Origin of the sequence: Acetobacterium wieringae, from assembly GCF_026646375.1 — a bacterium.
Lineage (GTDB): Bacteria > Bacillota > Clostridia > Eubacteriales > Eubacteriaceae > Acetobacterium > Acetobacterium wieringae_A.
On sequence record NZ_JAIPPU010000013.1, the window covers coordinates 1 to 57,671 of the forward strand.

Below are 57,671 nucleotides of genomic sequence, written 5' to 3' on the forward strand. Positions count from 1 at the left end.
GCGAAGCCCCAAACGGAGGCGCAGCACAGCGGAGCCGGAGTTGCACAGCTCCATTTAATGACGAGTAATCAAATATAAAGTTAAGAGATGCTTTCAGATAATCATAAAGCAAAGAACCACTTGCATCCAAGTCAATATCGAAATATACTGTAAGTGAAAAATATAAGCGTTATAAAAAACTGAGGTAGTAATAATCAGCAGTACGGTTGCAATTACTTAAATGTGCTTTTAAAATGAGGGATAACGATGAATAATATTTTGCTGGTGGAAGATGATCTAAGTCTTATTGATGGTCTGGTATTCTCATTGAAAAAAAACGAATTTCAAGTCGAGGTTGTCAGAACTGTCAAAGAGGCATTTACCCAATTGGGCGCAACACAGTATGATCTTTTGATCCTTGATTTAACATTACCAGATGGAAATGGGTTTGAGATATGCCGACAGGTCAGACAGACATCAACGGTACCCATTATCTTTCTAACAGCATCGGAGGAAGAGGTAAATATCGTAATGGCTTTAGATATGGGCGGTGATGATTACATCACCAAACCTTTTAGATTGAATGAGCTAATTTCCCGCATCAATGCGTTATTAAGACGGACAAAACTTTCGCAAGTTTCGAGCAAAGTAATAGAATCCAATGGAATCACGATTAAACTCGATGAAAATCGGGTTTTGAAGGAAAATCAGTTGGTTGACCTCACTGGATCAGAATACCGGCTTCTATGCTTATTAATGCAAAACCCCGATAAGATCTTAGCCAGATCCCTGATTCTGGATCGTCTTTGGGATGAGAATGGTAGTTATGTTGATGATAATACACTGTCCGTTTATGTCCGCCGATTGCGCAATAAGATAGAAAATAATCCTCAAAAACCGAAAAGCCTATTGACGGTAAGAGGTGTTGGATACAAATGGAATCATCTGAAATGAGGAAAAAATGTTAGTTACAAACGATAAAAGTTTAAAGCAGCAGGGATTAATTATATTGTTAATACTATTAATGATGATCGTAACGATGCAGGCAACTGTGATGTGGATGACTGCAACTTATAAAGAAAATATCGTGATACATGATGCAGAGATCGCTGGCAAGCTGCTTAATGGTGGAATCGATGCTCATCAGATTGGAATGGTGTTTACTGACCAGAAAGACGATGAAACGACAATTAAAGGTGCTACGTTGTTAAATACAGTTGGCTATCATGATGGTATGGTCAACAATTTATTGCCGTCAGTAGATCAGTTTTACAAAAAATATGCATTTATCATATTGGTATATTGTTTAGTCTTTTCTGTGCTGATAATAACGGTATTTTATTATTTTGGATACCAACGAAATAAAATGCTGGAAGATGCTGGCAAAAAAATCCAAACGTTTATGGATGGAGATACGTCGATCCGGTTAGACGATGGTAGCGAGGATAATTTTTCTGTTTTTTTTTCTAAAGTTAATATGATGGCAACGGTGTTGAGTGCTCACATTGAAAAAGAAAGACACAATCGGAATTTTTTGCAAGAAACAATTTCGGATATTTCACATCAAATGAAAACCCCACTGGCCGCATTACGACTGTATAATGAGATTATTATAGAAGAAAAGACTGGCAATCAGGTAGTGGAAGAGTTTATCAAAAAAAGTCAACGTGAATTGTTGCGGATGGAAAACTTGATCCAAAATTTATTAAAACTAGCAAAGCTAGATGCCGGCACGATTGTTCTGGAAAACAACTGCCATGAGTTAAGACCATTTCTGGAAAAATGTGCAAATAGGTTTATGACTCGGGCAGAACGTGAGCGTAAAAAAATCGCGATTGTTTGTGACACCGCCATCAGAATGAATTTTGATGAAATGTGGCTGGGTGAAGCGTTGGAGAATATCATAAAAAATGCGCTTGATCATACCAAAGCAGCGGATCAAATTGAAATACGTTGTGAGGAAAATAGCCTGGTAATCGAAATTTTGATTAAAGATAACGGTGCTGGTATCCATCTGGAAGATCGTTATCATATTTTCGAACGTTTTTATCGCAGTCGCTACTCAAAAGATTATCAGGGTATTGGTATCGGGCTAGCCCTTTCAAAAACAATTATTGAAAAGCATAATGGCACCATTACCGTGCAAAGTGAATTGAGTAAAGGGTCAGTGTTTCACATTACCTTTCCGAAGCTTACAAATTTGTAAGAAAGGATTCACGGGGGAGTCATCTAACCATGCTATCATTATAATATGAAAGGTGAGGTGTAAACATTGAATATTTTATCAACGGTAAATTTATGTAAAACGTATGGAAAAGATGAAACCAAGGTTACCGCATTAAATAATGTGTCGCTTTCCATATCAAAAGGGGAGTTTATATCGGTTATTGGACCATCAGGTTCTGGGAAAAGTACCCTATTAAATTTGATTGGCGGTCTCGAGCAACCGACATCAGGAACGGTGACGATTGATGGTCAGGAGCTCCATAAAATGAAGGAAACGGAGCTTTCGATATTTCGGCGTCGCAATATCGGCTTTATTTTTCAGTCGTTTAATCTGATTCAGGAGTTAAATGTCGAAGAAAACATCGTATTGCCGATCTTGCTGGATTATCAAAAACCGGATACGAATTATATCAATGACTTAATGGCCTTGTTGGGACTGTCAGCCAGAAAACAACATCTGCCCAGTCAGCTTTCTGGTGGTCAGCAGCAGCGAGTAGCCATCGGCAGGGCATTGGCCAGCCGGCCGTCAATTATTCTTGCTGATGAGCCAACTGGAAACCTCGATAGCAAAAACAGCCAGGAGGTAATGAATTTGCTCAAATTATCTGTAAACCAGTATAACCAGACCGTCATGATGATTACGCATAATCACAATTATGCGACTTGGGCCAATCGTGTATTTCAGGTAAATGATGGAGTAGTAACAGAGCTTGGTGGAGTAAACGATGAAAAGCTATCTTGACATAGCGTCCCGGTATCTGGTTGCCCATCGAAATAAAACCAGATTGACGATACTGAGTGTTGCCATGGCGGTGGCACTGGTTGTTGGCATATTTTCAATGTTAGATGCGTTGGTGAAATTTGAAAAAGCCCAGATCTTAAAGAGCGAAGGTAATTATCATATGCTCATTCGAAACCCGATGCAAAGTGAGATGGATTTTATTGGAAGTCGCATCGACGTAAAGAATGCGGGTTTATTAGAGGATTTGGGTGAAGGTAGAATTGTAGATCAGACTTGTGCCTTGGGGTATATCGATGAGAATTTTGCCAGTAACTTAAACATCACCCTATTTGCGGGAACTGCGCCGATAAATGATCACGAAATTGTCCTTGAAAAATGGTATTTAAATCAGCTGGCTTTGAATACAGGTGATACGGTTAGTCTCACCCTGCCAAATGGGACAGCGGATGATTATGTAATTAGTGGTGCAATTAACGACTGGGGTGCCACCAAGGCGGCTGCGATTCCGTTTGTCTTTGTTTCAAAACAAACGGCGTCGAAAATGACTGCCGTATCCAGTCAGTATTTTATACAGTTTAAAGAAGGAGTGGCGATTCAGAAGGCTAAAACCGAAATGGCTGCCAGTTTGAATATTCCGGAGGATCGGATTGGTTATAATGAAGGTCTTCTGGCGCTGATGCTGGAAACGAAAAACAATCGAGTATTGACTTTCTATCTTATCGGAACCGTGTTGTTCGGTTTGGTGTTGGTTACTGCAGTGGTGATGATCTATAATACATTTAATATATCGGTGATCGAGCGGATAAGGCAATTTGGCTTATTGCGGTGTATTGGAGCTTCAAAAAAGCAAATCAGGCGAATGGTACGGCGAGAAAGCTTGATTATTTCACTAAAAGCAATCCCATTAGGGATTGTAGCTGGAATGGTGATAACCTTTATCTGTTCAGCGGTACTAAAAATATATAACCCCCAACTTTTTGGTGACATTTCAATTTTTAATATCAGCGCTGTCGGTATTGGTGCAGGAGGACTGATTGGTTTTCTGACGGTTTTTATTGCCTCAATGTTACCGGCAAAAAAGGCCGCCAAAGTATCTCCCGTTAATGCGGTAACTGGAAGTGCCGAAGTGAACACTTCAACCAGGCATAAACGAGGTATTTTGACCAGGCTGCTTCCGATTGAATTTGCAATGGGTGTGGATAATGCCTTGAAAAAAAAGCGGACATTGATTTTGATGAGCAGCTCAATTGCGATCAGTATTATTTTATTTTTGGGTTTTAGTGTTCTGGTAAATCCTGTTTTTATGGGATTCCAATCAGATCAACTCGATCCCGTAGATCTGACCCTGACGTCAGAACAGGATATACCACCAGAATTATTGCAAAAATTATCGCAGATTAAAGACATTGAAATTTGGGGTGAGCCTACAGCGTATCAGATAGAACTTCGGTTAAATAACAAAAGCGATGATCAGACCGTGGCTAAAATAGCAGCTATGATTGATGAGACTGTAATTCTACACGATAAACGCCAGCTAAATGCTGAAGCCAAGAATGCGTTTATGACTATCGCTGTATTTGTTTATGGGTTTATCGCAGTTATCGCATTGATCAGTATTTTGAACATGATCAATACCATGAATACCAGTGTTGTGTTTCGATCAAAATATCTGGCCATGCTCCGTGCAGTGGGGATGTCGACGACGCAGCTGAATAAAATGGTGTTGGTGCAGTCGATTACTTATAGTCTGACAGGGTGCTTCCTGGGGTGTGTTTTTGGGGTACTGTTGCAAAAGAAACTGCTTGATTTGCTGGGTACTGTCTGGACGTTTCCGTTATACCAGATCCTGATAATCGTTGTTATTTGCTTGTTGACGGCGGTTGTAGCCGTCGTTGATCCATTAAAGAAAATAAACTCGATGGCGATTGCAAAGGCGATTAGCTCGATATGATTTAAAAAAATCGGATGAATAAGGATAAGTGCAAACCATAAAGAAACCCCGCCCGATTAAAATCCGGTGGGGTTTCTTTAAAAAAGGGAAGGGAAAGGAGGGGGCGTAATCTATAGTGTCTTCCAAATAGTCTTCTGGTATTCCAAGATTGCGCGATCGCTGGAAAAAAGGCCGGAGTATGCTACGTTGCAAAGAGACATTTCAAACCATTTGTTTTTATCCTGATAGAGCTTATTGATATGATCCTGAGCATTGGCATAAGAATCAAAGTCTTTTAAAACAAAATAGGTATCATTATACAAAAGCAAGGAGTCGTAAATGCTTTGGAAACTAGCCAGGTGACCAAATGTACCGTCAATCAGTTGATGCATAATTTTTTGAATCCGATCATCATTCTCATAAATTTGAACAGAGCTGTATCCGCCGTTCTTTTGATAATGAGAAACTTCATCAGCCGACAAGCCAAAGGTGATAATATTGTCATCACCAACGGCCTCATGGATTTCAATGTTGGCACCGTCCATGGTCCCCAGTGTAACTGCTCCATTCATCATAAATTTCATATTGCCAGTACCAGAAGCTTCTTTTCCGGCGGTCGATATCTGTTCGGAAATATTGGCAGCGGGGTAGATAATTTCACCTAAAGACACATTAAAGTTTGCCAGAAAGACCACTTTGATCTGATCCCGGATAGCTTTATCATTATTGACAAGATCGGCAATCGCGTTAATCAGTTTAATAACTTCCTTGGCAAAATAATATCCCGGGGCGGCTTTACCAGCAAAGATAAAAGTACGGGGGACTATTTCCAAATAGGGATTTGCTTTTAAATGATTATACAAATGGAGGATCTGCAAAGCATTCAGAAGCTGTCGTTTGTATTCATGAATGCGCTTGACCTGGATGTCAAAAATAGATTCGGGATTTACGTCGATGTGATTGTGTGATTTGATATGGTTGGATAAATGAATTTTATTCTCCAGCTTGATGCGATTGAACCGCTCAAAAAACGACGCATCATTTTTAAAACTCATCAGATTTTCGAGGGCATAAAGATTATTGATCCAGTCGCTGCCAATGGATTCAGTAATCAAATCTCGCAGACCGGTGTTACTGTTAATCAGGAAGCGACGGGGCGTAACACCGTTGGTCACAGAATGGAAACGTTCGGGGAAGAGTCTATAATAACCGTTAAAGGTTTCCTCTTTTAAAATTTTACTGTGAAGGGCAGCGACACCATTAACAGAGTGACAACAGATAATAGCCAGATTGGCCATGTTGACTTGACCGTCCTGAATGATTGATAATGAGCTGATTTGCAGCTCATTAAGTCTCGATTTTATTCTTAAATCTTCCTGGAATTGACGATTGATTTCTTCAATAATCATATAGATTCGTGGGAGTAAAAATTTCATCATATCAACCGGCCATTTTTCCAGAGCTTCCGGAAGAACAGTGTGATTGGTGAAGGTTAATGAGTTAACGGTAATCTTCCAGGCATCATCCCAGCTTAGACCTTCTTCGTCCATAAAAATGCGCATCATTTCAGGGCCGCACAGAGCGGGATGAGTGTCATTGATGTGAATACAGATTTTTTCGGCAAAATCATCCAAACAATTGTTATTATACCGTTTAAACCGTGTGATCATCCGTTTTAAACCGGCACATACAAAAAAATACTCTTGTTTGAGACGTAATTGCTTGCCATCAAACTTATTGTCATTGGGGTACAAAATTTGAGTAATTGCCTCAGCCTCGGATTTATGACGGACGGCATCAAGAAATTGTCCCTCATTGAAACTGGGCAGGTCGAATTCTTCAATCGGTTCCGCGCTCCACAACCGTAATGAATTGACGGTATTATTGTGATATCCTTTAAGGGGAATATCGTAGGGGACGGCTAAAATCGGTTCGTAGTTTTCATGCACAAAGGTCAGCACTCCATTGACTTTTTCGGAATGAAGATTGCCATAGAACTTTACAACAACGGACTCATTGGGTTTTCTGATTTCAAAGGGATAACCGTGTCGTAACCAATTATCGGCCACTTCAACCTGTTCACCATTGATAATTTTCTGTTCAAAAAGACCGTGCTTGTAGTGGATACCATTGCCATGAAAGGGAAATCCCAAAGTGGACGAGGATTCTAAGAAGCAGGCCATTAATCGTCCCAATCCACCATTTCCTAAACCTGGATCAGTCTCCTGATTCAGAATTGTCTCATAATCCAGTCCGAGCTCAGCCATGGCAGTTTTGACTGTATCCTCCATGTCCAGACTGTTGACATAGGATTTTAGCAATCGGCCAATCAAAAATTCTATGGAAAACAGATAAACGCGTTTGTGGGGGATTTCATCGTATTGAGATCTGGTTTTCGCCCACTGGGACGCAATTTTATCCATGACAATTTCAGCCAAAGCCTGATATTGGTCAAGTACAGATGATTCAGAAAGATATTCACCAGATACTTCTTCTATCTTTTTAGTATAGGCAGATTTAAACGCTGCGATTTCTTCAAGACATTGTGATGATTTCATGAGTATTCCTTTCATGTAATAAACTAGTTTTTAATCCATTCGCAATTTAGTCGATTTTATTTAAGAAGAAGGTAAATCTTTATTTTATTACCCTTAATCATCAGAAGAAAACAAAAAGATTACGGCGAACCGCAATCTTTTAAAGTCTATCTATATAAGTTGACAGGAGTTGGGTGTTACCATCACAATGGCGTATGAAAGTGGCTGCAGGACGATGGGGTTTAGAGAGACGGCCTCGCCGGAAATCAGGTCTAAACCGTTGCAGCCGGCGAAATCTGGGTGTTTAAACAAATGAACGGCTCGAGTATTGCGATTGAACAGGCAAAAACAGAGGGAATCCTCGTTTCGTCGTTCAAAAACGAAAAGATCATCGCTGGCTTCATAGGGTTTCCATGAGCCGTTTTGAAAGACCGAATGATCGGCTCGGAGTTTGGTGATCAAGCGATACCAGGCGAGGAGATCGGAATCCTCATTCCCCCAGGGGTAGGTGCGTCGGTTGTAGGGATCTTCAAAGCCTTGAACCCCAGCCTCATCACCGTAATACAAACAGGGAACTCCCGGAAAGGTAAACTGGATCAGACTGAGCAGTTTTAAGCGTTTTACCGCCAACTCATATTGCGTATCGTCCAGACGATAGGTTTTATGGCTATGGTTTCCCAAAAATTTGTAGGCTTCGCCCAGAACGTTAAGTATTCGTCGCCGGTCGTGGCTGCCAATCAGGTTCATGTTTCCCATAAATTGATCTCGGGGATAGTGTTCATAAAGGGACATCATAATCCGGGCGGCGAGTCCGGAGCTTTTTTCCCCAAGGATAAAGTCGATAAAGGTTTCCCGGAATGGGTAGTTCATGACGGCATCCAATTCATAACCGGAGAAATAGGTGCGCAGTTCATCATAGGCCACTTTGCGGGAGGCATCCTCCCAGACTTCACCAATCAGAACGCTGTCAGGGTTTTCATCCAGCATGGCATCTTTGAGACCCGTGATAAATGGATCCGGCAGTTCATCAGCCACATCCAACCGCCAGCCTGAAGCACCAGCCTTCATCCAGTGACGGATCACGCTGTCCTTGTTCTTATAGATAAACGCTTGAAAATTAGGATGCATTTCGTCGGTATTTGGCATCGCATCAACACCCCACCAACATGAGTAGGTATTGGGATAGTCAGAAAATATATACCAGGGATAATAGTCAGATTCTTTTGATTGATAAGCACCAACTCCAGGATAGTTTCCGCAACGATTAAAGTAAAGGCTGTCATCACCGGTATGGCTGAAAACTCCATCAAGAATGATGGCGATTCCGCGTTTTTTACACTCAGAAGCCAGTTTTTCAAAGCTTTCCTGGGTGCCTAAAGCGGGATCAATGGTCATATAATCACCAGTATCATAGCGGTGATTACTACGGGATTTAAAAATAGGATTCAAATACAATATGGTAATATTCAGACTTTGGAGATAGTCCAGTTTCTCGGTGATCCCTTCCAGGGTACCGCCAAAAAAATCCCAGTATTTGATACTACCGTCTTTTTCCCGGAAATAATGGGGGGTATCGCTCCAGTTGGGATGAAGAATCGCATCCCGATGGAAATTATTCAGATTAAAGTCGGCACCTCGATGGAAACGATCCGGAAAAATTTGGTACATGATACCTTGGGTATACCAGGCCGGTGTCTGACGCCCGGGATCGTAAACAGTAATTTGATAAGAAGATGGTTTTGTTTCATAAATCCGCCCTTCACCTCCTAATTGATCGTATTGGGTGCCATAGGCATAGGCTCGGCCCCGGGAGAAAAAGCTGAAGTCATACCAGAAGATGCCGGGGACGGTAGGCATATCCAGAGTGATTTCCCAATAATTAATTTCCGGGGATTTGATCATCGGGTGGGTTGCTTCCTGGTCATTAAAATAGGTTCGAAGTTTTAACTTTTCAATTTCAGTGGCATAAACCCGCAGTGTGACGGATTTGCCAATTGGCAGGGCGCCAAAGGGAAATCGAAATGCCGGTTCCCATGAATGATGACGAAATTTCATAATTTTATCACTCCATTAATTTATTATAATATGAAAGATAAATGTCAGCTGATTGCTTCCAGTCAAAATGGGTGTTGTAGGCATTTTTTACCAGTTTTTTATAGGCTGCGGGAGAATTATGGTATAGCGATACGGCATGTTGAATGGTAAAAAGCATGTCGTGGGCGTTGTAGGTTGCAAAGCTGAAACCATTACCTTTCTTGGTCTTAGTGTCAAAATAGGTGACGGTATCTTTAAGGCCACCAGTCTCCCGAACGATGGGGACAGCGCCATAACGCATGGCAATCATCTGAGAAAGTCCACATGGTTCAAATTTGGAGGGCATCAGGAAGAAATCGCTGGCGGCATAGATTTTTCGGGACAGCGCTTCATCAAAGTCAATGATCGTGATCATTTTATCAGGGTAGTTGTAAGCGATGCTGCGGAACAAATTTTCATAAACAGCGTCACCAGTTCCCAGAATCACCAGCTGGAGATCCAGCTGTAAAATTTCATGAATAACATTGGATACCAGATCCAATCCTTTTTGTTCAACCAGTCGGGTGATCATCGAAACCATTGGGACATCGCCCCGAACCGGCAGGTTGAAATATTCCTGTAACGCTTTCTTGTTTTCGACTTTCTTTTTTTCAGGGTTATCATATGGGAAAAATAAAGCTGGATCGGTTTTGGAATCATAAATGGATTCGTCTATGCCATTGAGAATTCCGACAACCTGCTGGTCGAGATGACGAATCACGCCATCCAGTCCTTCACCATAATAGGGATCTTTCAGTTCAGCAGCATAGGTTGGACTGACAGTGGTGATCAGATCGGCGGCATACAGCGCCCCCTTCATCAGATTGATTTTTCCATAAAACTCCAAATCTGAGGGTAAGAAGTCCAAGTGCAGATAAGGGCTGATATCATGAAAGCCGTAAACTCCCTGATAGCGGATGTTATGAATCGTGAAAACCACTTTTGTATTGGGAAAAGCTCGACGGTACTGATGTTTGAGCAGGTAGGCTACGGCAGCAGTCTGCCAGTCATTACAGTGAACAATATCTGGAGTGAAATCAAGTAATGGCAGGGAATCCAGTACTGCCCGGCAAAAAAAGCTGAATCGTTCTCCGTCATCATAATAACCGTAAAGCGAGGGTCGTTTGAAAAAGGCTTCATTATCGATAAAATAAAAAGTTACGCCTTCATGTTCAGCAGTCAAAAGCCCGCAATAGTGTAGCGTGTCGGACATCCACATCTGAAAGTGTTTGAGTGGTTTTATTTTCTGACGCAGATCGTCAGGAATAGTGCTGTAATAAGGCAGTATTACCTGGGTTTTTACATCTTCAGGAAATGATTTTGGCAGAGCGCCCAGCACATCTCCTAATCCACCACTTTTTGAAAAGGGATATGCTTCGGAAGTGACAAATAGGACGTTTAACATTTAAATTACCGTGCCTTTCTTTAAAACAATGGGAGCATGGGGTTTGCCAACTAAGGTGGTGTGGTCGCTGATTTTTGTGTCCTTATCCATAACCACATAATTCAAATTAACATTTCTCCCGATTTCGCACCGTTGCATGATGATACTATTTTGGATATGTGAACCAGCATTCATTTTGGTATCCCGGAAGATAATGCTGTGAGTAATGTTTCCTTCAATGATGCAGCCGCTGCCCACAATCGAATTGGATACCTGGGCCGGATCTTCATAGAGGGTAGGGTGGTTATCTTTGATCTTGGTATGGATGGAATTTTTGCCCAGGAAAAGCTCCTGCATGATCTCATATTCCAGCAGATCCATACTAGTTTTCATATAGTTTTCCAGACAGTTCACCCGTTTGATATAACCAGTATGTTGAGCACCAAAGACTTGCAGGGTGTCAATATTGTATTTGATCATATCAATTAAATCCCAGTCACCCGTGCGTTCACTAAGATCCAGCAACTCCATCAGAATTGATTTTTTGATAAAAAACATTTCCGTAAAAAAATGCCCAGTCGTACGTTCCCGCTTGTAATGAAAGCCGCTGACTCGATTTTTTGTAAATTCCAGATAGAGATCGTTATCCTTAAGATGATAAAGAGGATCATCTTTCTTAAAAATCAGGGTAATGTCACTGTCATTTTTTAAATGGATATCATAAGCGTTTCTGAAATCAAAGGTAGTGACCAGGTTGGGTGTGGCAATCAGCACGTGTTCAGCCGCTGTGGCATCCAGAAAGCCCCGGTTATTTTGAAGATTACGGAGATTAACCTTAATCAGACGTCCGATATGGTAGTTATTTGATCCCGAAAGAATCGAGAGATCCTGAGTTTTTCGGCTCAGAGACCACTCCTTTCCGGTTCCCAGATGATCTACCAGGGAACTGTATTTATGGGAGCCGATGACACCAACATGGGACAGACCGGAATTGACCATATTGGAAAGGGTAAAGTCAATGAGACGATAACGTCCACCGAAAGGCAAGGTGCTCAGGCTGCGATGTTGAAGAAAATCCTTTAAGGAGTCATCCTCACCATCCACATTTAAGATAAGTCCAGCAACATTTTTCATTATTTCTCAATCCTTTCAGTTATTGATGACATGTATTTCCGGCGTGGGTTCGGTGGGGTCAATAACATATCGGGCATCACCTTTAATTCTGGCCCGGGCCCCAACGATGCAATTCTCTAAAATGGCGCCATCCTCAATGATGGCTCCCGTATGCACAATGACATTTTTCAGGCTGGTTTTTTTATGAATCACCACATCATGGGATAAAATGGAATTTTCAACCTTACCAAAAACAATACAGCCATCACAGATCAGGCTGTTGCTGATCTTGGCCTGGGGGCCAATAAATTGGGGATGGCGACTGGTGTTGTTGGAAAAAATTCGAAAATTACGGTCGCTGAGATCAAAATCGCAGTCGTAATTCAAAAGATCCATATTGGCATCATAATAGCTTTGGACGGTGCCTACATCCCGCCAGTAACCGGAGTAAGGGTAAGCAAAAATTCGTTTTTCACTTGCGTGGAGCATGGGAATCACATTATGACCAAAGTCGTGTTCAGATTCGCGGTTTCCGGCATCGTCAAGCAGCGCTTTTTTTAATTCTTTCCACGTGAAGATATAGATTCCCATGGATGCTTTATTGCTTTTAGGGCGTTCTGGTTTTTCCTGAAATTCCTTGATACAATGATCCTCATCGGTGTTGACAATACCGAAGCGATGAGCATCTTCCCAGGGGACGTCCATCACGGCAATGGTCAGGTCGGCTGCTTTTTGTTTGTGAAAGGCCAACATCTTGGAATAGTCCATCTTGTAAATATGATCACCAGAAAGAATCAGCACGTATTCAGGATCGAAGCGGTCAATAAAATCCAGATTCTGATAAATGGCGTCAGCGGTTCCCGAATACCAGCGGCCCCCTTTTTGACCCATATAGGGGGGGAGGATGTGGACGCCACCTTGAACTTGATCCAGAGCCCAGGCTGAGCCATCACCAATATAATTGTTGAGGATATAGGGGCGGTACTGTGTTAACACTCCGACTACATCGATATCCGAATTCATACAGTTGCTAAGCGGAAAATCAATGATCCGATATTTTCCACCGAATAAAACAGCAGGTTTGGCGTTGTTAAAAGTCAGCGATCCGAGACGGCTGCCCTGACCTCCCGCCAGTAGCATAGCGACACATTCAGTATTCAAAGTGATACCTCCTTAAATGATTTTCCAGATTTCTCGTTGATAGTCGGCAATCGAACGATCACTTGAGAAAATCCCGGAATTTGCGACGTTACTGATGGACATTTTAGTCCAAATGGTCGAATTGCGGAAGAGATGATCCATCTGATTCTGGGCATCGGCATAGGCGCTAAAATCTTTTAAAACAAAGTAGCCATCGTTGTACAACAGCAGTGAATCATAGATGGCCTGAAAGCTGAGTCCATGGCCCAGGGTGCCGTCGATTAGCTGGTGCAGAACCTGCTGAATTCGGGGATCCTGTTCAAAGATGTCGATGGAGCGATAACCGCCGTATTTTTGATATTGATGAACCTCATCGGCAGACAGCCCAAAGGTGACAATATTACTGGGCCCAACGGCTTCAAGTATTTCAATGTTGGCACCATCCATCGTACCCAGAGTAATGGCGCCATTCATCATAAATTTCATATTTCCGGTTCCAGAGGCTTCTTTACCAGCCGTTGAAATCTGTTCAGAAATATTGGCCGCCGGATAGATGATCTCGGCCAGGGAAACATTGAAGTTGGCCAGGAACACCACCTTCAATTTGTCATGGAGCGTCGGATCGGTATTGACCAGCTCGGCAATGGCGGTGATCAGCTTAATCACTTCTTTGGCATAGTAATACCCTGGGGCCGCTTTACCGGCGAAGATAAAGGTTCGGGGGGCCATTTCCAGGTTGGGATTTTCTTTCAGTCGATTATACAGATAGAGGACATGGAGGGCGTTTAGTAATTGTCGTTTATACTCATGAATCCGCTTAACCTGGATATCAAAAATTGAGTGGGGATCGACGTTGATATTGTTGTGGCTGGCCATGTAATTTGCGAGTCGGATCTTATTTGCCAATTTGACACCATCAAACTTTTCATAAAAAACCGGATCGTTAATATTGTTTAGCAGCTTCTTTAGATGGAACAGGTTATGTTCCCATGCTGAGCCAATGGATTCAGTAATCAGCGTTTTCAGCTCCGGATTGCTGTTCATCAGAAAGCGTCGGGGTGAGACACCATTGGTTACCGAGTAGAACCGATTGGGGAAGACCTGGTAATAACCGTTGAAGGTTTCTTCCCGGAGGATTTTGCTGTGCAGGGCAGCTACACCATTTACAGAATGACTGGATACGATCGACAGACTGGCCATATGGACATAGTTATCCCGAATAATAGAAAGGCTGTGGTTACGTTCCAGATCGTAAGGAAATTTGTTATCCAGCTCCAGCAGAAACCGGCGGTTAATTTCTTCAATGATCATATAAATCCGCGGCAGTAGATCCTTCATCATATCCACCGGCCATTTTTCAAGAGCTTCCGGTAGGACGGTGTGGTTGGTGAAGCTCAAAGCGGCGACGGTGGTTTTCCAGGAGTCATCCCAACCCAGGCCTTCTTCATCCATTAGTACCCGCATTAGTTCGGGGCCGCATAGTGCCGGGTGGGTATCATTAATGTGAATACAAATTTTATCGCTGAAGCCATCCATCGAATTATTATTGGAACGTTTGAAATCCACAACAATTCGCTTGATTCCGGCGCAGACAAAAAAGTATTCCTGTTTGAGACGCAAAAGTTTGCCGTCGAAGCCATTGTCATTGGGATAAAGAATCTGGCTGATGGCTTCGGCTTCAGACTTATGCCGAACTGCGTTTAAAAAATGGCCCTGATTAAAGCTGGGCAGGTCAAAGGCTTCCAGTGGTTCGGCACTCCACAGTCGCAGTGAATTCACGGTTTCATTGCGGTAGCCCTTAATCGGAACATCAAAGGGAATAGCCATAATCGGTTCGTAGTTTTCGTGGACAAAGGTCAGATTGCCATTGATATTTTCCGAATGAATCTGGCCGTAGTATTTAACAATCACCGACTTATCCGGATTGCGGATTTCAAAGGGGTAGCCGTTTTTAAGCCAGTTATCGGCCACTTCAATCTGTTCGCCATTAATAATACGTTGTTCAAACAGCCCGTATTTATAACGGATGCCATTACCGTGAGCGGGCATTCCCATGGCTGAAGAAGAATCCAGATAGCAGGCCATTAGTCGTCCCAGACCGCCATTGCCCAACCCGGGGTCTGACTCCTGGGCAAGAATGGCTTCATAATCCAGCCCCATTTCAACTGAGCACTCCTGAACAAGGTCTTCCACGCCTAAATTACTGAGATAGGACTTCAACAGGCGTCCAATCAAAAATTCAATGGAAAAAAAGTAAACTTGTTTGGATTCATTTTTGTTATAGAGGGTGTTGGTTTTGGCCCATTGCGAGGTGATACTTTCCATCACCATTTCAGCCAAGGCCTGGTATTGTTTAAGTAGGGACGCTTCAGCAAGACAATTTCCCGAAACTTCTTCGATTTTCTTCGTAAAGGTGGCCTTATAAGCGGCTTTTATTTTTTCTCGTTCTGAAGAATTCATGGTTGTTCCTTTCAATAAAGAGTGTCTTTATTTTTTAGTTTTTGTTTTTTTATCCGGTACCGATTTGTTTTTGGCGCTTGTCCGGGGGACAACCGCTTTTAAAACGACCATGGCGGAGGGGGGGATATTGATGGAAACCGAATAATCCTGACCATGAAGCGGGATAGCCTGGGCCTTCATGTTTCTTTTCATTTTAAAACCAATCCCGCCATAGTTGCTGTCATCGGAATTAAAGGCCAACCGATAATTGCCGCCAGCCGGAACGCCAATTTGATAATCGGTATAGTTTAGCGGACAAAAGTTGATAATGGTAATCAGTGTATCTTTGTCCTCGGCCCCCATTCGTTTAAAAATAAGAATGCTTTGTTCGCTGTTGTTGGGTTCCAACCACTCAAAGCCTTCCCAGCTGTGGTCATCAGTCCAGAGGGCTTTTTCTTTACGATAAAACTTATTGAGTTCTTTGATGTAGGTGTGAATTTCCCGGTGCTTGGGATAATCCAGGAGGAACCATTCCAGCGATTCATCCACCCGCCATTCCAGGAACGGGGCAAACTCGTTCCCCATAAACGACAGTTTTTTGCCTGGATGGGTCATTAAATACCCAAAAAGAAGGCGGAACTGATCGAATTTCATATTATAATCCCCAAACATTTTGTCAAGGATGGTTCGTTTGCTGTGAACCACTTCATCGTGAGAAAGGGGCAGGATGAAGTTCTCATTAAAGGCATAAGCCATCGAAAAGGTTAACAGATTATGGAAGCGATTCCGAAACATTGGATCAGTTTTCATATAATCCAGGGTATCATGCATCCAGCCCATGTCCCATTTCAAGTTGAAGCCCAGGCCGCCCTTGTCCACCGGCCAGGTGACCATCGGATAGGCAGTGGAATCTTCGGCTGACATAATGGCAAAGGGAAAATCCCGAAAAATAACGGTATTCAGTTCCCGGAGGAAGGCCAGCGCTTCCAGACGATCGGTGCCACCCTGAGCATTGCGGTAAGGTTCGCCATCAAGTCCGTGGTTTAATTCAATCATGCTGGCCACTCCATCGATGCGCAGTCCATCGACATGGTAACGGTCAAACCAGAAATAGGCATTGGAGATGAGAAAATCGAGTACTTCCGGCTTACCGTAATCAAAGACCATCGTCCCCCATTGCTGATGTTCGGAAAACTCATATTGACTGGTACCGTCAAAATGACGTAAACCCTGATCATCTTTGCAGAAGTGACCAGGCACCCAATCCAGAATGACCCCGATGCCGGCCTGGTGACAGCAATCAATGAAATGCATCAGGCCCTGGGGATCGCCATAGCGGCTGGTAGCAGCGTAATAACCGGTCAGTTGATAACCCCATGAACCGTCAAAGGGATGTTCCATAATCGGCATCAGCTCAATATGCGTATAGTGCATTTCGGTTAGATAGGGAACCAGCTGTTCGGCCAGCTCATGGTAGGTCAGATAATCTCCGGTGGCATTCCGTCGCCAGCTACCCAGATGGGCTTCGTAAATATTGATCGGCATTTTGAGCCAATTGGTTTCATTTCTTTTTTGGCACCAGGCGTCATCCTGCCAGGTATAACCATCGAGTTCCCAGATAATGGAGGCTGTTTTTGGTTTTACCTCGCTATAGAAGGCGTAAGGATCGGCTTTATAGGCCAGCTCACAATCCTTTTGGCGAACTGCATATTTATAAAGTAGACCTTGCGAGAGATCCGGAATATCCAGTTCCCAAATCCCACGGGCACCAGAAACATGTTTCATGGGATGAGTGGTGATGTCCCAATGGTTAAAATCTCCAACAACCGAAACACTTTGGGCTTGGGGGGCCCAAACCCGAAAAGTGACCCCTTTTTCATTCAGGTGGGCACCAAAATAGTGGTAGCTGAGAAAACGCCGGTTAGTGGCTGAATCTGCATGGGCATCGTTTTTTTTCATGGTAGATGTGTCCTTTCGTATGTGGTTGGAATCGGGTGAATTAAACACCTATTATTTTATCACAAGTCTTGTTATTGATCGGTCATCTTTTTAAATAAAAAAATATTATGAGAATCTTATACCCAAAGTCGTGGCTAAAAAGGGAATGGCAATTCATTGTTTTGATATAACGACCAGTACAGATTGATCTTCCCCCCCAGATTCAAAATGACACAAATAAAGTAGATGGCTACCATCAGGGCAAAAAGACCGCCCAGACTACCATAGAGTGTACTATATTTGGTGGAATGATTGATAAATAAGGTAAAAATACGAAAAGCGATATTAAGTCCCAGGGTGGCAAACAAGGCTCCAGGAAAACCGCTTTTAAGCTTTAAGGGTTGTGCGGGGGCTAAGACATAGATCATATTAAAAATAAAGGTTGAAACGATCCAGGAAAAAGCAATCGCAAAAAAACTCAGAACCGGATAATAATAAGTATATAACCCAATTTTCTGAAAAATAACAGCACCGGCGTCTGCACTGAAAATATAGGCCACTGCAATTAATAAAATAGCCAATGTGAAAAGAATCGTAAACAGAAACGAATAGAGCCAGATTTCTTTGAGATTTCGGGTTTCTTCCCGGCCATAGGTTTGATTGATACCGATCATGACTGCCCGGGTGGCCAGGGACGAAAAGAAGAAAGCCACAAGAATCAGAATGTACGGGGAGCCGGAACCCTGACTGATCAGGCTACTTAGTAAACTGGTTACATATTCATAGGAAAGTGCTGGCAAAAATGTTTCTAAAATTTCATAGAGATAGGTTTCGAAGGGTTTGATAAAATTTCCGATAAATGAAATCAGAAAAAGCAGTAAGGGAAAAAAAGCCAACAACAGGTAAAATGACATTTGCGTGCAGATTCCTGAAAAATCGGTTTTTTCGAAATCCTCTCTGATAAAGTTGATCAGTTTCACAAGTTTTAAATTCATGATCCGTTCGGTCATTTGGCGGCCTCTCTTTCACTCAATAATGACTGTTTTGTTCCGTAAAGATTCACAACGCCGCCTAAGGTAAGGCTGAAACAGATCAGATAGACAACAAAAAACAATGAGAAGGGTCCTTGTAAATTAATGAAAAAGCTGTTGAAATCAAGGACAGTATCGGCAAACAGGGCATAGAGAAACAGAATGATAAACCAGCTGGTACTCACAAAAGCGCCGCCTGGCAGGGCTTCCCAAAAACCAAGATGGTTTTTGGGAGCATACATATAAATCAGTGTAAAGATCAGGGTCGGTACAATAAGCAGATAAAGCAGCGTAAAGAGAATGATAAAAACTGCAAAAAATTGCGACAAATTCAGAGCGTTAAAAATAAAAGAAAGCAGTTTTTCGCCGAATAGATAGAAAAAAACCGTAAAAAAGATAATCAGCAGAAATAAAAACAGATATAGAATCGATTGAATCCAGAGCGCAACAATTCCCCGGGTTTCTTTTTGGCCAAAGATCCGGTTTAAAGAAGTGATCAGGGAATGCATGGCCGAAACGGAAATATATAAAATGAAAAATCCCAGAATTAGATTCGTTCCCAATGAAAAAGAAATGGTATTGGCATTTTCCATGGCCAGATTAACATAATTCATTATTGATTGCGGTAGTATTTTTGAAAAGGCAAAAATCAGGGTTTCGTTGACACTGGCAGAAAACCAGTTGATGAAGCTGTAGAGCAACATCAAAAAAGGAACAAATGCCGACAGGGTTCGGTAGGACATCTGAGCCGAAAGGTTGATAATATTATTCTTTCTTCCCTGGACAAATAAAAAGCGGCTGAAGCATTTAAGAAACGTCATGAGCTCCTCCAAATCCACTTATAAACTTGAATTGATTGAACCACAGTATAACATAGTTTCGATTTAAATTGAAGTCAAACCGCTAAAGTAAAAAATGGAAAGTTGGAAAAAAAGATGGTATAATAAAAATCGATAGTATAGAACAAGCGCATCACACCGAAAAATTCAGAAAATAGCAGTATGGAAAGGAAATAGTAAATTAAATGGGAAAAACGTTAACAGAGAAGATTATTGCGGCGCACCTTGTAGTGGGAGAAATGATCAAAGGTGAAGAAATTGGAATTCGGATTGACCAGACCCTGACGCAGGACTCCACCGGAACCATGGCCTATTTGCAGTTTGAAGCCATGGAGGTGCCCCGGGTTAAAACCAAAAAATCCTTGGCTTATATTGATCACAACATGCTTCAGGAAGGCCCGGAAAATATGGATGATCATCGTTATATTCAGAGCGTGGCCAAAAAACATGGTGTTTATTATTCAAAACCGGGCAACGGCATTTGCCACCAGGTTCAGATTGAACGTTTTGGGGTGCCAGGTGATACGCTGTTAGGATCGGATAGCCATACACCTACCGGTGGTGGTATCGGGATGCTAGCCATTGGTGCCGGTGGTCTGGATGTGGCTGTCGCCATGGCGGGTGACCCTTATTATATCACCATGCCAAAAGTGGTTAAGGTGGAATTAACCGGGAAACTGCGGACTGGGGTATCCTCCAAGGATGTCATCCTGGAAGTGTTACGTCAATGTACCGTTAAAGGCGGGGTCAATAAGGTGTTTGAATACACGGGCGAGGGTGTAAAAACTCTGACTGTACCGGAACGGGCCACGATTACCAACATGGGTGCCGAACTGGGGGCAACCACCTCGGTATTTCCATCCGATGAAATGACCCGGGTATTTTTAGAAGCTCAGGGTCGTGGCGCAGATTATATTGAACTATCCGCTGATGCCGATGCCATCTATGATGAAGTTGTCACAGTTGATATGGATGCCTTAGAACCACTGACTGCCTGTCCGCACAGTCCTGACAAAGTGGTCAAAATTTCGGAAATTGAAGGTTTAGCAGTTAATCAGGTGGCGATTGGCAGTTGTACCAATTCATCCTGGTTGGATTTGATGAAGGTGGCCGCCATTGTCAAAGGCAAAACGGTGGCTGAAAATGTTTCCCTTGTAATTGCCCCAGGATCGAAACAGGTGTTAACGATGCTGGCTGAAAACGGTGCTTTAGCTGATCTCCTAAATGCTGGCGCCCGGGTGCTGGAATGTGGTTGCGGTCCCTGTATCGGCATGGGTCAGGCACCATCTACCGATGCGGTGTCGCTGCGAACCTTCAACCGGAACTTCTTTGGTCGTTCGGGAACACCTTCAGCCGATGTCTATCTGTTAAGCCCGGAAGCTGCAGCGATATCCGCTTTAGAAGGGGTACTGACGAATCCATTAGGTAAGATTGAGCTGCCGGAAATTGCGATGCCGGAAAACTTCTTGCTCAACGATACCATGGTGATGGCACCAGCACCAGAAGGGACGGAAGTGGAGGTCATCAAAGGACCAAATATCAAACCCTTCCCAGCTACCCAGCCACTTAAAAATACCGTCGCTGGTAAAGCCTTAATTGTGGTCGAAGATAATATCACCACCGATCATATTATGCCTTCCAATGCTAAATTACTGCCTTACCGTTCGAATATCCCATACCTGTCAAACTATTGTCTGGCACCCTGCGATGCCGAATTCCCTAAGCGGGCCCTGGATAATGGTGGCGGCTTTATTGTTGGCGGCTCCAACTATGGTCAGGGTTCCAGCCGGGAGCATGCGGCTTTAGCCCCAGTTTATCTGGGCATTAAAGGGGTGGCGGTTAAATCGTTTGCCCGGATTCATAAAAACAATCTGATTAACAATGGCATTCTGCCTCTGGTATTCGAGAACGAAGCTGATTATGATACCATTGAACTAAACGATGAACTGGTCATTGAAAATGCTTTGGAAGCTGTTAAATCTGGCCAGGCCAAGTTGATGAACAAAACCAAGGGTTTAACTTATGTTATGTTATTGGAAGTTTCGCAGCGCCAAAAAGAAATGTTGTTGGCCGGTGGGTTGATCAACCTGATTAAATTAAAAAAATAGTCAAAAACAAAATAAATCGCCAATTTCCGGGTAAATATCCTTAAATTGGCGGTTTTTTTATAGTCATAAAACGAGGAGGAAAAAATGAATTATGAAATTAAGGGAGGCAATCTCCCGGTGGTAACAGTGACGTTAAACAGCGGCGAATCAATGTTTACAGAGTCGGGGGGAATGTCCTGGATGTCGGAAAACATCCGGATGGAAACCAATACCAAAGGTGGTCTGATGAAGGGGTTAAGACGAACCCTGGCGGGGGATTCTTTATTTATGACTACTTATACGGCAGAGCGAAACAACAGTCAGATTTCGTTTTGTTCCAGTTATCCGGGCGAAATCAAAGCGCTGACACTGCAGCAGGGACAGTCGATTATCTGTCAGAAAAGCAGCTTTTTGGCGGGTGAATCGACGCTGGATGTGGATATGTACTTTAAAAAGAATATCGGGGTTGGCTTTTTTGGTGGGGAAGGTTTTATTCTGCAAAGAATATCTGGACCGGGAACTGTCTTTATTGAAATGGACGGTGCCATGGTTGAATATGATCTGGCGCCCGGCGAAGTGATTAAAATTGATCAGGGCCATATCGGCATGTTTGAAGAATCAGTCAATTTTGACATTCAGGCCGTCAAGGGCATGAAGAACATCTTTTTAAGTGGTGAAGGATTATTTCTGGCCACTTTAAAAGGACCGGGAAAAGTCTGGTTGCAAACCATGCCGCTGAGCCGACTGGTTCAGCTGGTGGCTTCAAGTTTACCCCCGAGAGGTTAGAATCGCCCAAATAAACAGCAAAAAGCGTCTTACGGTGCAGTTTAGCATCCGGTAAGGCGCTTTTTATTTGACCGGTCAATACAAAAGGGGTTCAGGGGGTAACATTGACATAATTTTCGGGAAGTTCATCAAAAAACATAATGCCCAGGCAGTTCGTACCAATATGAACGGTCAGAGTCGCACCGGCTTTTTCGGGCAGCAGAAAGTTCTTGATACCCAGCTCTTTTTCAAAATATCTTTTGGCTTTCTCCTGAAGATCCGGAGCAGTGCTTTGGATCATGCCCAGAACCTGTTCCCGATTGGTCATTTTTTCTTCGACAATGCTAAGCAGCGTTTTTAAAGCTTTTTTCTGGCCGCGGACTTTTTCATAAACTTGGATTTCCCCGTCTTTAAAATACAAAATCGGGACGATTTTTAGCATATCGCCAATCATCGCGGCATTTCGGCTGATTCGACCGCCCTGGGCCAGCCATTTGATGTCGCCAACCATAAAAAAGATTTGAGCATGTTGAGCCAGAAAATTCATCGTTTCAACAATTTCTTCATAAGGGCGGTTGAGCTTATTCAGCTTTAGTCCCTGAAAAAGAATCAATGCCGAACCGGTGGTGGCTGAAAGGGAATCGACAATGGCGACTTTTCGATCCGGGTATTTTTCCTGTAAATCTTTGGCCAGCAGCCGGGCGGTCTGGTAGGTACCCGAAAGCTTTGAGGAGAGTACCATATAGATGACATCATCCCCGTTTTTAAGGTGGTTTTCAATCGTGTTGGTAATATCCAGCGGTTGGATCTGGGCGGTTTTAGGAAAAAGTCTGTTATTGTGGCTGACAAAATCAACGACCATTTCCGGGGTAATGTTAATGCCATCGAAGTAGGTTTTATCATCCAGGGTTACGGGAAAGGGTAATATATCAAAGTCATAGCGATTCAGAATGTCGCTGTTGGTATCACACATGGAATCGACAATAAATTTTATAGCCATTAAGGTGATGCTCCTTTTCGTTTAGTACAGAATATTTTATCATGAACCTGTTTTCATTACAATGCGCCAACAGGCGGTTTAAACAGTCATTCGGTTATTTTAGGGAAGATTTGTGATTATACCAAAAAAATGTTAAACTATTCTTTGATATACACACCAATTAATTAAAACATGGAATGTAAGAAATTTAGAAATGGAGTATTTTGTGGAACATATTATTAACCAACTGGCAAAAGAATTTTCAATACGCCCTCAGCAAGTGGAAGATACCATCAATCTAATCGATGGGGGAAATACCATTCCCTTTATTGCCCGTTATCGAAAAGAGGTCACCGGAAATTTAAGTGATGCGTTGCTGCGGGATCTGGATGTCCGGTTAACATATTTAAGGAAATTGGAAAAACGAAAAGAAGAGGTTACCGGTAGCATTGAGGAACAGGGAAAGCTGACTTCGGAACTAAAAAGCGCCATTTTAAAAAGTCAAACCCTTCAAGAAGTGGAAGACCTCTACCTGCCATATAAACAGAAAAAGAAAACCCGGGCATCGGTGGCACGGGAAAAGGGGCTGGAGCCATTGGCGCTGCAAATATTTGATCAAAAACTGATTGAAAGTGACTTGGCCCAAGCTGCCCTTAGCTATATTGATGTTGAAAAAGAAATCGACACCGCCGAAGAAGCGCTACAACTGGCCATGGATATTATCGCCGAAATAATTTCGGATACAGCTGCCTATCGGGGCGTGATAAGGAAATGTACCTTTGACAAGGGCCAGATCAAATCCACTGTGGTTAAAGGGAAAGAAGCGGAAAACCCGGAGCTGGAAATGTATTTTGATCATACTGAAGCTATAAAAACCATTAAGGATCACCGGATTCTGGCGATTAACCGGGGCGAAAAGAAAAAAGCTCTGTCGGTTAAGCTGCTGGCGCCTGTTGAGGAAATTATTACCTACCTGAAGAAGGAGTTGGTTAAAACCCAGCCCTCAAGCTATTTGTTAAATGCCATTGACGACAGTTATAACCGGCTGATTGCGCCGGCCATTGAGCGGGAAATCCGGTCGGCACTAAAAGAGCGGGCGGAAGAAGGGGCGATCAAGATGTTTGCTCTGAACCTCAAAAAACTCTTGCTCCAACCGCCGTTTAAAGAAAAGGTCACAATGGGTTTTGACCCGGCGTTCCGAACCGGCTGCAAGATTGCCATCCTTGACAAGGTCGGAAAGGTGCTGGACTATACCACCATTTATCCCACCTTTGGCAAGGGGCAGGCCGAAAAAGCGGAAAAAGAGTTGATCGAACTAATTGAACGCCATCAGGTCGATATTATTGCCATTGGGAATGGTACTGCTTCCCGGGAGTCAGAGCAATTTGTGGCAGAAACCATCAAAAAAACCAAGGTACCAGTCCAATACATTGTGGTGAATGAGGCCGGTGCTTCGGTTTATTCAGCATCGGAACTTGGCACCGAAGAATACCCGGATATTAATGTCTCCATCCGGGGAGCCATCTCGATTGGGGGACGGCTTCAGGATCCATTGTCGGAGCTGGTTAAAATTGATCCGAAACATATTGGTGTGGGGCAGTATCAGCACGACGTCAATCAGAAAGAACTGGAGCGGGTCTTGGAAGCAACGGTTGAGGATGCCGTTAATAATGTCGGGGTTAACGTTAACCGGGCTTCGGTAGCACTGCTCAAGTACGTAGCCGGGGTCAACAAAACCATTGCCAATAATATTTTGGATTATCGCAACAGCGTTGGACCGATCAAGAATCGAAAAGAATTGATGAAGGTCAAAGGGCTGGGTGCCAAAGCCTATGAGCAATGCGCCGGATTTTTACGGATTGATGACGGTGATAATATCCTCGATAATACCGGGGTTCACCCGGAGGCATATAAAAGTGTCGAGAAACTGCTGAAACTCAAAGGGATTAAAAAAGAAATGCTCAGTACCCGGGAACAACAGGATTTGTTTAATGATATGAATTACTCGGAAATGGCGGCCCAGCTGGAAATCGGGATTCCAACCCTATACGATATTGTCAAGGAACTTAAAAAACCGGGAAGGGATCCCCGGGATAATGCCCCCAAGCCCCATTTGCGATCGGATGTTTTATCGATGAGTGACCTGGAGGTGGATATGGAACTGACAGGCACAGTCCGAAACGTCATCGATTTTGGCGCTTTTGTCGATATTGGGGTTCATCAGGATGGTCTGGTGCATATCTCTCAAATCACCGATCGTTATATAAAACATCCGTCAGAAGCGGTTTCCCTGGGAGATGTGGTAACTGTTAAGGTGCTGGCAGTGGATCTGAAACGAAAACGGATCAGCTTAACCATGATTATATAATCACCATTAACCACGATTAACCACGATTATTTAAAAAAATATTGACATCGGGATAAGTTTTTTATAAAATAAAAGGCTTCTCCCTTTTTTTTGTGTTATAATAACTCCAGAATCGATGATAGGAGTGGTTAAAATGTACAAGATTGGGGATAAAATTGTTTATCCAATGCACGGAGCAGGTATCATTGAAGCAATCGAAGAACGAGAAATATTTGAAGAAACGAAACCTTACTACATCATGCAGATCGTGTCCGAAGGTTTGCAGATTTTAATTCCGGTTGATAAAGTTGATGATATTGGGGTAAGAACTATCGTGAACCAGTCAGTGATTGATGAGATGATCGAGTCGCTAAAATTACCAATGGATGTGATGGAAAAAAACTGGAACCGACGATATCGGGAACATCTGGAACGTTTAAAAACGGGTGATATTTTTGAAGTCGCCAAGGTTGTTAAGAATCTTATCTTACTGGATCGATTAAAAGGCCTTTCAACCGGGGAAAAGAAAATGCTAAATAATGCCCGGAATTTCATTGTCAGCGAAATGGTCTTGATTCAAGATAAGAATAAAGAAGAAATTCTGGATTTAATCAATAGTTCGGTACAAAGTGAGGCGTGAATTTCGCGCCTTTTGTTGTATTTAATAGTTTAATCTTAAGAATTAGGTGCTATAATTCGAGGTGATGTTTTAGAAAGGAGGTGAAGAAAGTGATACAAAAGATACTTCGCGTGTCATTTGGAATTATTGGAATTCTGGTTGGGATAGCCCTGGCCAACGTATTGATAACCAATTCATGGATCATGAAAACCATGCAAATTAATCTTACGCCTGAATTGGAAATTGTCTTCTATGCAGCTTTCATCGTTCTATTCGGACTTATATTTTTCATTCTATTTCCATTAATGCTAAAAGGCGTGAAAAAGTTGACGAAAATCGTTGAGGCCAGCATGGAAAATGTCCGTCTCATTGACGTTGGCCTGGGTATTGGTGGTTTGGTGATCGGTTTGGTAATTGCCATGCTGATCAGTTTTGCTTTTTCGCAGATTCCCATTCCCTGGATTGGCGGACTGTTAACCATCAGCATTTATATTGTGCTGGGATACATTGGGTTTTCCCTGCCAATCAAAAAACGGGAAGACATTCTCCAGGCATTTCAGAGTGCCAAACGGGAAAAGGATGCTACGGTAACGTTGGGTCAAAAGCGCCCGGCTAAAAAGAAAGGCGCAGCGATTCCCAAACTATTGGATACCAGCGTGATCATTGATGGACGGATCTTTGATATCTGTAAAACCGGTTTTATTGAGGGCCCTCTCGTAATTCCGGTATTTGTACTCAATGAACTTCAGTTGATTTCCGATTCGGCCGATGAACTCAAACGAAATCGAGGCCGTCGTGGTTTGGATATTTTAAATAAAATTCAGACGGATCTGGAAATTGAAGTGCAAATTACTGAAGAAGATTTTGAAGATACCCATGAGGTCGATTCCAAACTGGTTAAACTGGGTAAATCAACCAAAGGTAAGATTCTGACCAACGACTATAATCTGAACAAGGTCGCCACAGTTCAAGGGGTGGACGTGCTCAATATTAATGAACTGGCCAATGCTGTCAAGCCCATTGTTTTGCCTGGGGAAGAGATGAAGGTTCTTCTGGTTAAAGGGGGAAAAGAAAACGGTCAGGCGGTGGCCTATCTGGATGATGGAACCATGATCGTTGTTGAAAATGGTAAGAAATATATTGGCTCCAGCACTGCGGTTATTGTTACCAGCATCCTGCAAACTGCAGCAGGACGGATGATTTTTGCAAAACCCAAAAAATAATAAACAGCAATTATAATTAAATAAAAACATCAGCTTTTGGGCTGGTGTTTTTATTTACGTGTTTTTTGACAAATTTTATTGTAATTAACCGGGGCTTTACGTATAATGAAACGAGTATTGTTATAAATTCGGACTGTGACTGAGATGAAACTGTCTGAAATAAAGTAGTAAAAGATGGGGATCATCATGCAATTACCTGAAGCGTTTAAGGAAAAAATGAAAAATCTGATGGGAGAATCCTATCAGAGCCTGCTGGATTCCTATGACCAGCCGGAGAGTAAGGGGATTCGCACCAATACCCTGAAGATTACGCCGGATGAATTGGCCAATAAATTACCATTTAATACCCAGGGTGTGAACTGGTGTAAAGAAGGATTTTATATTGACCATACGGTGCGACCTGGCAAAAATCCCTATTATTATGCCGGGCTTTATTACGTTCAGGAACCGACCGCCATGGCGGCGGTTGAAGTACTTGACCCTCAGCCGGGGGATTGGGTATTGGATCTTTGTGCGGCACCGGGAGGGAAATCCACCCAAATCGGAGCCCGACTTCAAGGGACGGGGGTGCTGGTTGCCAATGAGCTGGTTAATTCCCGGGCTGGCATCCTTTCTACCAATATTGAACGGATGGGGATCACCAATGCTCTTGTGACCAATGAATTTCCAGAACGGTTGGTGGATTCTTTTTATGAGAGCTTTGATAAGATATTAGTCGATGCCCCCTGCTCTGGCGAGGGGATGTTTCGTAAAGATCCTGGTGCGCTGGCTGACTGGAGTCTGGAACGGGTCGACCGCTGTCGGGGAAAGCAGGAAAAAATACTGGAAAGTGCCCATCGCCTGTTAAAACCTGGCGGGGTATTGGTTTATTCAACTTGCACCTTTTCTCCGGAAGAAAATGAACAAATGATCGAGTCGTTTATCGAAAAATATCCCTATGAAGTGGAAACGGTTGAGTTACCCGGGATTTTTGAGCATGGTCGGATTGCCTGGACCCGAAAGCAGCAGGATGCCATTGCCAAAACGCTGCGGATTATGCCCATGACCGTCAAAGGTGAGGGGCATTTTATTGCCAAATTAAAGAAATTGCCTGGCCAGGGGGAGAACCTAGATCTCAAACAGGGATATGCCAAATCCCGTTTGAAAAAAGCGGCACGCCTGGAGTTACAGGACTATTGCGATTTTGCCAAAAACAATCTCGATCCGGAATTTTCTCAAAAAATCGAAGACCGCCTCTATCTTTTGGGAGAACATCTTTATGCCATTCCGAAAGGGATTTTACTTGAACGGATTGCCAATTTAAAGCTCTTACGTCCGGGTCTTCACTTGGGCACCTTTAAGAAAAATCGTTTTGAGCCCAGCTACGCGCTGGCCATGGCGCTTGGCTTGTCTCAGGCCCAAAATAGCTGTAATCTAACCGATGAAGAGCTGGCCTATCAGTATTTAAAAGGTGAGGCATTAAACCTCAAGGCTTCCAAAGGATGGATTCTGCTTGGCTACGATGGCTACCCGCTGGGGTTTGGTAAAGCTAGTGAAGGGTTGATCAAAAACCACTACCCCAAAGGGTTGAGAATCCGAAAAAAATAGGAGAAAACAGATGAAACACCAGGTGAACGAAAAAAATGTTCACTCCAGCGCAGTGATTGCCGAAACGGTTACAATGGGAAATGAAACCACCATTGGTGCCGGTGCAATTATCGGCACCGGGGTTTCCATTGGCGAAAATTGTCAGATTGGTACCGGGGTGATCATTGAAGCAAACACCAGGATTGAAGATAACTGTATTTTGGAGCCCGGAGTGATTATTGGGAAAGATGTGACCATCGGTCACCATACCAAAATAGGAATGGGCGCAAGAGTTACCAACAAGGTTACGATTGGTTCCGGTTCAATTATAAAAATCGGTGAAATTATCTTAAAAGATATGATTTATAAAATGGTTTTTAAGCGGGGAGCCTGGATTTACCGGGAGGACAGGTTGGATCATAAAAACGAAGAATGAGGGGAAAAATGAATCAGAAAGACTTTACTTGTTTAAAAGAAGCGTTGGAAAAGAAAAAAAAGATTTTAGTATCCAGTTGTTTGCTGGGAATGAAGATTAATTATGAGGGCAAAGCCCATCCGGTGGATGAATTGCGTCAACTATTTTTGCAGGGCCAGGCCATTCCGGTTTGTCCGGAGGTGTTGGCAACCATGCCGATCCCTCGGGATCCAGCGGAAATAGTCGTGGTCAATGGGGAGCGTAAAGTGTATAATAATAAAAAAATAGATGTGACTGAAGAATATCTTCTGGGAGCGCAACGGACTTTAGATACAGCCCGAACCTCAGGCGCCAAAATTGCCATTATGAAAAGCAAGAGCCCTTCCTGTGGGTGTGGAAAAATTTATGATGGCACCTTCAGTGAGAAGCTGGTTAGTGGGGATGGCATCACCGTCGCTCTATTAAAAGATAATGGTATTCGGGTTATAACGGAAGAAGATTTTTTAGAGTGTCTGAAATAACCAGGTCTTTGCGAAGGGGTCGCAAAGCTTACTGCCAATAGTTATCATTGATAAAATCATAATAACGAGATCTCGAAAGAAAAGTGAGGAAAAGATATGAAAAACAAACTCAATATCGGCGTGGTTTTTGGAGGCCAGTCGGGTGAGCATGAGGTTTCCAGAGTCTCTGCTTACAATGTTTTAGGGGTTATCGATCGGAATAAGTATAACATTGTCACCATCGGGATCTCAAAGCAGGGGAAGTGGTATTTATATTCAGGTGATACAAATAAAATTAAGGACGGTTCCTGGGAGCAGGATGAAGACAACCTGATTGCTGATTTTTCAATTTTCTCGCATCCGGAAATCGCCAAAATTGATGTTTTTTTTCCTGTTCTTCACGGACCAATGGGGGAAGATGGCACCATCCAGGGTGTTTTTGAAATGCTCAATAAACCCTATGTAGGGTGTGGGGTGTTAAGCTCAGCGGTGGGAATGGATAAGGTCTTCTCCAAGATTATGTTCCAAAGCGTGGGAATCCCCACTGGTAAATATATCTATTTTCGGGAAAATGAGTGGAAAAGAGATACGGACAGCAAAATTGCCGAGATCGAAACGGATCTGGGTTATCCGATTTTTGTTAAACCGGCCAATATGGGCTCCAGCGTGGGCATCAGCAAGGCGCATGATCGAAACGAGCTGGTTGCTGCCATTAATGAAGCATTTATTTATGACAATAAACTGATTCTGGAAGACTTTGTCAAAGGAAGAGAGATTGAATGTGCCGTTTTAGAAGTCGGAAACGTTATTCGGGCCTCGATTCCCGGAGAAGTCATTCCTTCTAAAGAGTTCTATGATTATGAAGCTAAATACTCAGCGACCGAAGATTCCAAGGTGGTTATTCCGGCTGAACTATCGCAGGAAGTTACTGAAAAAGTCAGAGCCTATGCCATAAAGGCCTTTGAAGCCATTGAAGGTTCCGGCTTGACGCGGGTTGATTTTTTTGTCACAGAGGATGAACGCGTTTTAATCAATGAAGTAAACACCCTGCCGGGATTTACCAACATCAGTATGTATCCAAAAATGTGGGAAGCCACTGGAATTGGGTATATAGAACTTGTAGATCTGATTATTGCGTCAGCGAAGCGGAAACGCACCACGACCAACTAGGTGATCCGATTTCTTTATGATGCGTAATCCTAATAAAAACTTAAATGGATAATTTTTCTTGATAAAAAAACTCAACAATGGTTTAATAGTGGGAGAAATTATACCTCTAGGAGGAGACCAATGACTGAAGAAAGAAAAAAAGTGTGGTTGTCCATTTCGGGAACCGTCAAAAACGAAGAAGAAAAGGATACCCTGGAGTTCCTGACCGAAGGAGATTTATATAAAGAAGCGAATCGATCCTGTGTGACTTATCACGAATCGGAAGTTTCCGGGATGGAAGGAACGATCACTACCGTTTGTGTTGATGCGCAAAAAGTATCAGTCATTCGTCTGGGAACCACCAACTCCATTATGGAATTTGAGCGGGGAAAGCGAAACCTGACCTGGTATTCCACCCCTTACGGGGATGTGACCATGGGGATTTTAACCAAGGATGTATTTGTCAATTATAATGAGGATAAAGAGCCTACCAAGGTGTCCATCGATTATGACATCGAAATCGAAGGCGTTACCAATTCTCAGAATATTCTAAACATCAAAATCACCCAATAAAAATGGCTTAATGCCAATCACAGGAGAAGCGCCAGTTGCGCTTCTCCTTTAAATTTCTATCTGACCAGGAAAAAATAAAAAGACTTGATTTACTGATAATAAAAAGAAAAGTGAGAGGAAATAAGGATGTACATACGTGAAAAGATCACCAAACAGATTAAAACAATCATTGGCGATGCGCTGAATCAAACGGTTGAATCAGGAGCATTGACCATTGAAACCATGCCGGATCTTTTTCTGGAAATTCCCAGAGAAAAAGAACATGGTGAGTATTCCACCAATATTGCCATGCAGCTTCCCAAACAGACGAAAAAAGCGCCCCGTTTTATTGCCGAGACCTTGGTGGCCAATATGAATACGGGGGACTCTTATATTGAGTCAATCGAAATAGCGGGACCGGGCTTTATTAATTTTAAACTAAAGCCCTATTGGCAGTATGCGGTTCTAGACGAAGTGGCAGACTTGAAAGCTGATTATGGACGAAGTCAGAAAAATGCTGGCAAAAAATTTAATCTGGAGTTTATTTCGGCCAATCCGACCGGGCCGATGCACATGGGCAACGCCAGAGGCGGAGCTATCGGCGATATTTTAGCAGCAGTGGCCGACTGGACTGGCTACGCTGTCACCCGGGAATTCTATATTAATGATGCAGGAAACCAGATTGTCAAGTTTGGTGATTCGCTTGATGCCCGTTATCGACAATTGATGGGTGAGGATATTCCCTTTCCTGAAGACGGATACCAGGGAGAAGACATTACGGATCATATGAAAGCATTTATTGCCGTTAATGGGGATGTTCACCGATTGTTGACGCCAGAAGAACGCAAACCGATTTTGATTGACTATGCGCTGAACAAAAACCTCAGCCAGATGAAAAGCGATCTGGAAGCCTATGGAATCCACTATGATGTCTGGTTTTCGGAACAGAGCCTTTATGACAGCGGCGCCATTGAGAAGACCGTTGAGCTACTGGGCAAGCGGGGATTTACCTATGAACAGGAAGGTGCCTTGTGGTTTAAGGCCACTGAATTTGGTTCTGATAAAGATGATGTGCTAATCCGGGCCAATGGACTACCGACTTATTTTATGGCTGATATTGCCTATCACATGGATAAGTTTATCAATCGTGGTTTTAATCGTTGTATCAATGTTTGGGGTGCTGACCATCACGGACATGTGGCGCGACTCAAAGGCGCATTAACAGCGGTAGGCATTGATGCCAGTAATTTTGATGTGGTTATTATGCAACTGGTGCGATTGCTGCGAAATGGAGAAGTGGCAAGAATGTCTAAACGTCAGGGAAAAGCGATTGCCCTGACCGATCTGATTGATGAAGTCGGCGTTGATGCTACCCGCTTCTTCTTTAATCTGCGTTCGCCGGATAGTCATTTTGACTTTGATCTGGATTTGGCAATTGAGCAGTCCAATGACAACCCGGTGTTTTATGTGCAGTATGCCCATGCCCGAATTTGTAGCATTATTCGCCAGATGACTGAAGAACTGGATCAGACGGTTCCCCTGGATTACAGCCGCCTGGTTGAAAAAGAAGAATTGAACTTGATGGAAATTCTTGCTAATTTCCCGGATGAGATTCTGATTGCTGAAGATAAATTGGATCCCAGCCGAATTACCCGATATGCCATTGATCTGGCGGCAGCGTTCCATAGTTTTTATAATGCCTGCCACGTTCGGGTTGATGACAAAGCCTTAATGAAGGCCAGAGTTGTGCTGATTGAGGCAACAAAGCAGGTTATTCAAAATGCTCTGGGTATTTTGGGAGTATCGGCTCCGGAAAGAATGTAAAAATGAAAACAGAATCAGGAATCTTTGACCGAACCGAAAAATTGATTGGTAAACCCGGTTTGGAGATTCTAAAAAACTCAAGAGTCATCCTGTTTGGAGTCGGTGGGGTTGGATCGTTTGTGGCTGAAGCGTTGATTCGCAGTGGAGTTGGTTTTCTAACCATTGTGGATAAAGACATTATTGATCCCAGTAATTTAAATCGTCAGATTATGGCCAATGTGAAAACCATTGGTAAGAAAAAAGTAGATGTCATGGCCAGAAGACTGATTGCCATTAATCCGCTTTCGATTGTCCATCCAATGCATAAATGTTATACTCCTGAGAACTACCAGGAATTCCATCTTCAGGACTATGATTATGTCATTGATGCGGTGGATATGGTGACGGCGAAAATCGATCTGGTCATTAAAAGTCAGCAAAACAAGGTGCCGATTATCAGTTGTATGGGAACGGGAAATAAAATGGATGCCAGCCGTTTTAATATTACCGACATCTATGAAACGTCGGTTTGTCCGCTGGCCAAAGTGATGCGAAAAGAACTGCGGGAGCGGGGCGTGAAATCATTAAAGGTGCTTTATTCCACCGAAGAGCCGATTATCAGGGAAACCCCGCCGGGTAGCATTGCCTTTGTTCCTTCGGTTGCCGGTCTTTTGATTGCCGGAGAAGTGGTTCGGGATCTGTTAAAAACGAACAGCAGGGAGGAACAGTAATAGTCTAAATAATGGTCACCAGATCAAATAGCTTAAAAGCCATTAAGTTATTTATTTGGTGGCGTTTTTTTGTTTGGTTATGTTATAATTTTTAATGAAAATTCAAATTTGGGAAGTTTACAGAATCGGTCTCGAATCAGACAGCCTGAAAATTAATTCAGCCTCTGAATTGAGATAAAAATTTTTAAAACGTTATTTTATCATTTGTAAAAATAAAGAGTGATGTTCAGATAGATTTTTGGCACATTTCGGGATCGCTAAAAGTAAATTTGTGGAAACGAAAAAAATCTGTACAAATGGCTAAAAATGTGGTTAAATTTATTTGGAAACGAGCTGGAAGGAGTAAAATGATACGGATCGGAATTGGTTATGATGTCCATCGTTTAGTAAAAAATCGAGCGCTCATTTTAGGCGGTGTAAAAATAGAGCATCCTTTGGGACTGCAAGGTCATTCAGATGCTGACGTATTAGTGCATGCCATTATGGATGCGTTGTTAGGGGCCCTGGCATTGGGCGATATTGGCAAACATTTTCCGGATGCTGATGCCGCCTACAAAGATTGTAACAGCTTGCGAATGCTTAAAAAGGTGGGACAGCTTGTGACAGAAAAGGGGTATACAATTAACAACATTGATTCGACGATTATTGCACAAGCCCCAAAGCTTGCGCCGTATATTGAAATGATGGTGGAAAATATCAAGGAAACCCTGGATTTATCCGGAGGTTGTGTCAGTGTAAAAGCGACAACCGAAGAAGGTCTGGGTTTTACTGGAAGTGAACAGGGAATCGCTGCCAATGCAGCGGTGAGTCTTTTGAAGGGAGAAAAAAGCAGATGATCGGTATTATTGCAGCTATGGACAGTGAGGTTCGTGACATCAAAGCGGCGATGGAAGATGGGATTAAAGTTCATCACGGAGGCATGACTTTTTTTAAAGGAAAACTTCATCAGAAAGAAGTGGTGGCTGTCAAAAGTGGAATTGGAAAAGTCAATGCTGCCATGTGTACGCAGGTATTGATTGACATTTTTAAAGTAACCAACATCGTCCATGTGGGGGTAGCTGGTGCAGTGCATCCCGAGCTGGAAATTGGCGACATCGTTATTTCTGGAGACAGTTGTCAGTATGATATGGATGCCCGAGCCTTTGGCCATCCACGGGGTGAAATACCAAACATGAACATAACCTTTTTTAAAGCAGATCCTACCCTGATCAAGATGGCAGAGGCCGCTGCCAAAGACCTTGGTGCAACGTATCGTGTTGGCCGTGTCATGACTGCCGATTTAGGTGTGAACTCGAATCAGCTCAAGCAAGAATTACTGGAAGAATTCGGCGGCCTTTGTGTGGAAATGGAAGGAGCAGCAGTGGGACAGGTGGCCATGCTCAATCAGGTTCCTTATCTGGTAATTCGTTCCATGTCTGACAAAGCTGATTCCAATCTAACCGATGATTATCAGGCAAATCTCGAAGCATCAATCAAAAATGGGGTGGCGATGGTGCTAAAAATGGTTCAGGAAGTTCCGACAGCATGAAAGAGTTGGCGCTCCGTCCGACTTGGGCAGAAATTGACCTGGATGCTCTGATCAGCAATTATGAAGAAATCCGCCGGATTGTCGGGCCTGATGTTAAAATTCTCGGTGTGGTCAAAGCCGATGCTTACGGTCATGGCAGTGTGGAATGTGCCAGAGCCCTCTGTGATGCCGGGGTGGATATGCTGGCGGTCGCTTTCATCGATGAAGCCATCGCCCTGCGACAGGGCGGGATTACCGAGCCGATTTTACTGTTGGGATATACCTCAAAAGCGCATATCACCGATCTGATCCGCTGGGATGTGATTCCCGGTGTTTATCAGATGGACTTTGCTCAGGCTCTGTCGGAACATTGTCAGGAAATTGGTATTCGTCATCCCATTCATGTAAAAATTGATACGGGCATGGGACGCATTGGAATTGGCTGGCGGGAGGCATCACAAGCGATTGCGGAGATGAACCGGTTAGAAGGAATCGAGCTTCAGGGGTTGTTTACCCATTTTTCCACCGCCGATGCCGCTGACAAAACCCACACTCAGGAGCAGATCCGACGCTACCGACATGTTCTTTCGGAACTGGCGGAAAAAAATATTGCCATTCCCATTAAGCATATGGCCAACAGTGCCGGGATATTTGATGTGGAAGGCGTTCATTTTGACATGGTGCGGCCAGGGATTATTCTCTATGGGCTCTATCCGTCGGCGGAAGTAGATCGGTCTAAGATCAGTTTAAAACCGGTGATGACTCTGAAGTCAACCATTGTTCATCTAAAAACCCTGCATCCTGGTGAAACAGTGAGCTATGGCAATCGCTTTGTTGCGAAAGAGGATCGAATTATTGGTACCTTACCAATTGGCTATGCTGATGGCTACACCCGGATGCTAAATGGTTTGGCAAAAGTTTTTATTTCCGGCCAGCTGGTGCCGGTAGTTGGCAGCATTTGTATGGATCAATGCATGATTGATTTGACCAATGTGGAGGCGGTTTCCCTGTATGACGAAGTAGAGCTTTTTGGCAACAACATTTCTGCTGATGTACTGGCCGATGCATTGGGAACCATCAATTATGAAATTACCTGTATGATCAACAAACGGGTGCCGCGGGTCTTCATTAAGGATGGTCTTCCCCAATCTGTCAGACGAGACATTCTCAATCGGCAAATCAACACGAATAGTGATATTTATTAAAAAGGAGAATTAAATGGCATTTTTAAAAGAAACTGTTACGGAAATTCGCAAAGATATTGTAAAAATGATTGGACAGGCTGCTTCAGGACATCCCGGCGGGTCATTGTCTTCTGCGGAAATTTTAACCCTGCTTTATTTTGAACAAATGAATGTTGATGAAAAGAATCCCCGCAAAGAAGATCGGGATCGTTTTGTCTTATCTAAAGGCCATGCGGCTCCAGTGCTTTATGCAACTTTGGCCGAAAAAGGCTTTTTTCCCAAATCTGAATTGGAAAATCTGCGACAGTTGGGTTCTATTCTTCAGGGCCATCCGGATATGAACAAAGTGCCGGGGATTGATATGTCAACCGGTTCTTTGGGACAGGGAATTTCGGTGGCTGCCGGAATGGCGTTGGCTGGAAAAATTGACAATAAGCCCCATAAGATTTATGCGCTTTTAGGTGATGGTGAATTGCAGGAAGGGTTGGTCTGGGAAGCTGCCATGGCCGCCAGCCATTATCAATTGAATAATCTGATCGCCTTTGTGGATAATAATAATCTTCAAATTGACGGCGCCATCTGTGAGGTGATGTCACCATTCCCTATTGATGCCAAGTTTGAAGCCTTTGGATGGAATGTCATCACGGTGGAAGATGGACATAGCTTTGATGAACTGCGAACTGCCGTGGAAGTTGCCCAAAAATCAGAAGATAAACCAACAGTGATTATTTGTAAAACGGTTAAAGGTAAATGTGTTTCATTTATGGAAAATAATGCGGGATGGCATGGAAAAGGGCCGAATGCAGAAGAAGTAAAACAAGCGTTGGCAGAATTGGAGGCGTAATCATGGCAGAAAAAAAGGCAACACGACAAGCATATGGCGAATATCTGGTAAAACTGGGAGAAAAGAACCCAAATCTGGTGGTTTTGGATGCGGATCTTTCAGGCGCAACAAAGACAAATATTTTTAAAAAGGCATATCCCGATCGGCATTTTAACGTGGGAATTGCGGAAGAAAACCTCTTGGGCATGTCGGCTGGTTTGGCAGCCGCCGGAAAAATTCCTTTTGCCAGTACCTTTGCAATTTTTGGTGCCGGACGGGCTTATGAAATTATTCGCAACAGTATCTGTTATACTAAGCTCAATGTAAAAATTGCCTTAACTCATGCGGGCATCTCAGTTGGCGAAGATGGCGGTTCACACCAGTCGATCGAAGATATTGCACTGATGCGGGTATTGCCCAATATGACGGTGTTATCACCGGCAGATGCCATCGAAACTGAAAAAATGCTGGATGCGGCCATTACAATTGACGGACCAGTATACATTCGTTTAGGTCGCAGTGATGTGCCAGTGCTTTTTGATGAGAGTTATCACTTTGAGTTGGGTAAAGCCAGTATGATGAAAAGTGGTAGTGATGTTACTATTATTGCAACTGGTTTAATGGTGGCATTGGCACTGGAAGCGGCTGATCAGCTGAAAGAAGAAGGTGTTTCAGCCCAGGTGATTAATATGGGTTCAATTAAGCCGATTGATGTGGATGCTATTAAGCAGGCCGCTTTAACGACAGGGGCCATTGTTACCGCCGAAGAACACAGCATTATCGGTGGTTTGGGTGGAGCAGTCGCTGAAGTTTTATGTGATGAGGCGCCGGTACCGATGGAACGGGTTGGTGTCAAAGACCTGTTTGGACAATCCGGCAAGGTGGCACCGCTGATGGAAAAATATGGTTTGACAGCTGGCGACATCGTAGCTGCTGCCAAAAAAGCGATTAACCGAAAATAACTAAAACAATCTCAAAAACAGTGTCATTTAGGCGCTGTTTTTTTTAGGTAGCATAATAAAAAATTGAAATTATCAAAAAAAAGAGTATAATATTTATCATAAGGCTTAAAGAACAAATATTTTAGAAAAAGGAGTATTTGCTATGCCACTGGATTTTAAAGAAGCTATCGAAGGACGTCGCTCAATATACGGGATTTGTAATGAAAGTACCATCACGGCTGAAGAAATACTGGAGATTGTTGACCATTCGACGAAGCATGTACCGTCGGCGTTTAACTGCCAAAGTCAGCGGGTTGCTGTATTATTTGGAGAAAAGCATCTGGAATTCTGGGGGATTGTGAAGGAAGTACTCAGAAAACGAATTCTAGCTGATGAGTTTCGCCTTACTGAAAATCGAATCAATGGTTTTGCGGCCGGTTGCGGGACATTGTTGTTTTATGATGACACCTCAGTGACGAAAGGATTGATGGAAAAGTTCACGTCCTATCGTGACAGTATTCCGGATTGGGCTGAACAGGCCAATGGAATGCTGCAGTTTGCCATCTGGACTCAATTGGAAGCCGCCGGTCTGGGAGCCAACCTGCAACACTATAATCCAATTATAGACAAAGACGTGAAAGATGCCTTTCTGATTCCATCGGATTGGCGACTGATTGCTCAGATGCCTTTTGGGGTTCCGACGGAGATGCCCATTGAAAAGAGTTTTGAACCGATCGAACGTCGGGTTATTGTCGTCGAATAATTAAATTAAAAAACACGGAATTTTAAACCGTGTTTTTTTAATTTTAAAGGCATTTACTCAAGCAGTAACAAGCCATAATATTTGACAAACTCATCTTTGGCAGCCAGTGTTTTCAGGGTTTCGCCGTTGTTGCGGACGGTCTCAAAGACATCGATGCCGGAACCCTCCATGGAGGGACGGCGATTCTTGGTGTTAAGACAGGGGGCCTCCAGATCACAGGATGAACAGATATGACAAGGGCCAGCCCAGAAGGCAAAGGCCTTGTGGTATCCACCGGTAAACGCTAATCGCTCTGCTGCAAGCATCTTTCGCTGAAATTCACCAGTACCCGGAATACCCTTAATCAGAAAAGCCTTGCTGTAGGTGGCGAGGAGCCGTTTCGTTTCGGCTAATGGGATCTCATTGGCCTGACAATGTTTGAGGTTGGCGGATGAACAGCCAAAGGCGCATTTATTTTTTGCAAACTCGGTCATGACGACGGAATCGGGAGCGATTGCCATCACCTCATCAAAGCCAATGGCAAGAATCGGATGCTTTAAGCGCTGCAGTGGAGTAAGCGATAGACGATCGATAAAGTCAGTTGATGTTCCGGCAAATATAACGGCAGTATCCGTTTCCAGCGGGATCAGTGGCGTTGTGTTAAGGCCGGTGGCCGTCAAGCTGCGGATGATTTCTTTTCCGGAACAGATCTGGCCGCCGAAGTGGATTAGCCGATTGACGCCAGACAGTCTGGCCATCAGCGTTGCATGTTCATCAAAGGCATCATGGAGCATCAGGGTGCCTTGAGGTTTAAGCATCGGCAGACAGGTAAGTAATTGATCCATAATAGATTGATAATCGTTGTTGATAAATAGACCGGTGAATAAGATCAGTGAATAAATAGGCTGATTTTTTGCTGCCGTGGTGCCCAGTTCGTCAGTGGAGCAGGTGTTGAATGCTGGTGTTTTAGGGTCGTTTAAAGTGGTCGGATTAGTTTGGAAAGGATTATCATCGATCAGGATGGTGATATCCAGTGTTGGAAAGGCATCAAGAAAACAGTTCGCCATTGTCTGGGCTCCGGGACCACCGATTAAAATTTCCCCGGATAATTCAGAAAAAAATTTGACGCATTCAAGGGCTTTCATGTGGGTTAATTCGTGGATTGCCTTTTTTTTCAGTTGGTTTATTTGCTCAGGGGATAAAGACTCCGGTTCTTGATTGCGTTTAGTTAGTTTGTTTTTTAGCAACGAGGTTTTCAGCTGATGCCATTGTTGTGATTGTAATTTTCGGAATTTGATGGCATCACCCAAATAATCCGGACTGGATGACAGCAAGTAGCGTCTGGTTATGATGGTGTTGCTGTATTTGTTCTGATAGCAGAAAAGCAGCCCCAGGCTTTCCAGCAATAGCAGAAAGGACGACAAGGCCGCATTATCAGTTTCCAGCTTTTCTGAAAGCGCGGGGATACTGGCGCCATCATCACCGAAAGCGTTTAAGATTTCAAAGAAATTCAATTCCAGAGCGGTGAATAAAGCCTCGGATAACCAGTTGGCGGTCGCAAGGTTTTCCAGAAACTGGCCGCCATGGGTATGGGGATCGTAGCCGGTTAAAAAGGGATCGACAGTAGTGTTTTGTTTTGTCATGGTAGTCCTTCCTATCTTCGATTTCAATACGAGTAAACATCGGTTCGATACCTTATTATAGATCCATAACCATTTTTTGCATAGAAAAAACTTATACCTGGTGTGAAAAGAGTTTGATTGTTCAGAAAAAGTTAATTCTCAGAGATCCGTCGGCGGGGTAGCTATAATTTAAATTTTTTTCGCAATCGTATTAATTACCATAGAGGTTCCCTTAAAATATAAATTGAATGTGATGCTCTGATGAATCAAATTTCCGGTGATTTCGGATTCGAAAATCCAAACTAAATGAAAATCCGAACTAAATAAAATCTGTTGACAAACGAATGTAACAGTAGTAATATAACAATTGTTATATTACTACTGTTACATTATAAATATCGCAATAAGGAAGAGGCTTAACCATGCCACCAAAAGCAAGAATTACAAAAGACATGATCATTGATGCCGCATTTGAATTATTAAAAACTGACGGAATCGAGATGGTTAATGCCAGGAAAATTGCTGAAAAGCTGAACTGCTCAACTCAGCCAATTATGTATTATTTTTCAGGAATGAATGAGTTGAAAAATAGTATTTATCAAAAAGCAGATGATTACCATACAGCGTTTATCATGGATATCCGTTACGATGAGGGCAATCCACTATTGGAAATTGGGATACGCTACATAAGATTTGCTGTAATGGAAAAAGCAGTTTTTAAATTTCTTTTTCAGTCTGATAAGTTTGCTGATAAAGAACTGCTCGAAATTATTCGGGACGAAGAACTTCGACCCGTATTAGAGATTTTATCCCAGGTCATTAAACTGTCGCCCGTTCAAGCCGAGGCGTTGTTCGAGCAGATCTTTTTTATGGTTCATGGTATTGCAAGCTTGTTGGCTAATAATCAAATGACCTTTGATGAAGCGCATGTTCTGAATTTGTTAAAGGCGGGCTTCAAGGGGGCCGTACTAACTTTGAAAGCAGAGGAAGAGAAGAAAAATGACAAGCATATTTAGAAAGAATCCGTTACTATTTGCGTTGGTGTGGATTGCCATCTATGTAGTTCTGTTTAGCCTAGCTGATTCCCTATCCGATTCGGTAGATATCCGATCTTGTTTCTCAGCGGTATTGGGGGGAGCTATTTCATTTCTGTTGTTTAGGTGGATTCGACGAAATGAATTGCAATCATACTATGGCCTGTGTAAAGTTGCAGGGGGTGATCTTAAAAGATATCTGTTTTTTATTCCGCTGATTATCATTGCCAGCGTCAATTTATGGGGTGGAGTAACGATCCGATATCCGCCACTTGAAACGATTCTGGTATTTGTCACGATGCTTTTTGTTGGGTTTATTGAGGAAGTGATCTTTCGCGGTTTTTTATTTAAAGCTATTTTAGAAAAAAGAGCAAAGCTGGCCATAATTATATCGAGCGTCACGTTTGGAATTGGACACAGCGTTAATTTGTTAAATGGCGCTGAATATTGGCAAACCTTTCTACAGATTGGTTATGCCATTGCCATCGGGTATCTGTTTACCATTCTTTTTATCAAAACTGGCAGCTTGCTCCCAGGTATTTTTACTCATGGGGCGCTAAATGCATTTAGTGTTTTTTCAGGACAATCAACTTTTGAACAAGATACAGTGGTAAGTGTCGTGCTGATTCTTATTAGCCTTGGGTATGCAGCTTTTTTAAAAAGGTTACCACAAAAAACTTGCGCAAGCGACAAACAACACTGTCTGGATCAGTAAAACTGTATCGGTATGGTGATTTAACACAAAGAAAGGAATCGTTATGGAGAATCGGAAAAAACTTGAAGTCATCAGTCATTCGTTTGAAAATAATGGTCTGATGCCTAAACGGCATACTGGATTTGGGGAGGATAGTTCACCCCCTTTTGAATTAAAAAATTTGGCTCCCGAAGCGGTATCAATAGCGATTATTATGGATGATCTGGATATTCCTTTAATTGAGGCCTATAATCATTGGTTGATCTGGAATATTCCCAAATCAGAAACGATTTCTGAAAACATACCCTATGGTTCGATTGTGCCTGTGCTGGGTGACGCAAAACAGGGATGCGGATATGGCCGTAACCGTTATCGGGGGCCGAAACAGCCGGTTTTCGTCAGGAACAGTCATCGTTACTTATTTCAATTTTATGTACTTGATTGTTTTTTGGAGCTTGACAGCAGTGCCCGAAAAAAGCAGCTACTTGAAGCGATGAACGGACATATTTTGCAACAGAGCAGCATTACTGGAATTTATCAACGATAAGTGGAAATAAAGAAAAATAAGAACAGAGCGCCAATGATGATCAGATAAATTAGACAATTGTTCATTAAGCGAGACACAACGCCGCTTTTTAAGAACGGGCACGATTGATTTTACCAGTTTGAACAATGATCATGACGAATCCAAAAGAAAAATAGATTAAAGTCTTGACAAAGAAATAGGATTGCATTATGATTTAGAAAGCTAAATAGATCCAATACATGGTGCCTTACAAAGGAGAATAGGGAATCAGGTGAAAATCCTGAACGAACCCATCACTGTAATGGTTTTGTTTTTGCAGATGCCACTGGAAACGGGAAGGCGCAAAAACAGATAAACCAGAGTCAGGAGACCTGCCATGAATTGATATAGTATGAAACGACGGTAAAGTTTCGGCTATCCTTAGGATTACCCTGGGATAGTCGAAACTTTTTATTTTGCGTGAAAGCATAAAGCCGTGCGTTGGATTGAAAGAATTAAATAGTGTTAAGCTTGCTTAAAAATATTTAATTCTTTCAATTCGGCATAGGGCGTAGCCCGCGACGAAGGTCGCAGCGCAGCGAAGACCGGAGTGCATGGCCTTATACCAAATGGCAGTAATTTCGTGTGTAGCAAAGACCGGAGTATTTGGCTTTATACTAAAAGCCGTCATTTTAAAAAATTCAATCACGAGGCCATCCCATGAAACCGATCATCCAATTGGATATTACAGCGCTGACATTTCCCGACGAACCGGAACCAGCGCTTAAAAACATCAAACTGAATATCAATGAGGGCGAATTCATTGCCATTACCGGAGGTGCGGCATCGGGTAAATCGTTATTGCTTCATGCGATTACATCGGCGGCGCCAAAGTTTTATCCCTGTGAACTGGATGGAACGGTGACGGTAGCGAATCAGGATGTGTCAAAGATACCGCTCTGCCAAATGACCGACTATCTGGGCTATATGATGCAGGAGCCGCAAAACCAGATGGTCAATCGTCGGGTTGGCGATGAACTGGCGTTTGGGGTTGCGAATCTTAATTTGAGTCAGGATGAAATTGAGTATCGGGTTAATGCGGTCATGGATTTTCTCGGAATCCGGGCATTTTCAGATCGGACCACCGATGCCCTTTCCGGCGGACAAGCCCAGAAGGTCGTGCTGGGGAGTATTCTGGCAATGAAAACCCCGATCCTACTACTGGACCAACCCACGGCCGAACTGGATCCCAAAACCAGTTCGGAACTCTATCGGCACCTGGGGCAGTTGAACCGGGAGAAAAAGGTGACCACCCTGGTCGTTATGGATAAATGCGGTGCGGTTTTAAAAGATGCCCATCGGGTGCTTGTGATGGAAGCTGGGACGGTCAAAGATTTTCTGCCGGTTGGTGAATATCAGAAAAAATATGGCTGTTGGAAAACCAATCGCCGGGCGAAACCGATCCAAGTGGATGAGCGGTTCGACGTGATTAAGTTAAGCGGTGCATCGCATACCTACAAAGGTGGGATAATCGGCTGTCAGCCGCTAAATTTTAGTCTGAAAAAAGGCGATTTCACGGCGGTCATCGGCCAGAACGGTTCCGGTAAATCCACCATGCTCAAGCTCATTGAAGGATTGGTCAAACCAACCTCGGGCTCGGTGGAGCTATTTGGAACTCTGGTGACCAAGAAAAATGTGGGCGAACTGCGGCGCCGGATCGGTTTTCTGTTTCAGAACCCCGATGATCAGATCTTTTGCAGCTCGGTACGCGATGAAATCAGCTATGTTTTAAAAAATAAGAACCTCAGTGCGCAGCAAATCGAAGAAAAGATTCAAGAAACCTTGGCTCTGATCGGCCTTAAAGGATTGGACGAAATCCATCCTCAGCGGCTAAGCCGGGGACAACGGCAACTATTGGCCTTGGGGTCGGTGGTCATTAATGATCCCGAGCTGATTATTGCCGATGAACCGACCTCCGGCCTAAACAGTGCCCAGAGTCAAGTGGTCATGGAAAAACTGGCCCATCTTAGCAGTCAGGGGGTCACCATTTTGCTGGTAACCCATGATTTGACTGAAGCCAGAGATTTTGCCAATCGGATTGTGGTGATGCACAATCATCAATTAGCTATGGAATTTAAAGCCGAAAAAATAGACAATTATCTGAACGAATTGGCTCGATTGGAACTCATCGAAGGAGGTGATTTTTAAATGTTTAAACTAAAAGAACTGGATCCGCGGCTTAAACTGACCTGGTGTCTGTTTCTGGTGTTGACCGCCCTGGTGTCGCGCAGTATGCTTCTCAATGGCATTCTGCTGGGGGTGATCCTGATTTCTGAACTGCTCTCGGAGAAATCACTAAAAGCTTTTAAAATGCTGTCAATTGTGTTGCTGATTATCGGCACCCAGGTATTGATTATCAATCTGATCTTTGGACGTGAAGGCGAACTGCTTTATTCCTGGGGGATATTTCAGATTTACAGCGGTTTTATCACCACCTCCATACTGGCTTTTTTAAGAATAGGCATCATCTCATTTTCGGCCTATCAGTTTGGGGTTCATACCGATCCCATGGATATGGCTCAGATGCTGATTCACTGGCGGATTCCCTATCGCTATGCGATGCTGGTGCCGATGGTCGCCCGGTTTTTTCCAGTGATGATTGGGGAATATCAAGCCATTTGTGACAGCCAGTCGGCTCGGGGGGTACCCAATGATACCGTGTTAGAGAAAATCCGCAACCTGCCGGCCTCAATTTTACCGCTGATGTATCGGGCCATGCGGATATCCAGTGATGCGGCGCTATCGGTGGAACTCAGAGGCTACGGCCGCCATGCAACCCGGAATTTTCAGAAAAAAATCAATCTCCATCCACTGGAAGGCATGACCATCGTCTGCCTGATGATCGGGTTTGGCGGAGTCTTGATTAAAACCATTTTATAACAGTTAAAACTGCGTAGATAAAAAATAATTTATAAAAAAAGGAGCATAACATGCAAAACGAACAAGCAATTGGAAAAAAAAGTATTTTTAAAACGGACACCAAATCTTTAATTGGTGCCGTCGTCATGGGGATTGTCTTTGTGATTGCCTGCCAGATTACCGGCCAGATCGATAACATGCTGCCCTGGGGAAAAATGGGAATGTTACTGATTAATGGAACCGTTTGGGCATTCTTTACAGGTATCTTAACCCTGCTTTATAGACAACCCGGCGGACTGATTGCCGCCGAAGTAGAAGCCTTGATTTCAATCATGTATACGCCGCTTTGGCCAACCTTTATCTTTGCCAATGGCATTGCGTCCATCTGGGTATCCTTCGTGGCGGTAAAATGTGACATGACCAAATGGTCGCATCACATTCTGGCTCAGGGTGGCGTTTGTGTTTTAGGAAACGCCATTGTGGGAGTGGGTCTGGTTTTCATTCTTGGTCTGCCAGTGGGTGTTGCGGCGGTATCCAGCCTGATAACCATTGGTGTAACCTGGCCATTGGCAACATTGGCAGAAAAGAAAGTTTATGATGCATTATTAAAATCAGGAATGGTAAAATAATCCATAAAATCAAAATATGATAAAGAAAAATCAAGTGCTTTGGTATCTGTTTTAGAAAACAGGTGCCAAAGCAATTTGTAGTTTTATAAGTAGTTAATGTGATCACAATTAAGGAGAAAGCGAAAATGAGTCAGGATTTACGGGTATTTTTAGAACAATTGGAAAAGGATGGGGAAATCTGCCATGTAACAGAACCCGTTAAGCGGGAATATGAAATCAGCACCTTGATGATGGAGCTGGAAAAACAACGGAAATATCCGGTGATGTGGTTTGATCAGGTGGAGGGCGGCGATATTCCGGTGGTGACCAACATTCTCGGGACCAAGGGCCGCTTTGCCAAAGCGATGGGCGTTAAAACCGAAGACCTCTCCTTTGAGTTTGCTGAGCGGATCAAAAATCGCTTTGATGACGTTAAGGTGGTTGAAAACCCGCCCTGCAATGCCCATGTGCTGACCGGCGATGCGGTGGATTTAACCAAACTGCCGATTATTACTCACTTTCCCATAGATGCCGGTCCTTACATTACCTCGGGTGTGACCGTCGCCAAAGATCCCGAAACCGGCTGTGAAACACTGGGTTTTCACCGGCTACAACTGAAGGGCAAAAATAAACTGGGGATTTCGTTCCACTCCCGTCAGCGGATGTGGGAATTTTTCAGAAAGAGTGAGGAACGGGGCGAGAACATGAAAGCCGCCATCTGTATCGGCGTCCATCCCAATATTGCCTTGGGCTCGCAAGCTTCGGTTCCCTATCATCTGGGAAAATACGGTGCCATTGGCGGATTATTCGGAGAGGCACTGGAAGTATCCCCCTGTGCCACCATGGATCTGAATGTGCCCACCTATGCCGAAATTGTGCTGGAAGGCGAAGTCCTCTGTAATGTTCGGGAGCCGGAAGGCCCTTTTGCCGAATACACCAATTACGCCTGCTTCCGCAGTACTGAAAATGTCTTTCAGGTCAATGCCATCCGCTACCGGGAAAAACCGATTTTCCACGATCTGACCCCAGCGATGAGCAGTGAACACATTACGATTGTCTCAATCCAGCGGGAAGGGGATATCACCAAATTCTTAAAACAGAATCTGCCCAACATCAAGGCCGTTCATTCACCACTATCTTCCTGTGGGATTTTCCACTGCTATGTATCGATGAAGAAAACCGCCGAAGGTCAGGCGCAACAGGTTATGTTAACCGCCTTGGGCATGGATCATCACATCAAAATGGTGATTGTCGTCGATGAGGATGTCGATGTCTTCAACGAGCAGGAAGTGCTGTGGGCGATGGCCACCCGGCTACAAGCCGACAAGGGCGTGATGATCTTCCCGAATATGATGGGTGAAACTCTGGATCCCTCCACCGGTGACGATGGCCTGACGGCCAAAATGGGCATCGATGCCACTAAACCGCTTAGCGGTTACTCACCCAAAATAGATATTGATGAAAATGTCATTGAAGACGTCAAACGATTGTTGAAATACGTCAAATAGAAGAAGGTCAAAGATGATAAAAATTGCGATTGACACCGGTGGTACCTTTACCGATTACACGTCGGTGGGCTGTTTTGGGGATCAGGCCGAGCAACGGATTGCCCTGAAAAACCCCACCAATCATGATCATCCGGCTCAGGGCATTCTGGCCGGACTTAAAGAACTGGCGATGGTTTGGGGAACCGATCTGGAAAAACTATTAGCCCAGACTGAAAAAATTTCGTTGGGGACGACCCTGGCTCTCAACGCCCTGCTGGAGAAAAAAGGGGTGAAGACGGCCCTGTTTACGACGGCGGGATTTCGCGATGCCCTGGAAATTCGCCGGGCGCAGCTGGCCAACCAGTGGGATCTGGCCATTGAAAACCCGATGGTGCTGGTACCCCGGCGGCTGCGACTGGGTATCGAACAACGGATGGACTATCAGGGTCAGATTATCAAACCGCTTAACGAAGCCGCTGTTCGAGCTGCCTGTCAAAAGTGTCGGGAAGCGGAGGTCAAGGCGATTGCCGTTTGCTATCTGTTTTCATTTCTTAATCCGGAACACGAAAAGCGGACTGCTGAAATTATTCGGGAGGAACTGCCCGAAGTCTTTGTATCGCTATCTGCAGAAGTCTCACCCCGAATCCGGGAATATGAGCGCACCACCACCACAGTGATCAATGCCTATTGCACCCCGGTGCTGGCCGATTACCTGAAGAATGTTAAAAAAGAACTGGCGATCTTTGGCTGGGATCAGCCGATTCATATTATGAAAAACAGCGGCGGTCTTAGCGATTCGGGGGCCCTGGAGAATTTTGGGGTTAAAACGCTGTTATCCGGTCCGGCTGGTGGGGCTGTCGGCAATGAGGCTCTGGGTAAGGCCCTGGGCCGTACCCATACCGTATTGGCCGACATGGGTGGAACCAGCTTTGACCTCCATGTCGTTAGTGGCGGGGTCAATCAATTGGTGCCGCAAACTGAACTGGATGGCTACCCGTTGAGCATTCCGATGATCGATATCCGCTCCATCGGCGCTGGCGGTGGCAGTATCGCTCATGTGGAAGCTGGCGGCCGGGTGTTGATCGGCCCGGATTCGGCCGGTTCCATTCCCGGACCGGCCAGTTATAACCAGGGCGGTGAGAACCCCACCGTTACCGATGCCCTGCTCGTGCTGGGGTTGATCAACGGCGACAATTTCCTCGGTGGCAAGCTGCCGCTGTCGCTGGATCAGGCCGCTAAAGCGATTAAAGCAAAGGTGGCCGATCCCTTAAATCTTTCAGTGCAGGATGCCGCCCGGATAATCTACAGCATCACCGCCGAAATGATGGCTGATGCCATGCGGCTGGTGACGACCCAGAAAGGGAATGATCCCCGAATTTACAGCTTAATCAGTGCCGGTGGTGCCTTTGGTTTGTTTGCGGCCCGGATTATGGAATCCCTGCAGATGCCGGAAGCCCTAATTCCGGTACAAGGGCCAGTCTTTTGTTCCTGGGGCATGCTGGGCGCGGCCTGCCGTTACGACATCAACCAGAGCATTTTAATGGAAAAAAGATGTTGGGATGCTAAGCGATTAAACACCATGGTTGCAGCCATGAAAGCCGAAGGGGCGGCGCAGTTGGAGCGTTTAGGGGTAGAAAAAAGCCGCCAGTGTTTTGATTTGATGCTGGAAATGCGCTATGTCAGTCAGCACCACGAGATATCCGTACCCTGGACGCTGGGTGAATTTAGTCCCGGAAGTATGACGGATGTAGAGCAAGCCTTCTATAAAACCCATGAGGCTATTTATGAATATGCCGAAGACAAGGAATGGGAGATTATTGATTTACACCTGGCCTGTTCAGAACGCGATCAGGAGAATATTTTATTCCCATCTTCAAAAGCTATCAGCAGGGTGACAAATAAAATCGTTGCTGGTGAGGTCTTTAATTGTCAGGGTGAGATTGCCGTTCCCGTTTATCAGGCTGGCGATTTAAAAGAACCAATTAAAGGTCCGGCCCTAATTGATTTTGCCTATACGACGTTGATCGTTCCGTACGGTTTTTATTGTATTTGTGAGGATGAGGGCATCTTTGCACTTAGAAAGGAGGCGACCGATGAACCTACGAACTGACGATATCATTAACCGGACGGTGATTATGAACCGGCTCGATAGCATCACCAGCGAAATGGGCATCGTCCTGGAGCGCTCGGCCCATTCCCCAATTTTTGCCGAAGCTTGTGATTTCGCATGCTGTATCTGTGATGCGGCTGGCGACCTGGTCTCTCAACTTAGCGGCATTCCGATTCTGGCCACGGCGGGATCATTTAGCGTTAAAGCGGTGCTTAAAAAATACGGCGGAGCCATCGAAGACGGTGATGTGTTTATCATCAACGATCCCTATGACGGCGGCAATCATCTGCCGGATATTGGCATTATTACCCCGGTATTTTATCAGGACGAGCTGTTGTTCTTCTGTGTCAGCCGGGCCCATCACGGCGACATCGGCGGCTCTACTGCCGGGAGTTATAATCCCAAGGCGACGGAGATCTTTCAGGAAGGGCTACGGATTCCACCGACCCGACTGATGAAAAACAACGAAATGATTACCGACGTGCTGGAGCTGATCCGCTTGAATACCCGAAATCCGGAGATGCTCACCAGCGATTTTCTGGCCCAGATCGGTTCCAACCGTCTGGCCGCCCGTCGAATCAAAGAGATGTTAGGCACCTATTCGGTGGCTACCGTCAAGAAAGCGGTGAGCGAGTCGTTGCTTCAGACCCAAACCCTGACCCGTCAACGGATTGCAGAAATACCAGACGGCACCTATACAGCGGTGGATTACATTGATGATGACGGGTTTCAAACCGAACCGGTCAAAATCGCCGTGACGGTGTCCATCACTGGGGACCGGATGCTGGTCGATTTTACCGGCACCGATGCCCAGGTCAAAGGTTTTATCAATACATCAGTAGTGACGGCTACCTGTGCTGCCGGGATTGCTGCCTTGTGGTTTCTGGGTAAAGATATTCCCCGAAATAGCGGTGCCTTCGACTGCATTGAAGTCAATCTGCCCGAGGGTTCGTTGGTCAATCCTCGGCTTCCGGCACCAATGACACTGTGTACGCTGACCCCGGCCAGCGAAATCATCGGTGTGATTTTTAAAGCCTTGGATCAAGCACAGTCGGGCCGGGTGTCGGCCGGTTACCATCGTTATCTGGGACCATCCTTTTATGGCGTTGATCCCCGTAATGGTCGTTATTATGTTGGCTTTTCATTTTGTTCACTGGGCAGCGGCGGAGCGATGGCTGGCCACGACGGAAAACCCTATATGGCAACCTTATCCAACTTCGGCGGGGTCAAGGCTCCCAATATCGAGTCCAACGAGGTTCAGTACCCTCATTTGACCCTGCATCATGAGATGGATAATGATACCGCCGGGGCCGGTGAATACCCGGGAGGCTCCGGGATGAAATACGCCTTTGAGATCACCGCTGAAACCGGTGATGTAGTCAATTTTGGCGATGGCATTAAATTTGCCCCCTACGGACTTCGGGGGGGGCATCCGGGTAGTAAAAACCGTAGCGTTTTTGTACATTCCGGAGAAGAAATCAGTATGGAAAGTAAGGAAGCGCCCCGTCATGCGGTGAAGGGTGATCGGATTTATCTAAACACCAGCAGTGGCGGCGGCTGGGGAGATCCGCACAAGCGATCACCGCAAAAAGTCTATGACGATGTACTGGACGATATTATTTCTAAAGAAACTGCTGAAATAGTTTACGGGGTCATCATTAATGAAACGGGCATTGATTATAAAAAAACAGAAAAACGGAGAAAACACTCATGAAAATTGCGGTAGGCATTACCGGGGCATCCGGGGTTGTTTATGGTATCCGGTTGCTGGAGACGTTAAAACAGACCGAGCACCATGTCTCGCTGATCCTCAGTGAATGGGGAGCCAAAACCATTGGCCTGGAAACCAGCTATTCTGAAGATTACGTGCTGTCACTGGCCGATTGTATCTACGATAGCCGGGATATGGCGGCGGCCGTGTCCAGTGGTTCTTATGGCGTTGATGCCACCGTGATTGCGCCCTGCAGCATGAAGACCCTGGCCGGCATTGCCAATGGCTTTAGCGATAACCTGATCGTTCGGATCGGTGATGTGGCATTGAAGGAACGCAAACCACTGATTCTGATGGTTCGGGAAACCCCGCTGACCCTGATTCACCTGCGCAATATGACCGCCGTAACCGAGGCAGGTGGGATTATTCTGCCGCCGATGCCGGGCTTTTATCACAAACCCCAATCGATTGATGATGTGATTAACCAGAGTGTCGGCAAGGTCTTTGATCTATTAAAGATTCCCCACAATCTGTTTACCCGCTGGGGTCATGAGGATGGCCATGAATAATCGCATCATACTGACCCAGGGCAGCGGAAAAACGGCGCTACAGTATGAGATTATCCCAGTTGGTAAAGACTGGCTGATTTTGCTCACCGGCGGTGATGCCCATATTGGCTGCACGGCCATTGGCGATGATGGTCAGCTGAGCAGCTATACCCCTCGGTCACATAAGGACGATGCTCTGGCGATCCCACTGGCTAAAAAAGTTTCGCAAACCTTTTCTTGTATTTGTACGGTTGTAGCCGGATTCCATCTCGATGGGATTACCCGGGAAGAAATAAGTATTGTTATCGACAATGCCGAGAAAGGGATGATTCAAGTGATGACAGCCATCGAATCGAAAAACAGATCATCATAAACTGAGAAAATTTTCAGCAAAAAAAGTGACCCCTGAGATTATAGGGTCACTTTTTTAATGTGTCGGTTCAGTGCCAACAAAATACTCCGGATTTACGGTGGTGAAAACATCTCGTAAATTCGTGACCGTATCCAGGTGTTGATGAAGCGCATTTCGGCCGGTTGTGAGACTTCGCATTTTGATTGCATCAAGAATGGCTTGGTGATCACGGATAATCTGTGCATACCGTTTTTCATCACGCAGTTCGAAGTTCTTCCAGCGTTTAACATGAACATATTCCTCTTTAAGAAGATCCAGAACATTGCCTTTTCCAACAGCGTTCATCAGATTACGATGAAAGGCAGTATCGGCCGTATTAAAATCAGCAACCGTTATTTCATGGCTGCTGATTTTTTTTTGCGTAGCGAGGTTTTCTTCCAATTGGCTGATCAGTTCAGTAGTATCCGAAAGATTCATAATCCGATACAAGGCTTCCTGCTCCACGGCTTCCCGAACATAGAGAATGTCTTCCACCAGTTTCATGTCAATTAAACTGACGTAGGTACCCCGTTGGGGATAAACGGTAATTAAATCCAGAGCTTTCAGTTGGGTAATGGCATTACGGATAATATGTCGGGAGACGCCATAGGTCTCGCAGAGATCATTTTCGCTGATGCGGACACCAGGCATATAAACAAGGGTTTCAATTTTATGAAATAAATCCTGGTAGACTTCTTCAGTTGTTAAAAAATTTCGATTGACAAGATGCATTAAGTTGTCCTCCTTCAGATTTGATCATCGAATAGTAAATAGTGAACCTTTTTAAACATTAATTATAATATTTATTAGTACTATTTGCAATCACATTTTGATGTTTATGCGATTCAGGAGATATGCATTTGGATGGGCACGAGCATTTTATAACAACGTTTACATTGATAGAATGTAGTTTTAGAATATTGTTCGAATATTTGCAAATTAAATGTTTACATAAGATTAAAAGTATGCTAGAATGATTTCAAATTTAACTTGTCAACAAGTAAACAAGTATACAAGAAGACAAGAATACGATACAAGGAGAAGATTATGTCACTTAAACTATTAGAAGGTGTAAAGGTCTTGGAACTGGCTACGTTCATTGCCGCTCCGGCAGCAACACGGGCAATGGCCGATTGGGGTGCTCAGGTTATTAAAATTGAATCCATCGGAGGAGATCCCATCCGCTATGTTGGACCAGGGAATAAAATGCCTTTGGATCAAGACGAAAGTCTGGCTTTCGATTTTGAAAACGCCAACAAACAGGGCATCGCATTGAATCTTAAAAGTGCAAAAGGGATGGAGATTTTCATGAAGCTTCTCGATGAAGCCGATATTTTCGTTACCAATCTGAGAACGCAGGCACTGGTCAAACTTGGCATTGATTATGAAACCCTTTCCAAGAAAAAACCGGAATTGGTTTTTGGACAGGTACTCGGTTATGGCGCCAAGGGCCCATTGAAAGACAAACCAGGATTTGACTTTACCGCATTTGCAGCCCGTGGCGGATACAGTGGAACCTTGTATGAAAAAGGCACTTCGCCAGTCAATATTGTTCCTGGTTTTGGGGACCATGCCTGTGGGATGTATTTAGGAAACGGTTTGCTGGCAGCCTATATTCATGCAATGAAAACAGGCAAAGGCGAAAAAGTAACCGTCAGCTTATACCATGCGGCAGTTTACGGTTTAGCGATCATGATTCATTCAGCTCAGTATGGCAACAAGTATCCGATTAGTCGTGAAGACATGCTAAATCCTTTACAGTCGACTTTTATCACGAAAGATGAAGTTTGGGTTCAATTGGCGCTGCCTGACTATAACCGCACCATCGGAAAATTCAGCGAAGTCATCGGTCAACCGGAACTGGCTAAAGATGAACGTTTTGATACCTTGGCTCACGTATCTCAAAACCCGCAGGAACTGAACCGGATCATTTTTGCGGCGATCAAAGAAAAAACTTTGGAAGAGTGCACAAAAATGTTTGATGAAGCTGATCTTTGCTTTGAAATCTGTCAAACCTGGGATCAGGTAGTCGAAGATCCACAAGCCTGGGAGAGCGATATTTTTGCCAAGCTGGATTATCCATCCGGTCCTAAAGCAATGACCAGAACACCAGTTATGTTTGAAAACGCCGGTTTGCCAGATTATAAAAAAGGCCCAACTTATGGTGGCAATACTGATGAAATCTTGAGTAGCATCGGCTTTACCGCTGAGGAGATTGAATCAATGAGAGGAAAGGGTGAAATACAATAATTCGAACACTGGGAATTGATATCGGTTCAACCACTTCGAAATGCGTTCTGCTTGAAGATGGTAAGCACATTATCGGAATGGAGCTTCTGGTTGCCGGGATTGGAACAGTTGGCGCTGAAAAAATCATGGAAACGGTTCTCAAAAAAGCGCAATTGACTGGGGTTGATATCGACTTTGTGATGGCGACTGGCTACGGACGCCGCAATTTTGATCCGGCTCACGGCGAGTTAAGTGAGCTGAGCTGTCATGCTAAAGGGGTGCTGTTTAAAAATCCTCAGGTCCGCACGATCATTGATATCGGTGGCCAGGATGCCAAGGTATTGCGGATCAACGACAAAGGGGTCATGGAAAACTTCATGATGAATGATAAATGTGCAGCCGGAACCGGACGGTTTCTGGATGTCATGGCAAACATTCTCCAGATGCCCATCAATGAATTGGAAAAAAGGGCGGAATTAGCCGAAAAACCGGCTAAAATTTCCAGTACCTGCACTGTTTTTGCCGAGTCTGAGGTTATTTCACAGCTGGCAACAGGGGAAACGGTGGAAAACGTCATCGCTGGTATTTGTAATTCGGTGGCAAGCCGGGTTGCCGGGTTGGCCAAGCGGGTTGGCATCAAAGAAGAAGTTTTTATGAGTGGCGGCGTCGCCCAAAACGGTGGCGTCAGACAAGCATTGGAAAAAGAATTGAAGGTTCCCATCAAGTGGTCAGAAGCATCACAGATGATGGGTGCGTTAGGGGCTGCGATCAGCGCCTATGAACAAGTAAAAAAGAGAGGTGTTTTAAATGAGTAATGAAGTAAAGAAAAAAAGTCCGCCAGATCCTAATTCGGCCAAGTTTAAATTAGGGAAAATTGCGACCGATGCCTACGTAGATGCTCAAGCAGCCAAAGATCGTGGTGAAATGGTCGGCTGGTGTTCATCCAATTTTCCCGTGGAAATCCCTGAGACCTTAGGGTTGGCGGTCTGTTATCCCGAAAACCAGGCAGCCGGAATCGCTGCTCGTGGTGGCGGCGAACGTTTATGTAACATCAGTGAAGATGATGGTTATTCCAATGATATCTGTGCCTATGCCAGAATCAATTTGGCCTATGCCAAAATAAAAGATACGCCAGAACAAAACATGCCGGAACCAGACTTCCTGCTATGCTGCAACAATATCTGTAACTGCATGATCAAATGGTATGAAAACCTGGCGAAAGACCTCAATATTCCAATGATCATCATCGACATTCCCTTTAACCCGGATTATGAAGTTTCTGATGCTCAGGTGGCATATGTCAAGGCGCAATTTATGGAAGCCATTAAACAACTCGAAGAATTGACAGGTAAAAAATGGACTGAAGAAAAATTCAAAGAAGTGATGGAATATTCTGGCCGGACCAGCCGGGCTTGGCTGGCAGCAACATCTGAAGCCAAACATACACCTTCACCTTTCAATGGTTTTGATCTTTTAAACCACATGGCCGTTATGGTTACTGCCCGGGGTAAAAAAGAAGCCGCCGAAGCGATGGAAGTTCTTCACAAAGAATACCTGGAAAATGTTGAAACCGGCAACAGTACCTTCCGAGCCGAAGAAAAACATCGGATTATGTTCGAAGGAATCGCTTGTTGGCCATATCTGCGGGCAACCTCAACGGGCTTAAAAAGCCGTGGCATCAACATGGTAACAACCATTTATGCCGATGCGTTTGGTTTCATCTATGACGATTTTGACGGCATGGTTAAAGCCTATTGTAATGTACCAAATGCCATGAACCTGGAACATGCCCGGGACAAACGGGTAAAACTGATCAAAGACAATCATGTTGAAGGCTTATTGGTCCACACCAATCGCTCATGCAAATTATGGAGCGGTTTCATGGCTGAAATGAGTCGACAGATCTCAGAAGAATGTGATATTCCTCATGTTGCCTTTGATGGCGATCAGGCCGATCCGCGAAATTTCTCGGAAGCGCAGTATGAAACCAGAGTCCAAGGCTTAACCGAAATTATGGAATCAAAAAAAGGAGGCTGCTAAGATGTCGGGTTTAAAAGAAAGTTTACAAACATTTCATAAAATTGCATCCTCACCAAAGGAACAATTAAAAAAATACCTGGCGCAGGATAAAAAAGTTGTTCTTTGTGCGCCAGTCTATACTCCAGAAGAAATTGTTCATGCCATGGGCATGATTCCAATGGGCACTTGGGGAGCTGACGTTGAAATCAAAGAAGCGAAAACCTATTTTCCAGCATTTATCTGCTCAGTGATGCAATCGATCTTGGAATTAGGTATTCGTGGTGAATTTGCAGGTGCCTCCGCAATCATTATTCCGTCACTCTGTGACTCGTTAAAATGTCTGGGTGAAAACTGGAAATCTTCGGTTGAAAATATTCCCTTCATCCCGATGGTTTATCCGCAGAATCGTAAAGCCGACTTTGGCAAAGCATTTACCAAGGCTGGATACGAACGGGTTATTGCTGATTTGGAAAAAGCTACCGGCCAAAGT

The 57,671-nt window shown here is 44.0% G+C and carries 49 protein-coding genes and 1 riboswitch (1 of these 50 running past the window's edge); of the genes, 37 read left to right on the top strand and 12 right to left on the bottom strand.

What is annotated here, in order from left to right:
• The first annotated feature begins 246 nt into the window (after positions 1 to 246).
• From Q7P33_RS12230 to Q7P33_RS12245, 4 genes are all read left to right on the top strand, one after another.
• Complete coding sequence (locus Q7P33_RS12230; protein ID WP_303870688.1) at positions 247 to 933, top strand: response regulator transcription factor; 687 nt, start codon at positions 247 to 249, stop codon at positions 931 to 933.
• A 7-nt stretch (positions 934 to 940) separates the two neighbouring features.
• Positions 941 to 2,185: a sensor histidine kinase KdpD gene (locus tag Q7P33_RS12235; RefSeq protein WP_303870689.1), complete on the top strand. Its 1,245-nt coding sequence runs from the start codon at positions 941 to 943 to the stop codon at positions 2,183 to 2,185.
• A 66-nt stretch (positions 2,186 to 2,251) separates the two neighbouring features.
• Positions 2,252 to 2,947 carry an ABC transporter ATP-binding protein gene (locus Q7P33_RS12240; protein ID WP_303870690.1) on the top strand — a complete coding sequence of 232 codons (696 nt, stop codon included), beginning with the start codon at positions 2,252 to 2,254 and terminating at the stop codon, positions 2,945 to 2,947.
• Entirely contained in the window at positions 2,931 to 4,898 is a 1,968-nt protein-coding gene (locus Q7P33_RS12245) for an FtsX-like permease family protein (protein ID WP_303870691.1), read from the top strand. Before Q7P33_RS12240 ends, Q7P33_RS12245 begins: the two co-directional genes overlap by 17 nt.
• A 110-nt stretch (positions 4,899 to 5,008) precedes the next feature.
• On the opposite strand, the gene Q7P33_RS12250 is transcribed toward Q7P33_RS12245, so the two are convergent.
• The 9 genes from Q7P33_RS12250 to Q7P33_RS12290 form a co-directional block, all read right to left on the bottom strand.
• The gene (locus Q7P33_RS12250) at positions 5,009 to 7,435 is read right to left on the bottom strand and encodes a glycogen/starch/alpha-glucan phosphorylase (protein WP_303870692.1); all 2,427 of its coding nucleotides are present in this window, start codon (positions 7,433 to 7,435) and stop codon (positions 5,009 to 5,011) included.
• A 150-nt stretch (positions 7,436 to 7,585) separates the two neighbouring features.
• Positions 7,586 to 9,469 (bottom strand): glycoside hydrolase family 13 protein, encoded by a 1,884-nt coding sequence (locus Q7P33_RS12255; protein WP_303870693.1) that lies wholly within the window; start codon positions 9,467 to 9,469, stop codon positions 7,586 to 7,588.
• Between the two features lie 7 nt (positions 9,470 to 9,476).
• Positions 9,477 to 10,892, bottom strand: a complete 1,416-nt coding sequence (gene glgA / locus Q7P33_RS12260) for a glycogen synthase GlgA (protein WP_303870694.1) — start codon at positions 10,890 to 10,892, stop codon at positions 9,477 to 9,479.
• Complete coding sequence (gene glgD / locus Q7P33_RS12265; protein ID WP_303870695.1) at positions 10,893 to 12,005, bottom strand: glucose-1-phosphate adenylyltransferase subunit GlgD; 1,113 nt, start codon at positions 12,003 to 12,005, stop codon at positions 10,893 to 10,895.
• 15 nt (positions 12,006 to 12,020) lie between these two features.
• Complete coding sequence (locus Q7P33_RS12270; RefSeq protein WP_303870696.1) at positions 12,021 to 13,145, bottom strand: glucose-1-phosphate adenylyltransferase; 1,125 nt, start codon at positions 13,143 to 13,145, stop codon at positions 12,021 to 12,023.
• 12 nt (positions 13,146 to 13,157) lie between these two features.
• Positions 13,158 to 15,584 (bottom strand): glycogen/starch/alpha-glucan phosphorylase, encoded by a 2,427-nt coding sequence (locus Q7P33_RS12275; RefSeq protein WP_303870697.1) that lies wholly within the window; start codon positions 15,582 to 15,584, stop codon positions 13,158 to 13,160.
• 27 nt (positions 15,585 to 15,611) lie between these two features.
• Positions 15,612 to 17,522 (bottom strand): 1,4-alpha-glucan branching protein GlgB, encoded by a 1,911-nt coding sequence (gene glgB, locus Q7P33_RS12280; RefSeq protein ID WP_303870698.1) that lies wholly within the window; start codon positions 17,520 to 17,522, stop codon positions 15,612 to 15,614.
• 134 nt (positions 17,523 to 17,656) lie between these two features.
• A complete protein-coding gene (locus Q7P33_RS12285) occupies positions 17,657 to 18,511 on the bottom strand; it encodes a YihY/virulence factor BrkB family protein (RefSeq protein WP_303870699.1) in 855 nt (284 codons plus the stop codon).
• Positions 18,508 to 19,353, bottom strand: coding sequence for a YihY/virulence factor BrkB family protein (locus tag Q7P33_RS12290; protein ID WP_303870700.1), 846 nt, complete (start codon positions 19,351 to 19,353; stop codon positions 18,508 to 18,510). The genes Q7P33_RS12285 and Q7P33_RS12290 overlap by 4 nt, the downstream gene beginning before the upstream one ends.
• A 203-nt stretch (positions 19,354 to 19,556) precedes the next feature.
• On the opposite strand from Q7P33_RS12290, the gene Q7P33_RS12295 reads away from it, so the two are divergent.
• Together Q7P33_RS12295 and Q7P33_RS12300 are read left to right on the top strand one after the other, a co-directional pair.
• Positions 19,557 to 21,479: an aconitate hydratase gene (locus Q7P33_RS12295; protein ID WP_303870701.1), complete on the top strand. Its 1,923-nt coding sequence runs from the start codon at positions 19,557 to 19,559 to the stop codon at positions 21,477 to 21,479.
• 84 nt (positions 21,480 to 21,563) lie between these two features.
• The gene (locus Q7P33_RS12300; protein ID WP_303870703.1) at positions 21,564 to 22,244 is read left to right on the top strand and encodes a TIGR00266 family protein; all 681 of its coding nucleotides are present in this window, start codon (positions 21,564 to 21,566) and stop codon (positions 22,242 to 22,244) included.
• Between the two features lie 91 nt (positions 22,245 to 22,335).
• On the opposite strand, the gene Q7P33_RS12305 is transcribed toward Q7P33_RS12300, so the two are convergent.
• Entirely contained in the window at positions 22,336 to 23,223 is an 888-nt protein-coding gene (locus Q7P33_RS12305; RefSeq protein WP_303870705.1) for a DegV family protein, read from the bottom strand.
• 205 nt (positions 23,224 to 23,428) lie between these two features.
• Between Q7P33_RS12305 and Q7P33_RS12310 the strand changes: the two genes are divergently transcribed.
• The 16 genes from Q7P33_RS12310 to Q7P33_RS12385 all read left to right on the top strand — a co-directional run bounded on the left by Q7P33_RS12310 (position 23,429) and on the right by Q7P33_RS12385 (position 39,325).
• Complete coding sequence (locus Q7P33_RS12310) at positions 23,429 to 25,570, top strand: Tex family protein (RefSeq protein WP_303870707.1); 2,142 nt, start codon at positions 23,429 to 23,431, stop codon at positions 25,568 to 25,570.
• A gap of 133 nt (positions 25,571 to 25,703) precedes the next feature.
• Positions 25,704 to 26,189 (top strand): CarD family transcriptional regulator, encoded by a 486-nt coding sequence (locus Q7P33_RS12315; RefSeq protein WP_286805429.1) that lies wholly within the window; start codon positions 25,704 to 25,706, stop codon positions 26,187 to 26,189.
• A gap of 89 nt (positions 26,190 to 26,278) precedes the next feature.
• Entirely contained in the window at positions 26,279 to 27,391 is a 1,113-nt protein-coding gene (locus Q7P33_RS12320) for a PIN/TRAM domain-containing protein (protein WP_303870710.1), read from the top strand.
• 186 nt (positions 27,392 to 27,577) lie between these two features.
• Positions 27,578 to 28,978, top strand: a complete 1,401-nt coding sequence (locus Q7P33_RS12325; RefSeq protein WP_303870711.1) for an RsmF rRNA methyltransferase first C-terminal domain-containing protein — start codon at positions 27,578 to 27,580, stop codon at positions 28,976 to 28,978.
• 10 nt (positions 28,979 to 28,988) lie between these two features.
• Positions 28,989 to 29,393 (top strand): DapH/DapD/GlmU-related protein, encoded by a 405-nt coding sequence (locus tag Q7P33_RS12330; protein WP_303870712.1) that lies wholly within the window; start codon positions 28,989 to 28,991, stop codon positions 29,391 to 29,393.
• Between the two features lie 8 nt (positions 29,394 to 29,401).
• Complete coding sequence (locus Q7P33_RS12335; protein ID WP_303870713.1) at positions 29,402 to 29,893, top strand: DUF523 domain-containing protein; 492 nt, start codon at positions 29,402 to 29,404, stop codon at positions 29,891 to 29,893.
• A gap of 96 nt (positions 29,894 to 29,989) precedes the next feature.
• A complete protein-coding gene (locus Q7P33_RS12340; protein ID WP_303870715.1) occupies positions 29,990 to 31,042 on the top strand; it encodes a D-alanine--D-alanine ligase family protein in 1,053 nt (350 codons plus the stop codon).
• A 120-nt stretch (positions 31,043 to 31,162) separates the two neighbouring features.
• The gene (locus Q7P33_RS12345; protein WP_148638044.1) at positions 31,163 to 31,594 is read left to right on the top strand and encodes a DUF1934 domain-containing protein; all 432 of its coding nucleotides are present in this window, start codon (positions 31,163 to 31,165) and stop codon (positions 31,592 to 31,594) included.
• A gap of 126 nt (positions 31,595 to 31,720) precedes the next feature.
• Entirely contained in the window at positions 31,721 to 33,397 is a 1,677-nt protein-coding gene (gene argS, locus Q7P33_RS12350; RefSeq protein ID WP_303870718.1) for an arginine--tRNA ligase, read from the top strand.
• A 2-nt stretch (positions 33,398 to 33,399) separates the two neighbouring features.
• Positions 33,400 to 34,107 carry a tRNA threonylcarbamoyladenosine dehydratase gene (locus Q7P33_RS12355; protein WP_303870720.1) on the top strand — a complete coding sequence of 236 codons (708 nt, stop codon included), beginning with the start codon at positions 33,400 to 33,402 and terminating at the stop codon, positions 34,105 to 34,107.
• Positions 34,108 to 34,457: 350 nt separating this feature from the next.
• The gene (gene ispF, locus Q7P33_RS12360; protein WP_303870850.1) at positions 34,458 to 34,943 is read left to right on the top strand and encodes a 2-C-methyl-D-erythritol 2,4-cyclodiphosphate synthase; all 486 of its coding nucleotides are present in this window, start codon (positions 34,458 to 34,460) and stop codon (positions 34,941 to 34,943) included.
• Positions 34,940 to 35,635, top strand: coding sequence for a 5'-methylthioadenosine/adenosylhomocysteine nucleosidase (locus tag Q7P33_RS12365; protein WP_303870721.1), 696 nt, complete (start codon positions 34,940 to 34,942; stop codon positions 35,633 to 35,635). The genes ispF and Q7P33_RS12365 overlap by 4 nt, the downstream gene beginning before the upstream one ends.
• Complete coding sequence (alr, locus tag Q7P33_RS12370) at positions 35,632 to 36,819, top strand: alanine racemase (RefSeq protein WP_303870723.1); 1,188 nt, start codon at positions 35,632 to 35,634, stop codon at positions 36,817 to 36,819. The genes Q7P33_RS12365 and alr overlap by 4 nt, the downstream gene beginning before the upstream one ends.
• 13 nt (positions 36,820 to 36,832) lie before the next feature.
• On the top strand, positions 36,833 to 37,642 hold the full coding sequence (locus tag Q7P33_RS12375) for a transketolase (RefSeq protein ID WP_303870724.1): 810 nt from the start codon (positions 36,833 to 36,835) through the stop codon (positions 37,640 to 37,642).
• Positions 37,643 to 37,644: 2 nt separating this feature from the next.
• Complete coding sequence (locus tag Q7P33_RS12380; protein WP_303870725.1) at positions 37,645 to 38,583, top strand: transketolase family protein; 939 nt, start codon at positions 37,645 to 37,647, stop codon at positions 38,581 to 38,583.
• A gap of 142 nt (positions 38,584 to 38,725) precedes the next feature.
• Positions 38,726 to 39,325: a nitroreductase family protein gene (locus Q7P33_RS12385; RefSeq protein ID WP_303870726.1), complete on the top strand. Its 600-nt coding sequence runs from the start codon at positions 38,726 to 38,728 to the stop codon at positions 39,323 to 39,325.
• A gap of 53 nt (positions 39,326 to 39,378) precedes the next feature.
• Here the strand turns inward: Q7P33_RS12385 and Q7P33_RS12390 are convergent, their stop codons facing one another.
• Positions 39,379 to 40,947, bottom strand: a complete 1,569-nt coding sequence (locus Q7P33_RS12390; RefSeq protein ID WP_303870727.1) for a DUF2284 domain-containing protein — start codon at positions 40,945 to 40,947, stop codon at positions 39,379 to 39,381.
• Between the two features lie 401 nt (positions 40,948 to 41,348).
• Here Q7P33_RS12390 and Q7P33_RS12395 point away from each other — a divergent pair, with 401 nt between their 5' ends.
• From Q7P33_RS12395 to Q7P33_RS12445, 11 genes are all read left to right on the top strand, one after another.
• Positions 41,349 to 41,942, top strand: a complete 594-nt coding sequence (locus tag Q7P33_RS12395; protein ID WP_303870728.1) for a TetR/AcrR family transcriptional regulator — start codon at positions 41,349 to 41,351, stop codon at positions 41,940 to 41,942.
• On the top strand, positions 41,926 to 42,675 hold the full coding sequence (locus Q7P33_RS12400) for a CPBP family intramembrane glutamic endopeptidase (RefSeq protein WP_303870730.1): 750 nt from the start codon (positions 41,926 to 41,928) through the stop codon (positions 42,673 to 42,675). Before Q7P33_RS12395 ends, Q7P33_RS12400 begins: the two co-directional genes overlap by 17 nt.
• Positions 42,676 to 42,718: 43 nt before the next feature.
• On the top strand, positions 42,719 to 43,201 hold the full coding sequence (locus Q7P33_RS12405; protein WP_303870732.1) for a YbhB/YbcL family Raf kinase inhibitor-like protein: 483 nt from the start codon (positions 42,719 to 42,721) through the stop codon (positions 43,199 to 43,201).
• A 202-nt stretch (positions 43,202 to 43,403) separates the two neighbouring features.
• Positions 43,404 to 43,574: riboswitch (cobalamin riboswitch) on the top strand.
• A gap of 305 nt (positions 43,575 to 43,879) precedes the next feature.
• Positions 43,880 to 45,367 carry an ABC transporter ATP-binding protein gene (locus Q7P33_RS12410; RefSeq protein WP_303870734.1) on the top strand — a complete coding sequence of 496 codons (1,488 nt, stop codon included), beginning with the start codon at positions 43,880 to 43,882 and terminating at the stop codon, positions 45,365 to 45,367.
• Positions 45,368 to 46,099: an energy-coupling factor transporter transmembrane protein EcfT gene (locus Q7P33_RS12415; RefSeq protein ID WP_303870735.1), complete on the top strand. Its 732-nt coding sequence runs from the start codon at positions 45,368 to 45,370 to the stop codon at positions 46,097 to 46,099.
• Positions 46,100 to 46,149: 50 nt separating this feature from the next.
• Positions 46,150 to 46,707 carry a hypothetical protein gene (locus tag Q7P33_RS12420; RefSeq protein ID WP_303870737.1) on the top strand — a complete coding sequence of 186 codons (558 nt, stop codon included), beginning with the start codon at positions 46,150 to 46,152 and terminating at the stop codon, positions 46,705 to 46,707.
• A 125-nt stretch (positions 46,708 to 46,832) separates the two neighbouring features.
• The gene (locus tag Q7P33_RS12425; protein WP_303870739.1) at positions 46,833 to 48,194 is read left to right on the top strand and encodes a UbiD family decarboxylase; all 1,362 of its coding nucleotides are present in this window, start codon (positions 46,833 to 46,835) and stop codon (positions 48,192 to 48,194) included.
• Positions 48,195 to 48,207: 13 nt separating this feature from the next.
• A complete protein-coding gene (locus tag Q7P33_RS12430; RefSeq protein WP_303870741.1) occupies positions 48,208 to 50,283 on the top strand; it encodes a hydantoinase/oxoprolinase family protein in 2,076 nt (691 codons plus the stop codon).
• Positions 50,267 to 51,997 carry a hydantoinase B/oxoprolinase family protein gene (locus Q7P33_RS12435; protein WP_303870742.1) on the top strand — a complete coding sequence of 577 codons (1,731 nt, stop codon included), beginning with the start codon at positions 50,267 to 50,269 and terminating at the stop codon, positions 51,995 to 51,997. The genes Q7P33_RS12430 and Q7P33_RS12435 overlap by 17 nt, the downstream gene beginning before the upstream one ends.
• Positions 51,994 to 52,563 carry a UbiX family flavin prenyltransferase gene (locus tag Q7P33_RS12440; protein ID WP_303870744.1) on the top strand — a complete coding sequence of 190 codons (570 nt, stop codon included), beginning with the start codon at positions 51,994 to 51,996 and terminating at the stop codon, positions 52,561 to 52,563. The genes Q7P33_RS12435 and Q7P33_RS12440 overlap by 4 nt, the downstream gene beginning before the upstream one ends.
• The gene (locus Q7P33_RS12445; protein WP_303870746.1) at positions 52,556 to 52,915 is read left to right on the top strand and encodes a hypothetical protein; all 360 of its coding nucleotides are present in this window, start codon (positions 52,556 to 52,558) and stop codon (positions 52,913 to 52,915) included. The genes Q7P33_RS12440 and Q7P33_RS12445 overlap by 8 nt, the downstream gene beginning before the upstream one ends.
• Positions 52,916 to 52,969: 54 nt before the next feature.
• On the opposite strand, the gene Q7P33_RS12450 is transcribed toward Q7P33_RS12445, so the two are convergent.
• Complete coding sequence (locus Q7P33_RS12450) at positions 52,970 to 53,665, bottom strand: GntR family transcriptional regulator (protein ID WP_303870748.1); 696 nt, start codon at positions 53,663 to 53,665, stop codon at positions 52,970 to 52,972.
• A 315-nt stretch (positions 53,666 to 53,980) separates the two neighbouring features.
• Between Q7P33_RS12450 and Q7P33_RS12455 the strand changes: the two genes are divergently transcribed.
• The 4 genes in view from Q7P33_RS12455 to Q7P33_RS12470 are tightly spaced (at most 1 nt apart) and all read left to right on the top strand, a layout consistent with a single transcriptional unit that may run on beyond the window.
• Complete coding sequence (locus Q7P33_RS12455) at positions 53,981 to 55,183, top strand: CaiB/BaiF CoA-transferase family protein (protein ID WP_303870750.1); 1,203 nt, start codon at positions 53,981 to 53,983, stop codon at positions 55,181 to 55,183.
• Complete coding sequence (locus tag Q7P33_RS12460; RefSeq protein ID WP_303870851.1) at positions 55,183 to 55,977, top strand: acyl-CoA dehydratase activase; 795 nt, start codon at positions 55,183 to 55,185, stop codon at positions 55,975 to 55,977. The genes Q7P33_RS12455 and Q7P33_RS12460 overlap by 1 nt, the downstream gene beginning before the upstream one ends.
• Entirely contained in the window at positions 55,970 to 57,202 is a 1,233-nt protein-coding gene (locus tag Q7P33_RS12465; protein ID WP_303870751.1) for a 2-hydroxyacyl-CoA dehydratase subunit D, read from the top strand. The genes Q7P33_RS12460 and Q7P33_RS12465 overlap by 8 nt, the downstream gene beginning before the upstream one ends.
• 1 nt (position 57,203) lies before the next feature.
• A protein-coding gene (locus tag Q7P33_RS12470) for a 2-hydroxyacyl-CoA dehydratase subunit D (RefSeq protein WP_303870752.1) crosses the window boundary here: on the top strand, positions 57,204 to 57,671 show its 5' end (the start). 657 nt of this gene lie beyond the right edge of the window; 468 of the gene's 1,125 nt are visible here — the first part of the coding sequence; its start codon is at positions 57,204 to 57,206; the stop codon falls past the right edge of the window.

Coding starts and splice junctions, on each gene's coding strand:
- Q7P33_RS12330 (WP_303870712.1), top strand. CDS start 28,989: ATGAAACACCAGGTGAACGAAAAAAATGTTCACTCCAGCGCAGTGATT.
- Q7P33_RS12340 (WP_303870715.1), top strand. CDS start 29,990: ATGAAAAACAAACTCAATATCGGCGTGGTTTTTGGAGGCCAGTCGGGT.
- Q7P33_RS12315 (WP_286805429.1), top strand. CDS start 25,704: ATGTACAAGATTGGGGATAAAATTGTTTATCCAATGCACGGAGCAGGT.
- Q7P33_RS12345 (WP_148638044.1), top strand. CDS start 31,163: ATGACTGAAGAAAGAAAAAAAGTGTGGTTGTCCATTTCGGGAACCGTC.
- Q7P33_RS12335 (WP_303870713.1), top strand. CDS start 29,402: ATGAATCAGAAAGACTTTACTTGTTTAAAAGAAGCGTTGGAAAAGAAA.
- argS (WP_303870718.1), top strand. CDS start 31,721: ATGTACATACGTGAAAAGATCACCAAACAGATTAAAACAATCATTGGC.
- Q7P33_RS12295 (WP_303870701.1), top strand. CDS start 19,557: ATGGGAAAAACGTTAACAGAGAAGATTATTGCGGCGCACCTTGTAGTG.
- glgB (WP_303870698.1), bottom strand. CDS start 17,522: ATGAAAAAAAACGATGCCCATGCAGATTCAGCCACTAACCGGCGTTTT.
- Q7P33_RS12430 (WP_303870741.1), top strand. CDS start 48,208: ATGATAAAAATTGCGATTGACACCGGTGGTACCTTTACCGATTACACG.
- Q7P33_RS12390 (WP_303870727.1), bottom strand. CDS start 40,947: ATGACAAAACAAAACACTACTGTCGATCCCTTTTTAACCGGCTACGAT.
- glgA (WP_303870694.1), bottom strand. CDS start 10,892: ATGTTAAACGTCCTATTTGTCACTTCCGAAGCATATCCCTTTTCAAAA.
- Q7P33_RS12445 (WP_303870746.1), top strand. CDS start 52,556: ATGAATAATCGCATCATACTGACCCAGGGCAGCGGAAAAACGGCGCTA.
- Q7P33_RS12465 (WP_303870751.1), top strand. CDS start 55,970: ATGAGTAATGAAGTAAAGAAAAAAAGTCCGCCAGATCCTAATTCGGCC.
- Q7P33_RS12450 (WP_303870748.1), bottom strand. CDS start 53,665: ATGCATCTTGTCAATCGAAATTTTTTAACAACTGAAGAAGTCTACCAG.
- Q7P33_RS12325 (WP_303870711.1), top strand. CDS start 27,578: ATGCAATTACCTGAAGCGTTTAAGGAAAAAATGAAAAATCTGATGGGA.
- Q7P33_RS12235 (WP_303870689.1), top strand. CDS start 941: ATGTTAGTTACAAACGATAAAAGTTTAAAGCAGCAGGGATTAATTATA.
- Q7P33_RS12290 (WP_303870700.1), bottom strand. CDS start 19,353: ATGACGTTTCTTAAATGCTTCAGCCGCTTTTTATTTGTCCAGGGAAGA.
- glgD (WP_303870695.1), bottom strand. CDS start 12,005: ATGAAAAATGTTGCTGGACTTATCTTAAATGTGGATGGTGAGGATGAC.
- Q7P33_RS12230 (WP_303870688.1), top strand. CDS start 247: ATGAATAATATTTTGCTGGTGGAAGATGATCTAAGTCTTATTGATGGT.
- Q7P33_RS12275 (WP_303870697.1), bottom strand. CDS start 15,584: ATGAATTCTTCAGAACGAGAAAAAATAAAAGCCGCTTATAAGGCCACC.
- Q7P33_RS12285 (WP_303870699.1), bottom strand. CDS start 18,511: ATGACCGAACGGATCATGAATTTAAAACTTGTGAAACTGATCAACTTT.
- Q7P33_RS12420 (WP_303870737.1), top strand. CDS start 46,150: ATGCAAAACGAACAAGCAATTGGAAAAAAAAGTATTTTTAAAACGGAC.
- Q7P33_RS12375 (WP_303870724.1), top strand. CDS start 36,833: ATGGCATTTTTAAAAGAAACTGTTACGGAAATTCGCAAAGATATTGTA.
- Q7P33_RS12385 (WP_303870726.1), top strand. CDS start 38,726: ATGCCACTGGATTTTAAAGAAGCTATCGAAGGACGTCGCTCAATATAC.
- Q7P33_RS12305 (WP_303870705.1), bottom strand. CDS start 23,223: ATGGCTATAAAATTTATTGTCGATTCCATGTGTGATACCAACAGCGAC.
- Q7P33_RS12405 (WP_303870732.1), top strand. CDS start 42,719: ATGGAGAATCGGAAAAAACTTGAAGTCATCAGTCATTCGTTTGAAAAT.
- Q7P33_RS12395 (WP_303870728.1), top strand. CDS start 41,349: ATGCCACCAAAAGCAAGAATTACAAAAGACATGATCATTGATGCCGCA.
- Q7P33_RS12455 (WP_303870750.1), top strand. CDS start 53,981: ATGTCACTTAAACTATTAGAAGGTGTAAAGGTCTTGGAACTGGCTACG.
- Q7P33_RS12435 (WP_303870742.1), top strand. CDS start 50,267: ATGAACCTACGAACTGACGATATCATTAACCGGACGGTGATTATGAAC.
- Q7P33_RS12245 (WP_303870691.1), top strand. CDS start 2,931: ATGAAAAGCTATCTTGACATAGCGTCCCGGTATCTGGTTGCCCATCGA.
- alr (WP_303870723.1), top strand. CDS start 35,632: ATGAAAGAGTTGGCGCTCCGTCCGACTTGGGCAGAAATTGACCTGGAT.
- Q7P33_RS12250 (WP_303870692.1), bottom strand. CDS start 7,435: ATGAAATCATCACAATGTCTTGAAGAAATCGCAGCGTTTAAATCTGCC.
- Q7P33_RS12440 (WP_303870744.1), top strand. CDS start 51,994: ATGAAAATTGCGGTAGGCATTACCGGGGCATCCGGGGTTGTTTATGGT.
- Q7P33_RS12415 (WP_303870735.1), top strand. CDS start 45,368: ATGTTTAAACTAAAAGAACTGGATCCGCGGCTTAAACTGACCTGGTGT.
- Q7P33_RS12355 (WP_303870720.1), top strand. CDS start 33,400: ATGAAAACAGAATCAGGAATCTTTGACCGAACCGAAAAATTGATTGGT.
- Q7P33_RS12410 (WP_303870734.1), top strand. CDS start 43,880: ATGAAACCGATCATCCAATTGGATATTACAGCGCTGACATTTCCCGAC.
- Q7P33_RS12255 (WP_303870693.1), bottom strand. CDS start 9,469: ATGAAATTTCGTCATCATTCATGGGAACCGGCATTTCGATTTCCCTTT.
- Q7P33_RS12425 (WP_303870739.1), top strand. CDS start 46,833: ATGAGTCAGGATTTACGGGTATTTTTAGAACAATTGGAAAAGGATGGG.
- Q7P33_RS12365 (WP_303870721.1), top strand. CDS start 34,940: ATGATCGGTATTATTGCAGCTATGGACAGTGAGGTTCGTGACATCAAA.
- Q7P33_RS12400 (WP_303870730.1), top strand. CDS start 41,926: ATGACAAGCATATTTAGAAAGAATCCGTTACTATTTGCGTTGGTGTGG.
- Q7P33_RS12300 (WP_303870703.1), top strand. CDS start 21,564: ATGAATTATGAAATTAAGGGAGGCAATCTCCCGGTGGTAACAGTGACG.
- Q7P33_RS12380 (WP_303870725.1), top strand. CDS start 37,645: ATGGCAGAAAAAAAGGCAACACGACAAGCATATGGCGAATATCTGGTA.